This window comes from Azospirillum sp. (genome assembly GCF_050789165.1).
Map to the genome: position 1 here is coordinate 1 of NZ_JBOZRT010000067.1, position 52,476 is coordinate 52,476.

The following is a 52,476-nucleotide window of genomic DNA, read 5'->3' on the forward strand; positions in this document are numbered from 1 at the left end:
CCCTGCGCCCGCGCGGCCTCACGGGCCTGGGTCGGGCCGGGCTGCCGCCCGGCGGTCCGGGGCGGGTGGCCACCCGCCCCGGACCGATCCGTCGCACTCACTTTACTCGATCATCAACATACAAGGGAGGGGGTGGGGGTAAAACGTCGTCAGCGCGGCACGCCGACGCTGACGCTCTTGCCCGCCTCGACCGAGGTGGTGGTGTCCGGCGTCCACGCCGGCAGCGGACCGGTGGTCGTGGTGGTCGTGGTGGTGGAGCCGCTCGGCTGGATGCCCTGCGGGCTCCACGAGGTCGGGCCGCCGTAGGCCGGCGGCGGGGCGGGCACCGTGGTGGTGACGGTGGTCGAGCTGCCGGCCAGCGGCGCCGGCGGCGCGGCGCCCTGGGCGAGCGCGGTCTGCGTGCGGGCAGTGGCGAGGTTGGCGGCGGCCTGCGCCTCCTCGGCGAGGCGGCGCGCCTCGATCCGGTTGTCGGCGCGCATCGCCGCGTCGGCGGCCACCATCTTGGCGCGCGCGTCCTGCAGTTCGACCGGCGCGTAGACGGCGGCGCCGGCCCGCTCGGCGGTCAGGATGGCCTGGCTGGAGGCGCCCATCTGCGCGGTGGGCGGGGGAATGTCGTTCACGCAGGCGACGAGACCGAACGACATCAGGACGGCGGCGAACGCGGCGCGGGTCATGGCGGGGCTTCCTTCTCGACGGAACGCCCCAGCAACGCCCGCGGTGGGGCGAATGTTCCTCAGCCGCTCCCCCGGTGGCGGACGACGCGGACCACGTACGCCACCAGCACCGCCGCCGCCATCGCCAGCGCCGCCGACACCACGTAGTCGGCCAGCTGCGGGAAGCCCGAGCGCACCAGGTACCCGGTCACCGCCAGGGTCGACACCTGCACGCACGAGCCCGCCACGGCGTACAGGAAGAACGGCGCCAGCGGCAGCCCGCACGCCCCGGCCGGGATCGAGATCAGCGTGCGCAACCCCGGCAGCGGCTGGCACAGCAGCACGGCGATGCCGCCGCGCCGCGCGAACCAGTCGGTCGCCTGCTCCACCTGCTCCGGCTTCACGGTGATCCAGCGGCCGTGCCGGCGCAGGAAGGCGACGAAGCGCTCGCGCCCGAGCAGCCGGCTCGGCAGGTACCAGAACAGCTCCCCCACCGCCGAGCCGAGCCCGCCGGCCAGGATCACCGCGGCGAGGTTGAACGTGCCGGTCGCCGCCCCCATGCCGGCCAGCGGGATCACCGTCTCCGCCGGCACCGGCGGCACGACGCGGGCGAGCACCAGCAGCAGGAAGATCCCGCCATAGCCCAACTCCGCCACGATTCCGGTGACCCATTCGGTCATGCGCTCTCCCGCCCCCACTCTACGGGAAGCCTCGGTTCGTCATCCCCGCGAAGGCGGGGATGACGGTTAAGTTCTTGAAGTCAGGGACATGCAGCACCGCAAGGCACGTGCATATCCAGCTCCACCCCGCGGGTGGAACCCCGGCCGTGGGGCGCGGGTTCCGTTCGCTGCCAGCCAACTTGACCATCGTCAAGACGCACCACCCGGCTTCCATGCTGTACAGTGCGGACGGAGATTGACCCATGCCGACCCTCCTGTACCTCGCTTCCGCCATCCTGCTGTTCCTCAGCCACGCCGTGCCCTCCTGGCCGGGGGTGCGCCCGGCCCTGCTCGGGCGGTTGGGGCGGCCGGGTTTCATGACGCTGCACTCGCTGCTGTCGATCGCGACGCTGACGCTGTTCGTGCTGGCCTACCGCGGGGCCGACACCGCCGGCCACCTGTTCTTCCCCGCCGACGACGCCGCCAAGCTGGCCGTCGCGCTGATGCCCGTCGCCTTCATCCTGATGGTGGCGCGGGTGACGACCAAGTTCGGCGAGCCGGCGGCGCCCCGCCCGGCCGCCGGCATCTACCGCATCACCCGCTTTCCCGGCTCCATGGGCCTGCTGCTGTGGGCGCTGCTGCATTTGCAGGCCACCGGCGACGCCCGGCGCGTCATCCTGTTCGCGACCATGGCGGCCATCGCGCTGTTCGCCATGGTGAAGAACGACTGGGTGCTGCGCCGCTCCCCCGCGCCCGAGGCCGCCGCCTTCCGCGCCGAGACCAGCGCCGTGCCCTTCGCCGCCATCCTGTCCGGCCGCCAGCGCCTCGTGTGGGGCGAGATCGGGGTCGGGCGGGTGCTCGGCGGGCTGGCGCTGTACGCCGCCATCCTCCACGCCCACCCCCTGGTGTTCGGGGTGGATCCGCTCTACTGGCTTCCCTGAGGCGCCGCCATGCCGCTGACCGCCGACACCTCCCTCGCCCAGGCGCTGCGCGCCGACCCCGGCCTCGCCGACCGCCTCGCCGAGGGCCTCGGCCCCGACAACGCGCTGAGCCGGCTGCTCGAGTCCGGCAACGTCCCGGCCGGGCGCATCCACCTCGCCGACGCCGCGGCCATCGCCGGGGTGCCGGTGGAGCGGCTGCTGGAACTGGCCGGCGCGGCGCCCGCCGCCCCGCCCGCGCCGGCGCCCGCGCCCGCCGCCAACGACTGGTTCGCGCAGGCCGAGCGGACCGGCGCCGCCACCGTGGACGTCCGCCCGATGCTGGCCGAGGGGCGCGACCCCTTCGCCGCGGTTCTGCAGGCGGCCGACGCGGTGCCGCCCGGCGGCTACCTGATCCTGGAGGCGCCGTTCGACCCGGCGCCGCTGCGCCGCGTGCTGGCCGGCAAGGGCCTGATGTCGCAGGGCCGCCCGGCCGGGCCGGGGCACTGGCGCATCTGCTTCCACCGCGACGGCGGCCCGCCAGACGATTCGGACATCGGCCTGCCCACCCTGCGCAAGCCGGGCGAGGCGTGGCGCGAGGGCGACGTCATGCACATCGAGGTGCGCGGCCTCGTCCCGCCCGGCCCGATGACCGCCGTGCTGCGCCTGATCGAGGCGGGCGAGGCGCAGGAGATCGTCGTGCACCACGACCGCGACCCGATGCTGCTCTACCCTGAGTTGGAGGAGCGCGCCTGGGAGTGCGTCCGCAAGACCACGCACGGCGACGAGATCCGCCTGCTGCTGCGCCCGATCGCGGACTGATACGGCGGCACCACTCCCCTGTTCCAACCCCCGATTGCCTCTGTATAGTCGCGTTCGCAGTCCGGGACGCAGAGCCCGGTGAGATGGGGCGATGATGGCGGCGGCGGGCTTCCAGGTGCAGGACGTGCTCTATCGCGGCACGCTGGTGACGGTGCTGCGCGCCCGCCGCGCCGGGGACGGCGCCCCCGTCGTGCTGAAGCGCCTGGAACGCCCGCGCCCCGGCACCGCCGACGTGCCGCACTTCCGCCGGGAGGCCGAGATCGCCCGCCGCCTCGCCGGCCCCGGCATCGTCGCCGTGGACGGCGTCGAGGATTCGCCCGAGGGGCTGATCCTGGTGATGCCCGACAGCGGCGGCGCCAGCCTCGACCGGCTGCTGGAGGGCGGCCGCCTGGGCGTGCCGGAGGCGCTGCGCATCGGCATCGCGGTGGCCTCGGCGCTGGGGCGCGTGCACGCCGCCGGCATGATCCACAAGGACGTCACCCCGGCCAACATCGTCTGGAACCAGGCCACCGGCACGGTGGAGCTGATCGACTTCGGCATCGCCGCCGAGCTGGCCCGCGAATCCGCCGCCCCCGCCGACGTGCGCACGCTGGAGGGCACGGTCGCCTACATGGCGCCGGAGCAGACCGGGCGGATGAACCGCTCGGTGGACTGGCGGGCCGACTTCTACGGGCTGGGCGCCACGCTGTACCGGCTGCTGACCGGCCGGCCGCCGTTCGGCGACGCCGACCCGCTGGGCGTCGTGCACGGCCACATCGCCCGCACCCCGCCCACCCCGCACGCGCTGGAGTACGGCGTGCCGACCGCGGTGTCGGCCATCGTCATGAAGCTGCTGGCCAAGGACCCGGAGGCCCGCTACCAGAGCGCCGCCGGCCTGATCGCCGACCTGGAGGCCTGCGCCGCGGCGCTGGAGGCCGGCGAGCAGCCGAAGCTGGTGCTGGGCCGCCACGACCGCTCCGAACGCTTCGCCATCCCGGAGACGCTGTACGGCCGCGAGGCGGAGGTGGCGGCGCTGCTGGCCAGCTTCGGCCGCGTCGTCGAGGGCCGGGCCGAGCTGCTGCTGATCGCCGGGCCGGCCGGCATCGGCAAGTCGGCGCTGGTGCGCGAGGTGCAGAAGCCGATGACCGCGCTGCGCGGCTTCTTCGTCGAGGGCAAGTTCGACCAGATCAAGCGCACCATCCCCTACTCCGCCGTCATCCAGGCCTTCGACGCGCTGGCCCGCCAGCTGCTGGCCGGCAGCGAGGCGGAGCTGGCGGAGCGCGCGCAGGCGGTCCGCCGCGCCGTCGGCTCCAACGGCGCCGTGGTGACCGAGCTGATCCCCGCCTTCGCGCTGCTGCTGGGCGAACAGCCGCCGGTGCCGGAGCTGGCGCCCAGCGAGGCGGAGTTCCGCTTCCAGCTGACCTTCCAGAACCTCGTCGCGGCGCTGACCGGGCCGGAGCGGCCGCTGGTGCTGTTCCTCGACGACCTGCAATGGGCCGACCGGCCGTCGCTGGCGCTGCTGGAAAGGCTGATCGCCGACCCAGACATGAAGCACCTGCTGGTCATCGGCGCCTGCCGCGACGACGACAGCGACGCCGCCGCGGTCGCCGCGCTGGCCAGGCGGCTGAAGGACGACGGCTGCCCGGTGGAACGGTTGCGCGTCGGGCCGCTGACCGCCACCGACGTGCGCCGGCTGGTGGCGGAGACGACGCGCCGCGACGACGGGCGCGTGGACGAGCTGGCGGCGCTGTGCCGCGCCAAGACGCAGGGCAACCCGTTCTTCCTCGGCCAGTTCCTGCTGGCGATGCACGAGGAGGGGCTGATCGCCTTCGACCGCGCGCCGGGTCTGTGGACCTGGGACGCCGCGCGCATCGCCCAGCGCGACAGCACCGACAACGTGGTCGACCTGATGGTCGAGAAGATCCGCCGCCTCGCCCCGGCGACGCGCGCGACGCTGAGCATCGCCGCCTGCGTCGGCGGCCGGTTCGAGCTGGCCGACCTCGCCGCGGCCGGCGACGCCCCGGCGGCCGAGCTGGCCGCGGCGCTGGTGCCGGCGCTGCGCGAGGGGCTGGTGCTGCCGCTGGACGGCGCCTACCGCACCGTCGCCGCCGCGACGGCGGACGGCGCCGGGCCGAAGGTGCGCTACCGCTTCCTGCACGACCGGGTGCAGCAGGCCGCCTACTCGCTGATCCCCGAAGGCGAGCGCGCCGCCGTGCACCTGCGCACCGGCCGCCGGCTGCTGTCCGGCACGCCGGACCCGGAGCGGTCGGAGGATCTGTTCGACATCCTCGACCACCTGAACCGCGCGCACGCGCTGATCGGCGACGTTGTGGAACGGCTGCGCATCGCCGCGCTGAACCTCGCCGCGGCGCGGCGAGCGCTGGCGTCCGGCGCGTCGGAGCCGGCGTTCGGCTACGGCCGCGCCGGGCTGGCGCTGCTCGGCGACGCCCCGTGGGGGACCGACCACGCGCTGGCGCTGGCGCTGCACGAGGAGACCGCCGACGCCGCCGGCGTGTGCGGCGAGGCGGAGATGATGGAGCGGCTGTGCGCCGACGCGCTGGCGCACGCCCGCGCTCCGCGCGAGACGATCCGCGCCCACCTGATCCGCGTCACCGCCCTGGTCGCCCGCGGCGAGGTCGCCGAGGCGACGGAGGCCGGCTTGGCCGCGCTGCGCTCGCTGGGCGTCACGCTGCCGGAGCGCGGGAGCAGGCTGGCCGCCGTGGCGACGCTGCTGCGCGGGCGGCTGATGCTGGCCCGTCACGCCGCGGCCTCCAAAGCCCCTCTCCCCTTGCGGGAGAGGGGTTGGGGAGAGGGGGGCAGCGGCCGGCAGGCCGCCAACGATTCTGTATCCGGCTCTGCGAGCCGTAACGACCCTCTCCCCAACCCCTCTCCCCTGAAGGGAGAGGGGCTTTACGGCGGCGCCGACCTCAAGGCGCTGGCGCGGCTGGTGTTCGTGGTGTTCGGCGGCGTGCTGTACGCCCGCAAGGACATGGCGGTGCCCATCGCCTTCCGTGCGGTGGAGCTGGCGCTGCGCTCCGGCGACCCGGCGATGCGGGTGGTGGCGCTGTCGGCCTGGGTGACGCTGTGCAGCTTCGCCGGGGCGTGGCGCGACGCGGTGAAGCACAGCCCCTGCGTGGACGAGGTGCTGGCCGCCGAGGGCTTCGGCGTCACGCCGCGGGTGGTGTTCGGCTTCCTCGCCTTCGGCTGGCACTGGGCGGAGCCGATCCCGGCGCTGCGCCCGCGCTTCCGCGCCGCCTACGAGCAGGCGCTGGTCGTCGGCGACCGCGAGGGCGCCGGCTACCACTTGCTGCAATGGCTGCGCTGCGGCTGGCTGACGGGGGAGCGGCTGCCGGACTTCGCCGAGGACACCGCCGAGGTGAAGCGCCTGCTCCAGCGCATCGGCAACACGTTGCAGGCGAAGGTCCTCACCCTGTTCGAGCAGGCGACGGCCATCCTGCTGGAGGGCTCGGCCCAGCCCTCGCGCCTGCACGGCGCGCACATGGACGAGGACGCGACGCTGGCCGAAATGGAGGCCACCCGCAACGTCCTGATGCTGGCCAACGTGCACCTGATGAAGCTGCACCTGGCGGTGGTCTTCGGCACGCCCGACGCGACGCGGATCGCCACGGCGCTGACCCGCCACCTCGACCAGATCCGCGCGACCACCAACTACCCGCTGGCGCTGCTGCTGTTGGCGCTGGCCGACCCGGCGCGCCTGCCGCACGCGCGGCGCCGCTTCCGCACGCTGGCGGCGCTGGGGCCGCGCAACCACCGCCACCGCCTGCTGCTGCTGGACGCCGAGCACCTGCGCCGGCGCGGCCGGGTCACGGCGGCCGAGCGCGCCTACGACGCCGCCATCGCCGCCGCCCGCGAGAACGGCTTCGTCGGCGAGGAGGCGATCGCCAACGAGCGCGCCGCCGCCTTCTACGAGGAGCGCGGGCGCGACACCCCGGCGCTGGCCTACCGGGCGCAGGCGCGCGACGGCTACGAGCGCTGGGGCGCCACCGCCAAGGTGCGCGAGCTGGAGCGCCGGCACCCCGCCCTGCTGCGCGTCTGGCCGGGCGCCGGGCCGCTGTCGGGCACCTACACCACATCGACCGTGCGCGACGCCGGCGGGCTGGACGTGGCGGCGATCCTGCGCGCGGCCGAGGCGATCTCCGGCGAGATCCGCCGCGACGCGCTGCTCGGCACGCTGATGCGCACGGTGCTGGAGACCGCCGGGGCGGTGCGCGGCGTGCTGCTGATGGGCCCCGCCGACGGGGCGCTGCACGTCGCCGCCGAGGGCGACGCCGAGCGCGCCGCGTACCGCGCCCTGCCGCCCGAGCCGCTGGAGGCCTCGGCCGAGGCGCGCGCGCCGGCCTCGCTGGTCGCCTACGTGACGCGCACGCGCGAGCCGCTGGTGCTGGCCGACGCCGCCGAGGACCCGCGCTTCGCCGGGGACGCGTACGTGGACGGGCGGGCGACACGCTCCGTGCTGTGCCTGCCGCTGCTGCGCCAGGGCGCGCTGGTCGGCGTGCTGTACCTGGAGAACGACCTGACGCGCGCCGCCTTCGTCGCCGAGCGGCTGGAGGCGCCGCGGCTGCTGGCGGCGCAGATCGCCGCGGCGCTGGAGAACGCCCGCCTCTACGACGAGCTGAACGCGCTGACCCGCGAGCTGGAGTTCCAGGTGGCCGAGCGCACGCGCGAGCTGCGCACCCAGTCGCAGCGCCTGCAGGCGACGCTGGCCAGCATGAGCGACGCGCTGGCGGTGTTCGACGCCGACCACCGGCTGCGCGTGTGGAACCGCCGGGCCGAGGCGATCTTCCCCTCCCTCGCCTTCCGCGAGGGGCTGCGCTACGAGGACATGCTGTCGGCGCTGGTCGGCGAGGGCACGATCCGCGCCGACCTGCCCTTCGCCTTCGAGGCGGGGCCGGAGGAGATGGACCTCAGCGACGGGCGCATCATCCAGGTGCGCCGCAACGTCATGCCGGACGGCGGCATGGTGCGCGTCTACCTGGACGTCACCGAGGACCGCCGGCGCGAGCGCGAGCTGCGCGCCGCCAACGAGCAGCTGGTCACCGCGCAGACCCAGCTGGTGCAATCGGAGAAGCTGGCCTCGCTGGGGCAGCTGGTGGCCGGCGTGGCGCACGAGATCAACTCGCCGCTCGGCGTGGCGCTGACCGGCGCCAGCTTCCTGGCCGGCGAGACCGAGCGGATCAAGGCCGCGGCCGGCGGCGGCACGCTCAAGCGCTCGGAGTTCCAGCAGTTCATCACCGACGCCGAGGAGATCTCCGCGCTGCTGACCTCCAACATCGCCCGCGCGGCGGAGCTGGTGCAGAGCTTCAAGCAGGTGGCGGTGGACCAGACCAGCGACGACCGCCGCCGCTTCGCCCTCAAGCCGCGGCTGGACGAGATCGTCTTCAGCCTGTCGCCGACCTGGAAGAAGCCCGGCCACCGCGTCGAGCTGGACTGCCCCGAGGGCATCGAGGTGGACGGCTACCCCGGCGTGCTGGCGCAGATCGTCACCAACCTCGTGGTCAACTCGGTGACGCACGCCTACCCGCCGGGGCGGACGGGGGTGATGCGGCTGTCCGTCACCCGCCCGCAGCTCGGCTGGGTCGAGCTGACCTACACCGACGACGGCCGCGGCATCCCGGAGGAGCACCGCGCCAAGGTCTTCGACCCGTTCTTCACCACCCGCCGCGGCGCCGGCAGCACCGGCCTGGGCCTGCACATCGTCTTCAACCTGGTGACCGCCAAGCTGGGCGGCAGCATCCGCCTGGACGCCGCCGAGGGCGGCGGCACCCGCTTCACCCTGCGTTTCCCGGCCATGGCGCCCGCCGAAGCCGCGCTTGCCTGAAACCCAGCCGGCCGTGCGCTGTTGCTCTTATGACGAGCAACCCAAGAGCGAGGACGTCATGACCGACCAGCCCAAGCCCGAGGAGCCGGTGCGCGGCCCCGGCTCCGGCATCCAGGTGCCCGACAGCGCCATCGAACGCCACCTGCGCGAGGCCGCCAACCACGTCAAGCCGGCCGAGGACGCACCGAAGAAGCGCCCCTCCGCCGACCGCGAGGAGTAGGCACGGCTTTTGCCCCCTCCCCAGCCATCCCCCGCTCTCGGCGGATCCGGAGGATCCGCCTGTCACGTCAGCGCAAGCTTCGCTTGCGCGAGAGCTGCGCGGTGGAGGGGGTAGAGCAGCGGAGTTCCCTCCACCTCAAGAAGGTGGAGGGTTAGGGAGGGGGCCATCGCGTTTGTCCCATCGCCACGCTTCCGCTAGGATGGCGCTCCCACCCGGAGAGCCGCCATGGACAGCGCAGAATGACCCTCGACCGGCGCGCGGTTGCCGCGTGGTGCCTGTATGACTGGGCGAACTCGGCCTACAACACGGTCATCACGACCTTCATCTTCGCCGTCTACTTCACCCGCGGCGTGGCGCAGGACGAGGTGGCGGGCACCGCCGCCTGGAGCCGCACCATGGCGGTGGCCGGCTTCGCCATCGCCATCCTCAGCCCGGTTCTGGGCGCCGTCGCCGACCACACCGGGCGGCGCAAGCCATGGCTGGCGCTGTTCACCGCGCTGACCGTCGCCTTCACCGCCGTGCTGTGGTGGGTGACGCCGCAGCCCTCGTCCATGACGCTGGCGCTGGTCGCGGTGGGGCTGGGCACCATCGCCTTCGAGCTGGCGAACGTCTTCTACAACGCCACCCTGCCCGGCGTGGCGCCGCAGCACATGGTCGGCCGCGTGTCGGGCTGGGGCTGGGGCACCGGGTACTTCGGCGGGCTGGCCTGCCTGATCGTGGCGCTGTTCGGCTTCGTCAAGAACGACGCGCCGCTGTTCGGCCTGTTTTCCACCACCGACCAGGAGAACGTGCGCGCCACGGCGCTGCTGGTCGCCGCGTGGTTCGGGCTGTTCTCCATCCCGCTGTTCCTCTGGGTGCCGGACGAGCCGGCGACCGGCCGGACACTGCCCCAGGCGGTGCGCGAGGGGCTGGCGACGCTGGGCCGCACGCTGCGCGAGGCGCGGCGGTACAAGGAGATCGTCCGCTTCCTGGTCGCCAGCGCGCTCTACCGCGACGCCATCAACACCATCACCGCCTTCGGCGGCATCTACGCCGCCGGCACCTTCGGCATGAGCTTCGAGGAGATCGTGCTGTTCGCCATCGCGCTCAACGTGGTGGCGGGCCTGGGCGCCGTGAGCTTCGCCTGGATCGACGATTGGTTCGGCGCGCGGCTCACCATCCTGGTCAGCGTCGCCGGGCTGATGGCGTCGGGCGTGCCGCTGCTGCTGGTGACCGAGAAGCAGTGGTTCTGGGTGCTGGCGCTCGGCCTCGGGCTGTTCTTCGGGCCGGCGCAGGCGGCCGGGCGCTCGATGATGGCGCGGCTGTCGCCGCCGCACATGCAGGGGGAGATGTTCGGGCTCTACGGCCTGTCGGGCCGGGTGGTCGGCTTCTTCGGCCCGCTGGCGCTGGGCTGGGCGACGGAAGCGTTCGCCAGCCAGCGCGCCGGCATGGCCTCGACCATGCTGTTCTTCGCACTGGGGTTCCTGCTGATGCTGGGCGTGCGCGAGCCGCCGCCCGCCCCGGTGCAGGGCGCATCCTAGGCCGGAGAGGATATTCTCTCTGGCAAAATCTTATGCTGCGGCGCACAATCGAACTTTGGGCCTCCGCAGGGGCATCCAGCGCAGGGCACGGCGTATGTTGCACATCAAGGACATCGAGGCTTTCGCCAACATCAACGAGGCGCTGTTCCGCGGCGAGGGCCGCGAAGGGGACGGCGACCTCTCGAACCACCCGGCCGTCCTGCTGGCGCGCCTGATGGCGGCGGCGCAGGCACAGGCACAGGCACAGGCGGAGCAGGTTCCGTCCGCCGAGGTGGTGCAGCTGGTGCCCGAGTCCGAGCGCGCGGCGGTGGAGGACGGTGCGGACTCCGTCGGCACCGCGGGCCACGACTTCGACCCGGCGCCGACGCGCCCGCTGACCATGGCGAGCCTGTTCGGCCGCATGATGTTCGGCCGGCGCTAGGTCGCTCCCCCAGCCCCGCTCAACAGCACGCACCTGTTGCGGGGCGAGCGCGCTCTCATTTCAATAGCTTAGCCGTCATCCCCGCGAAGGCGGGGATCCATAACTGCCGAAGCACGCAATTGTGGAACTTATGGATCCCCGCCTGCGCGGGGATGACGGGAAGATATCTATGTTTTCAGGAGCTTACTGCTCAGCAACGTGGGTGTATGCCGAGGCCGCAGCCCCCCTCCCTCCCCCTGCTCCGCAGGGGGAGGGATTGGAACGGTCAATGCCGGAAGTGGCGCATGCCGGTGAAGACCATCGCCAAGCCCTTCTCGTCGGCGGCGGCGATCACCTCGTTGTCGCGGATCGAGCCGCCGGGCTGGATCACCGCCGTCACGCCGGCCTCGGCCGCCGCCAGCAGGCCGTCGGCGAACGGGAAGAAGGCGTCCGACGCCACCACCGAGCCCTTGGTCAGCGGCTCGGCGATGCCGGCGGCCTTGGAGGCCTCGGCCGACTTGATGGCGGCGATGCGGGCGGAGTCCACGCGGCTCATCTGCCCGGCGCCGATGCCGACCGTGGCGCCGTCCTTCGTGTAGACGATGGCGTTCGACTTCACGTGCTTGGCGACGCGGAAGGCGAACAGCAGGTCGCGCATCTCCTGCTCGCTCGGCGCGCGCTTGGTCACCACCTTCAGCTCCGCCGGGGAGACGCGGCCCGAGTCGCGGTTCTGCAGCAGGAAGCCGCCGGACAGCGCCTTGATCATCATGCCCGGCGCCGCCGGGTCCGGCATGTCCTTGGTCAGCAGCACGCGCAGGTTCTTCTTCGACGCCAGCACCGCGCGCGCCGCGTCGTCGGCGTCCGGGGCGATCACCACCTCGGCGAACAGCTTGGCGATCTCCTCCGCGGTCGCGGCGTCGAGCGAGCGGTTCAGCGCGATGATGCCGCCGAAGGCGCTCACCGGATCGCACCGCAGGGCGAGGTTGTACGCCTCCAGCAGGTCGGCCCCCTCGGCGACGCCGCAGGGGTTGGCGTGCTTGATGATGGCGACGGCCGGGCGCTCGAACTCGGCGACCAGCTCGAAGGCCGCGTCGGTGTCGTTCAGGTTGTTGTAGGACAGCTCCTTGCCCTGGAGCTGGATGGCGGTCGCGACACCCGGGCGCTGCTCGCCGGTGACGTAGAACGCCGCCTGCTGGTGCGGGTTCTCACCGTAGCGCAGGGTCTGGCTGAGCGAGCCGGAGATCGAGTAGCGCGGCGGGAAGGTCTCGCCCAGCTGGCCGGCGAACCACGCGGAGATGGCGGCGTCGTAGGCGGCGGTGCGGGCGTAGGCGCGCTGCGCCAGCGTCTTGCGCAGGGCCAGCGTGGTGGCGCCGTCGTTGCGCTCCAGTTCGCCCAGCAGCGCCTCGTAGTCCTCGGGGTCGGTGACGACCGCGACGAAGTCGTGGTTCTTGGCGGCGGCGCGGATCATGCCGGGGCCGCCGATGTCGATGTTCTCGACGCAGTCCTCGAAGCCGGCGCCCTTCGCCACCGTCGCCTCGAACGGGTACAGGTTGACCACCACCAGGTCGATCGGCGGGATGTCGTGCTGCTGCATGGCGGCGGCGTGCGTGTCGCGGCGGGCCAGGATGCCGCCGTGGATGCGCGGGTGCAGCGTCTTGACGCGGCCGTCCATGATCTCCGGGAAGCCGGTGTGGTCGGAGACCTCCTTCACCGGAACGCCCGCCTCGGCGAGGCGCTGCGCCGAGCCGCCGGTGGACAGGATCTCCACCCCGCGCGCCGCCAGCGCCTGTCCGAGTGCCACGAGGCCCGTCTTGTCGGAGACGGAGATGAGGGCGCGGGTGATGCGGACGGTATCGGCGGTCATGGCGACGTGGGCTCCTGCGGTTCAAGACCGGGCCGCGTAACGCCCCCCACCCTGCCCCTCCCCCGCTGGGCGGGGGAGGGAAAACGCCGAAACTCCCTCCCCCGCTGGACGGGGGAGGGTTGGGGTGGGGGTACACGCCATCAACCCGGAGATTCGCGGGGGATTTACGCCCCCTTGCGCTCGCGGCGCAAGGCCCATTTCACGGTGGTGCCGTTGGCGTCGGCATGGCCGGTCAGCACGATCTGCGTGGTGCGGCGCGGCTCGTCGCCCGACGCGAGATAGATGCTCTCCGCCAGGTCCAGCAGGCCGCCGGCCGCGTGCAGGCGCCAGCCGGCGCCGCTGGGCAGGCGCAGCAGCACCTGCTGGCCGTTGTGGATCACCGACGCCTGCACCGCCGGGTGCAGGTGAAAGCGCACGGTGAAGGGCTGCGCCCCCGGATTGGCGCCGAGCACCGGCTCCAGCAGGTCCTCGCCGCGCAGATCCTCGCCGTTCTCGCCGAGGTAGATGCGGCGGCGGTGCAGGTAGCCGAAGTTGCGGGCGTAGCCGTTGTGCGTCGCCATCACCAGGACGGCGCCGTCCACCTCCTGCCGCTCGCACGACACGTGGCTGGGCCGGCGGCCCAGACCGCCGTCCTCGCGCACCTCCGCCGAATTGGTGTCGGCCATCGACACGGTGGAGTGCGCCGCGGTGCCGGCCAGCGCGGCGCGCCAGGGACCGACTGGGGCAGCGTGCGCGCCGCAGTTGACGATCAGCCGCTCCTTGCCGACGGAGACCTCCAGGGAGAGCGTGCCGGCGTGCGCGCGGGCGTCCACGCCCGGCGGCGGCGGCGCGCCGGCGTCCATCAGCACCAGCGTGCGCCCGGCGATGAGGCGCTCGAAGCCGGTGTGCGGCGCGCTCTTCAGCGGCCGGCCGCGGGCGTCGGCCTGCGCCAGCACGGCGTCGATCAGCGTTGGATCTTCCTCGCGCGCCCCGTTGAACAGCGCCAGCCCGCCGTCGCCGTGGCGGAAGAAGCGCAGGGCCGGCGTCATGCGGTCGATGGCGTGCTGCAGCGCCTCCGGCGTGTCGACGCGGGCGACGCGCAGCACCGCGCGCAGGTCGATCAGGTCGCGCAGCACGCGCAGCTGGACCGAGGGGCTGCGCTCGACGTGGCCCCCGTCCGGCAGCACCTGCCGCGGCAGCTCGCGCTCCAGCAGGCGCAGCGCGTCGCCGGCCAGCTTCTCGTTGCCCGGCAGGCACAGGCCGCCGTAGGCGAGGCCCTTCACGGCCGCCAGCAGGTCGGCGCCCTCCAGCGCGCCCGGCGTGACGCGGGCGAGGTGGCGCGTCTGGCGGGCGAGGCTGTCGAAGACGCGCATGCGGAACTCGTCGTCCGCCGAGGCGCAGTAGAAGTCGTGCAGGCCGATCCAGGTGGAGATGCGGGCGCCCAGCACCTCCGGCGCCCAGGTCTGCGCGTTCCACGAGCCGTTGTGGTCCATCCACGACAGCACCAGCGCGCGGGCCAGCCGCCGCGCCTGGTCGCCGCCAACGGCGCGCAGGTCGCGCATCCACTCGAACCCGTTGAGCGCGGCGATCCAGAACGGGCTGGCGCCCTGCGGCCGCCATTCCGGCTCGCCCGCCGGGTGGCCGGTGACCTTCTGCCCGGCGAAGCGGTAGACGCCGGACAGCAGCTGGGTGCCGGTGTCGGCGTCGCCCGGCCAGGGGTCGGGCGGCACCACCGACAGCGCCGTCGGCGCGCGGCCGCCGAGCGTCAGTTGGTAAATGGGATTGCCGTAGGCGATCTGGGCGACGCCCTCGCGGAACCGGCCGAACGTGTCGCGCGACCCGGACATGGCGCTCACTCCGGCCCGCGGCAAGCGGAGCCGGCCGGGCCGAAAGCGGACGCGCGGCGACGATTCATCAAGGACATGGTTCGTGTCGTATCAATTCGCCGCGAAGGCCGCAAGAGAGGCGTTAACGTTTATGACGACCGTCTCAGCCTTGCCACAAAGAACCCGTCGATGCCGCCACGGTCGGCCAGCATGCCGGGCAGCGAGCGCACCTCGCCGCGTTCGTTGATCGGCTCGGACAGGCCGTCCAGCTCGTCCGCGGTGACGGGCACGCGCTCGACCCGCGGGTCCTTGGCGATCAGGCGGTCGATCTGCGCCTCGCCCTCCTCCGGCTGGATGGAGCAGGTGCAGTAGACCAGCGTGCCGCCGACCGCCAGCAGGTCCACCGCGTGCGCCAGCAGGCGCCCCTGGGCGCGGGACAGCTTGGCCACGTCCTCGGCGGTCTTCAGGCGCTGCACGTCGGGGTGGCGGCGGATGGCGCCGGTGGCGGTGCACGGCGCGTCGAGCAGGATGGCGTCGGCGGGCGCGCCCGGATCCCAGGTGGCGACGTCGGCGGTGATCAGCTCGGCCGACAGGTGCAGGCGGGCGAGGTTCTCGCGCACCCGTTCCAGCCGCTTGGCCGAGCGGTCCACCGCGACCACGTCGGCGCCGGCGGCGCAGAGCTGCGCCGTCTTGCCGCCGGGCGCGGCGCACAGGTCGTAGACGCGCTTGCCGCGGATGTCGCCGATCAGCTTGGCCGGCAGCGAGGCGGCGAGGTCCTGCACCCACCACGCGCCCTCGTCGAAGCCCGGCAACTCGGTCACCGAGCCGCCGGCCGCGCGGCGCAGCGAGCCGGTGGGCAGCACCGCAGCCTCCAGCCGTTCGGCCCAGCCCGGCGGGTCGGCCTTCACGGTGATGTCGAGGGGGGCCTCGTGCAGGTGCGCCTCGACGATGGCGCGGGCGCGGGCGGTGCCGTAGGCCTGCCGCCAGGACAGCCACAGCCAGTCCGGCGTGTTGAGCCGGCCGGCGTCCTGGTGGCCGGCGGCCTCCGCACCCTCGCGGGCGAGGCGGCGCATGACGGCGTTGATCAGGCCCTTGTACTGCGGCGCGCCGGCGGCGACCGCCAGTTCCACCGTGGTGTCCACCGCGGCGTGCGCGGGGGTGTTGAGGAACACCAGCTGCGCCGCGCCCAGGCGCAGCACGTCGTGCACGACGGCCTTGGGCAGGCCGGGCTTGTCGAGGCAGCCGAAGATCAGCGCGTCGAGCTGGCCCAGCCGGCGCAGCACGGTGGAGACGAGCATGCGCACGAAGCCGCGGTCGCGCGGCTCCAGCTCCTTGAGCTTGGGGTGCGCGTCGAAGGAATCGTCGAACGGCAGGTTCTTGCGCAGAACGTCGCGCAGGAGGTCCAGCGCGACGACGCGCGCGGCGAGGGTGGCGTCGGTCATCCCCGGGATGTAGCGCGCCGCGGGCGGGGTGTCGAGGAGCGTTCTTGCGCCGCCCCCCCTCCTGACCTCCCCCCACTTCGCGGGGGGAGGAATAAGCCCTCCCCCGTCGAAGATGGGGAGGGTTTGGGTGGGGGGCCCGGCGCGGACGCTTACCCGTCCGCCCGCATCCGCGCCACGATCTCCGCCAGCGTCGCGTCCGCCTTGTCGTTGTCGATCTGGCAGGTGCCGGCCGCCTGGTGGCCGCCGCCGCCGTACTCCAGCATCAGGGCGCCGACGTTGGTCTTCGACGAGCGGTCGATGATCGACTTGCCGCAGGCCAGCACCGTGTTCTGCTGCTTCAGGCCCCACAGCACGTGGATCGAGATGTTGGTCTCGGGGTACAGCGCGTAGATCATGAAGCGGTTGCCGGCGTAGATCGTCTCCTCCCCGCGCAGGTCGAGGACGACCACGTTGCCCTCGACGCGGGAGCAGCGCTTCAGCTGCTCCTCGAACGGCGCGCGGTGCTGCGTGTAGAGGTCGACGCGCTCCCTGACGTCGGGCAGGTCGAGGATCTGGTCGATGCTGTGCTGCCGGCAGTAGTCGATCAGCTCCATCATCAGCTGGTAGTTGGACACCCGGAACTCGCGGAAGCGGCCCAGCCCGGTGCGCGCGTCCATCAGGAAGTTCAGCAGCGTCCAGCCGGTGGGGTTCAGGATGTCGTCGCGGCCGTACTGGGCGGAGTCCGCCTGGTCCACCGCGCGCATCATCTCGTCCGAGACGCGCGGGAAGCGCGCCGCGCCGCCGAAATGGTCGTAGACGACGCGGGCGGCCGAGGGAGCCTCGGGGTGGATGATGTGGTTGGGCTTCTTGCCGACGCGCATGGTCTCCGACAGGTGGTGGTCGAAGACGAGGTGGGCGCCCTCCACGTAGGGCAGGTTGGTGGTGATGTCGCGGGCCGTGATCTCGACCTTGCCGTCCTGCATGTCCTTCGGGTGGACGAACTTGATGTCGTCCACCATGTCCAGCTCCTTCAGCAGGACGGCGCACACCAGCCCGTCGAAGTCGGACCGGGTGACGAGACGGAATTTCTGATTCTCGGCCATGCTTCCCCCAAATGCCCACCCCTATACGAAAGGGTAATGCAGCGTAGTCGGGGGCCGAAATCCATGCAATCGGTAAGGCAATCGGTAAAGGCGATCACCCCCACGGGCTGCGGCGGGCACCGCCCCACGGGCCGGACGGCTGGGCATAGCCGCCGCCCATGGCGTACAGCCGGGCCACGCGGTTCTCCACCGACGGGTGGGTCGAGAACAGGCTGTCGAGGCTGCGGCCGTGCAGCGGATTGACGATGAACAGGTGCGCGGTGGCCGGGTTGGCCTCGGCGTGCGGCTCGACGTAACGCGCCACGCCATCGTGGATGCGCACCAGCGCGTGGGCCAGCCAGTCCGGCCGGCCGCAGATCTCGGCACCGATGCGGTCGGCCTCGTACTCGCGGGTGCGGCTGACCGCCATCTGCACGATCATCGCCGCGAACGGCGCCACGATCATCATCAGCAGCGATCCCACGAAGCCCAGCGGGTTGCCGCCGCGCTCGTCGTTCGAGGACGAGCCGCCGAAGAACATCCCGAAGTTCGCCAGCATCGAGATGGCGCCGGCGATGGTCGCGGTCACCGTCATGATGAGGGTGTCGCGGTTCTTCACGTGCGCCAGCTCGTGCGCCATGACGCCGGCGATCTCCTCGGCGCTCAGCATGTTGAGCAGGCCGGTGGTGGCGGCGACGGCGGCGTTCTCCGGGTTGCGGCCGGTGGCGAAGGCGTTGGGCTGGTCGGAGTGGATGACGTACACCCTGGGCATCGGCAGCCCGGCGCGCTGCGCCAGCTGCTGGACGATGCCGTAGAACTGCGGCGCCGAATAGGCGTCCACCTCCTGTGCCCCGTACATGGACAGCACCATGCTGCCGGAGTTCCAGTAGGTGAAGAGGTTCATGCCCAACGCCATGACGAAGGCGATCATCATGCCGCCCCGCCCGCCCAGCAGGTAGCCCATGCCGACGAACAGCGCCGTCAGGCCCGCGAGCAGCACCGTGGTCTTCAGATAGCTGGTCATAACCCCTTGGAATTCCTACATGTGGATGGACGGGGCTTCCCGTCCCTACCCGTAAGATGATATGGGCTTGGCCCGTTGCCCCCTTCAAGAGGACGGCGAGGAGGATCATGAGCGACGACACGACGGTTTCCAAGACACCGGCCAGCGTCGAAACGACGCCCCCGGCGGACTCCCTGCTCAAGGGTCCGGAACAGAAGCCCGGCGAGATCGGCGGCCCCAAGGGTCCGGAGCCGACCCGCTACGGCGACTGGGAGTTCAAGGGCCGCTGCTCGGACTTCTAGGATTTATCGCCTTGCACACATATGTGTGCAGGATCTGATACCTATTACGTACTTGATCCGTTCCTAGCTTGAGCGTAGCCTTGGCGCGTTCCGGGCGCGATGCCCATTGGCCAAGAGGCTGCCGCCGTGCGCTTGCCCCTGCTTCTGACCACGCTTCTGCTGGCCGCGCCCGCGCACGCCGGCCCGGCGCCGCTGCCCGGCCCCATCCCGGCGGAGGTCCTCGACGTGCTGGACGGCGACACGCTTGCCGTGCGCGCCACCATCTGGCTGGGCCAGGCGGTGGAGACGCACGTTCGCCTGTCCGGCATCGACGCGCCGGAACTGCGCGCCCACTGCGCGGAAGAGAAGGAGAAGGCCGAGGCGGCGCGCGACTTCGCCCGCCGCCTGCTGGCCGACGGCCGCGCCCGGCTGCTGGAGGTGCAGGCCGACAAGTACGGCGGCCGGGTGCGCGCCCGCGTCCTCACCTCGACGGGCGCCGACCTGTCGCAGTCGCTGCTCGACGCCGGGCTGGTCCGCCCCTACCACGGCGAGCGGCGCCGCTCCTGGTGCGCCGGGGCGGAGGGCTGACGTGGGTCAGCGCGCCGGGCAGTCGACGCTGGTCGGGCCGTTCGGCGTGCAGGCCGCGCGGGTGCGGGTGGCCATCACCGTCTCGTTGTCGTAGGTGCAGGCGACGCGCTGCACGGTGCCGGCGCGGCCGACGGCGACCGACAGCGGCTTGGCGGCGCGGACCTGCTCGGGCGTCAGACTGCAGGACAGGTAGCCCTGGAACGCCCCGGACTCCCACAGCGCCGTGTTCTTCAGCGCGCGGTACATCTCGAAGTCCTTGCAGACCGTCTCCTTGTCCATCATCCGCGCGTCGGCGGCGCAATAGGTGTCGAAGCCGTACTCCAGCTCGGCCTTGGTCGGGCAGGTGCCGGCCTGGACGGCGGTGCTCATGTCGGGGCACGCCAGGGTCTCGGCCCCGGCGGGCAGGCTGGCGGTGAGCAGGAACGCGAGGACGGACAGGCGGCGCAGCATCGTGGTCTCCCTGGGGAACGGCGGCGCCATCCTAGCGGGCCGCCCGATCGCCGAACCTGACGAAGGTCAAGCCGGGCGGAACGCCAAGCCGGCGCCGCGCGTTCCCCTCCCCAACCAACCACGCCACTAAGCAATCACGGAGGAGAACGCGATGCGGACGGTTTGGACCGGCTTGGCCGCGGCCGCGGCGCTGACGCTGGGTTCGGCGGCGCTGGCGGCGCAGGACGGCAAGAGTGCCGACGGCGGCAGCGGCAAGGGCAGCGATCTCGGCACGCCCCCGGCGATCCAGGGCGAGTCCTGGTTCGGCACCGGCGACCAGGACAACAACCGGATGGGCGAGCGCCGCACCGACAAGCAGAAGAACGCCATCGAGACCAAGGACCAGGGGCCGATCGGCCGGGTTCCGGACGCGGCGAAGGGCGAAACCGGTCTGAAGGGCGAGAGCACCGGCTCGGGATCGTCGGCCGGTTCGGGGGACGGCTCGGCGAAGTGATCCGAGTTCCGGCGGGCCATACTGGAGATTGGGTCCGGCGCGACGTACTGTAGGGCTGCGCGCGGCCGTTCCGACCGGCGCAACCCCACAGACGCGAGCGCACCCCATGCACGCTTTTCGACGATTGCTGCTCGCCCTGGCCGCCCTGCTGCTGGTGTGGTCCGGGCCGGTGCCGGTGCGGGCGGGCGACGTCGCCCAGCCGACGGCCGCCGACACCGTCCAGCAGCCGCAGACCAACGCGGAGATCCGGCAATGGTACAACGACCGCGTCGCGGTCATCCCGCTGCTGGACCGGCAGTGGCAGCGGCAGGGGCTCGGCGCCGAGGAGCGGGCGCGCCGGGCCTATGAGATCCGCCACGAGGCGCGGATCCAGGCCCGCGCGTACATGCAGAACAAGCAGGAGGTCGCGGTCCTGCGGGCACGCGACCGGGAGAAGTACGGCAATCCGGACGGCCCGACCTTCGACCAGCTGGTCGCCCAGAACCGCGGCCAGGGCCTGGACGGCGACGCCGCGTACGAGGCCATCGTCGGCAGCGCCAACCGCACGGATGCCGGCTACAACGGGAAGTACGGCGTGAAACCGGCGAGCGCATCCCCATGACCCTCGGCGACAGCCTGCGCAGGGCCGTGTCCTGGCAGCCCACCGGACGAGCGGAGTTCCCCTACGCCGCCACCGTGGACGGCCGCGCGTGGCTGGTCCGCGTCAACGACTTCCCGGCGGAGGCCTTCTACACGCTGATCGTCGACGGCCGGGAGGTCGGCGCCTTCGACGACTGGCCGGACGGCTGGCGCCGGCCGGACTGACTCCCCGAAACGAAACCAGGGGCCCGAAGGCCCCTGGTCCGTAACGCACGCGTCCGACCGGAAGATCAGGCGCGGTTCATGCGGTTCTCGACCAGCTCGGTCACCACGCCCGGATCGGCGAGCGTCGAGGTGTCGCCGAGCGCGTCGTGCTCGTTGGCGGCGATCTTGCGCAGAATGCGGCGCATGATCTTGCCCGAGCGGGTCTTCGGCAGGCCCGGCGCCCACTGGATCAGGTCGGGCGAGGCGATCGGGCCGATCTCCTTGCGGACCCAGTTCACCAGCTCCTTGCGCAGCTCCTCCGACGGCGTCTCGCCGGCGTTGAGCGTGACGTAGGCGTAGATGCCCTGGCCCTTGAGGTCGTGCGGGTAGCCCACCACGGCCGCCTCGGCGACCTTCGGGTGCGCCACCAGCGCGCTCTCCACCTCGGCCGTGCCCATGCGGTGGCCGGACACGTTGATCACGTCGTCCACGCGGCCGGTGATCCAGTAGTAGCCGTCGGCGTCGCGGCGGCAGCCGTCACCGGTGAAGTAGTAGCCGTTGAACGTCGAGAAGTAGGTCTGCACGAAGCGCTCGTGGTCGCCGTACACCGTGCGCATCTGGCCCGGCCAAGAGTCGGCGATGCAGAGGTTGCCCTCGGTCTCGCCTTCCAGGATCGTGCCCTCGTTGTCCACGACGATCGGCTTGACGCCGAAGAACGGCTTGGTGGCCGAACCCGGCTTCTGGCCGATGGCGCCGATCAGCGGGGTGATCAGGATGCCGCCGGTCTCGGTCTGCCACCACGTGTCGACGATCGGGCAGCGGCCGTCGCCGACCACGTTGTAGTACCACAGCCACGCCTCGGGGTTGATCGGCTCGCCGACCGAACCCAGCACCCGCAAGCTGGCGCGCGAGGTCTTCTTCACCGGGCCCTCGCCCTCGCGCATCAGCGAGCGGATGGCGGTCGGGGCGGTGTAGAAGATGTTGACCTTGTGCTTGTCGACCACCTGCCAGAAGCGCGAGACGTCCGGATAGGTCGGCACGCCCTCGAACATCAGCGTGGTGGCGCCGTTGGCCAGCGGGCCGTACACGATGTAGCTGTGGCCCGTCACCCAGCCCACGTCCGCCGTGCACCAGTAGACGTCGCCGTCGTGGTAGTCGAAGACGTACTGGTGCGTCATCGACGCGTAGACCAGATAGCCGCCGGTGGTGTGCAGCACGCCCTTCGGCTTGCCGGTCGAGCCCGAGGTGTAGAGGATGAACAGCGGGTCCTCGGCGTTCATCTCCTCCGGCGGGCAGTCGGCGGAGACCGAGGCGACCTCCTCGTGGTACCAGAGGTCGCGGCCCGCGGTCCACGCCACGTCGCCGCCGGTGTGCTTGACCACCAGCACGTGCTTGACCATCGGCGCGCCGGCGACGGCCTTGTCGGCGTTCGCCTTCAGCGGAACCCGCTTGCCGCCGCGCAGGCCCTCGTCCGACGTGATGACGAAGTGGCTGTCGCAGTCGACGATGCGGTCCTTCAGGCTGTCCGGCGAGAAGCCGCCGAACACGATCGAGTGGATGGCGCCGACGCGCGCGCAGGCCAGCATGGCGTACGCGGCCTCGGGGATCATCGGCAGGTAGATGGTGACGCGGTCGCCCTTCTTGACGCCGTTCTTCTTCAGGACGTTGGCGAGACGGCAAACGTTCTCGTGCAGCTCCTTGTAGGTGATGTGCTTGGAGACGCCGGGGTCGTCGCCCTCGAAGATGATGGCGGTCTGGTCGCCGCGCGTGGCCAGGTGGCGATCGATGCAGTTCGCCGACACGTTCAGCGTGCCGTCGTGGAACCACTTGATGTGGACATCGCCGGTGAAGCTGACGTCCTTCACCTTGGTGTACGGCTTGATCCAGTCGATCCGCTTGCCGTGCTCAGCCCAGAAACCTTCCGGGTCGTTCATCGACTGCTCGTACATGGTGTTGTACTTCGCTTCGTCGACCCAGGCGGCCTTGGCGATCTCCGGCTTCACGGGAAAGTAGGTGTTGTCCGACATATGCTTGCGATTCCCCCGCTGACTTCTGGTTGAGCCCGAAGGCGTTTTGGAGTGGCGTATGACCGCCCCCCGTTTGGCCGGCATTATCCACACTCGGAGAGGGCTCGACAAGTCGCACGGCCCTGGACTTTCGGACCTCCGCCTAATGAGCGAGGCGGATTTTGTGCGTTGCAGCGCATTTTCCTATCCAGAACGGCGCACGCCTAGTTCGAATGTGACGCGACCGTTTGTCGCACCCCGGCACGGTTCGTGCGCATACAACGGTGCTTAACCGCCCCTTAACCGGACTCGATTAGCCTCCCCGACCATCGAAGACCAGCAGTCGGACGGGGCTTTCCATGAGCAGGACCACCAGCGCGGACGGCAAGGGTGGGTCCGACATCGTCGGCCGGCTCAGTCAGATGAGCAACCGCACCAGCCTGATGGTGATCGACGCCACGCTCGGCGCCTTGCCGAAGGACGAGCAGGGCTACGCCGACGCGGCGGCCGAGATCCGGGCGCTGTCGCGCCGCATGATGCAGGCCGCGCAGGACTTCCAGGCGACCGTCGAGCCGGTTCCGGCCGAGTAGGCGGACCGGCGCGTCCCTGTCCTTTTCCCGACGCTTCATACCCCGCCACCACCGACGGGGTGCCACGTCCGCACGCGTGCACGCGCGTTTCGCGGAACAATTTTAGACATCGAAGCGTTCATAGGCGTGGAACACGGATGCCGGCGGCACGACCGGCACGCGCAACAGGGAAAAGGACTTACCCATGAAGGTCTTTGCCTGCATGGCCTTCGCCGTGGCGATGGCCGCCGGTGCAGCGTCGGCGCAGGGCGTGCCCGACGGCTCCTACCTGGAAACCTGCGGCAATGTGCGGATGCGCGGCGACACGCTGTCCGCCACCTGCACGAACCGCAACGGCGAGGGCATACGGTCGTCGCTGCGCAACGCGATGGATTGTTCGGGCGGCATCGAGAACATCAACGGGCGGCTGACCTGCACCGGCCAGGGCGGCGGCTACTATCGCGGCGAGCGCTCCGGCTCCAGCCGCGACGACGGCGGCCGCTACGGCTCCGCCGAGGGCTACGCGCCGAACGGCAGCTACCTGCGCAGCTGCACGGACGTCAGCGTGTCCGGCGACACGCTGTACGCCACCTGCCGGACCCGGGGCGGCGGGATGGTGCAGTCGGAACTGCGCGGCTTCCAGCGCTACCAGGGCGGCGACATCAGCAACTGCAACGGCACCCTGCGGCCCGGCCGCTGCTGACCTTTAAGGAAACGGGGCCCGCCGGCGCGCCGGCGGGCCCGTCTCACGCCTCGATTCCCGCCAGTTCGCAGACCCGCGCCCACTCGGCGTCGGTCACCGGGCACACCGACAGGCGCGACTGGCGCACCAGCGCCATGCCGGCGAGCGCCGGGTCGGCCTTGATCTGCTTCAGCGTGACCGGAGTCTTCACCGGCAGCACCGGCGTCACATCGACCATGCCGAAGCGGCCGGCCGCGTCGGACGGGTCCGGGTAGTATTCCCGCGCGATCTCGACCACGCCGACCACCTCCATCCCCTCGTTGGAATGGTAGAAGAAGGCGCGGTCGCCGACGCGCATGGCCTTGAGGTTGTTGGCGGCCTGGTGGTTGCGCACGCCGTCCCAGTGGGTGCGGCCGTCCGCGACCATGCGGTCCCAGGAGTACTTGAAGGGCTCGGACTTCAGAAGCCAGCGGGCCATGCGCGCCGTCTCCCCGTCAGGCCTTCGGGAACACGCGCCGCCAGGGGCGGATCTCGACCGCGTCGAACAGGCCGGCCTTGGCGTAGGGGTCGTTGTCGGCGAAGGCCTGGGCGGCGGCCGTGTCCTCGAACTCGACGACCAGCAGGCTGCCGACCATCGAGGCGCCGTCGTCGCCGAGCAGCGGGCCGGCGGCGAAGATGCGGTCCTTGTGGGCTTCCAGGTAGTCGAGGTGGGCGTTGCGGTTGGACGCGCGCACCTCGGACGCACCGGCCTTGTCGGTGCAGTGGAACATGAACAGCATGCTGGGGAACCCTCCGGTTTCTTGACCGCCCGGACGGTAGCGCAACCCGGGCCGGGCCGGAAGGGGCCGATCAGGGCAGGTGATGGGCGAACGTCGTCGCCGGCACCACCACGTTGGCGTCCGCCCCCACCGCCACGGCGATGCCCAGCACCTCCCAGCGGCCGTCGCGCCGGGTCAGCAGCGGCCCGCCGCTGGTGCCGCGGGTGCCCGAGCAGTCGTGCAGCACCAGCGGCGCCCCGCCCAGGGCGGTGCGGCCGGTGACCCGGCAGGCGGTGTCGGCCATCAGGCGCTGCGCCTTGTCCTGGTTGAACCCGCCCAGCGCCACCGGCAGCCCGAGCGGCGGCAGCTGGACCGCCAGCGGCAGCGCCGGCACCGGCGGCTCCGCGGACAGCGTCAGCAGCGCCCAGTCGGTGCCCACCGCGTCGCTCCGGGTGCGGTCGTAGGCGTCGTCCAGCGCGTAGCGCTCCACCGTGACGTGCGTGCGGAACGCGCCGCCCTGGTAGCCGAACAGCACGTGCAGCGCCTGCGCCGGGACCATGCGTTGGGTGTGCCGGCTGTACAGGCAGTGTGCCGCGGTGACCACCAGCCGCGGGGCGATCAGCGCGCCGGTGCAGTGCGGCCCGGTGCTGCTCTGCACCTTGGCCAGCGAGCGCCACGGCTCCTCCGCCACCGTCACCGGCACCCGCCGGTCGACCGCGCCGAGGCCCGGCAGCTCGGTGCGCGACTGCGCCAGGGCGGGCGGCGCCAGCAATGTAAAGATCAACATTGCCAACGCGATGCCCCCTCCCCACCCCTCCCCCGCTTGCGCGGTGGAGGGGGCAAGCGGCGGAGTTCCCTCTCCCGCGCAGCGGGGGAGGGTTAGGGAGGGGGCAAAACCCCTCACACCGCTTCCTCGCGGAAGGGCCGGGCCAGCAGGCCCTGGATGGTGTCGTCGACGCTGGCGCCGCGGTTCAGGATGGCGTCCACCGCCGCGCAGATCGGCACCTCGACGCCCAGCCGGGCGGCCAGCGCCACCACGGCGCGGGCGGTCCACACGCCCTCGGCCACCGAGCGGCGCTCGCCCAGCACCTCGTCCAGCGTGCGGCCCTGGCCGAGCGCCGCGCCCAGGGACATGTTGCGGGATTGCAGGCTGGAGCAGGTCAGCGTCAGGTCGCCCAGCCCCGACAGCCCCATCAGCGTCTCCGGCCGCGCGCCGAGGCGCAGCGCCATGCGGGTGATCTCCGCCAGCCCGCGGGTGATCAGCGCGGCGCGCGCGTTGTCGCCCAGCCGGCGCCCCTCGACCACGCCGCAGGCGATGGCCAGCACGTTCTTCACCGCGCCGCCGATCTGCGCGCCGACCACGTCGTCGGTCAGGTAGGGGCGGAAGGTGCGGCTGCCCAGCGCCTCGACCAGCGCGGTGCCGATGCCGGCGTCGCGGCAGGCCAGAGTCACCGCGGTGGGCAGGCCGCGCGCCACCTCGGCGGCGAAGGTCGGGCCGGACAGGATGGCGAGCGGCGTACCGGCGGGCAGCGCCGCCTCCACCGCCTCGCACATCAGCGCCTGGGTGTCGATCTCGATGCCCTTGGCGCAGATCACCGCCGGCGCGCCGGGCCTGAGGTGCGGCGCCAGGGTCGCGCAGGCCGCGCGCAGGTGCTGCGCCGGGGTGACCAGCAGCAGCGCGTCGCAGCCCGCGAGGTCGGCGAGGTCGGAGGTCGCCTCCAGCTCGGCCGGCAAGGGCACGCCCGGCAGGTAGTCGCGGTTCTCGCGGTCGCGGCGGATGGACTCGACCACCGCCCGCTCGCGCGCCCACAGCAGCGTGTCCCGCCCGGCGCGCAGCGCCGCCAGCGCCAGCGCGGTGCCCCAGGCGCCGCCGCCGACGACGCCGATGCGGTTGAAAGACTTGGCCTCCGCTGCCATTCCCCTGCCCCCGATGCGAGTCTGCCGTCTGTTCCGGGCCGGCTGTTTAGGACGCCGCCCCGGGCGCGTCCAGGGCCACCTTCATGCCCACGTGGGTTGCGGCGAACCCCAGCCGTTTGTAAAAGCGCTGCGCGTCGGCGCGCACCACCTGCGTGGTCAGCTGCATCATGGTGGCGCCCTCCGCCCGCGCCTCGTCCATGGCGTGGCGCAGCAGCGCCGAACCGATGCCGCGGCCGCGCAGCGCCTCGTCCACCCGCACCATCTCCACCTGGGCGCGCGGCACGCCGCGGCGCGACAGTCCCTGGATGAGGGTGAGCTGCAGGCAGCCGACGATCCGCCCGTCCAGCTCCACCACCAGCACGCGGTTGCCGCCCTGCGCGCTCATGCGGTCGAAGGCGGCGTGGTACCCGTCCGCCAGCTCCTCCGTCCACGCGTCGCGGCCGGTCGAGATGCTGTCGGACGCCAGCAGGCGCACCACCGCCTCGACATCGTCCCGGGTCGCGGTGCGGAACGTCACGGCGTTCATGCCTTAACTCCGGCGCCGACGTCCGGCCGGCCGATGGCGGGTTTGGCGGTGGGGTCGAGCGGCCAGCGCGGGCGCGGCGCGAAGTCGAGCGTGTCGGTCTGGCCGAGGCGCAGCCGCTCGATCCCCGCCCAGGCGATCATCGCCGCGTTGTCGGTGCACAGCCGCAGGGGCGGCGCCACGAAGGGCATGCCCTCCTTGTCCGCCAGCCCGGCCAGCCGCGCCCGCAGCGCCTTGTTGGCCGCCACGCCGCCGGCCACCACCAGCGCCCCGCCCTGCGGGTGCGCTGCCTTGAAGGCGCGGATCGCGCGCTTGCAGCGGTCGGCCATCACGTCGGCCACCGCGTGCTGGAACGCCGCCGCGAGGTCGGCGCGATCCTCCGGCGTCAAAGGCTTCGGCCGTTCCTCCACCGCGCGGCGCACCGCGGCCTTCAGGCCGGAGAACGAGAAGTCGCAGCCCGGCCGGCCGAGCATCGGGCGCGGCAGCGCGAAGCGGCCGGGGTTCGTCGCCTCGGCCGCCGCTTTCTCCACCTGCGGGCCGCCGGGATAGCCGAGGCCGATCAGCTTGGCGGTCTTGTCGAACGCCTCGCCCACCGCGTCGTCGATGGTGGTGCCGAGCCGCCGGTAGGCGCCCGGCCCCTCCACCACCAGCAGCTGGCAGTGCCCGCCGGAGACCAGCAGCAGCAGGTAAGGAAACGCCACGTCGTCGGTCAGCCGGGCGGTCAGCGCGTGGCCTTCCAGATGGTTGACGGCGACGAAGGGCAGCCTGCGCGCCGCGGCGATGGCCTTCGCGGTCATCACCCCGACGATGACGCCGCCGATCAGCCCCGGCCCGCCGGTCGCCGCCACCGCGTCGAGGTCACCCAGCCCGACGCCGGCCTCGTCCAGCGCGCGGCGGATCAGCCCGTCGAGGTGTTCCAGGTGGGCGCGCGCCGCCACCTCCGGCACCACGCCGCCGTACGGGGTGTGGTCGGCGATCTGGGAGAGCACGACGTCGGCGCGGATCTCCCGGGCGTCGGTGACGATGGCCGCCGCCGTCTCGTCGCAGCTCGTTTCGATTCCAAGGACGATCATGGCCGCCAACCTAGCCGCTCGGGCTTTCCGGGTATAGGGTCTCGTCTCATGAACAAGGGCGTGCCCGACGAGGATGCAACGATCCGCTACTACGACGGCGACTACCCGTCGCTGGAGATCGGCGACCCGCGCCCCGAGCATGTGGTGCAGCTGGAACGCATCGGCATCCTCGGCGATGTCGCCTGGTACAAGGAGGTGGCGGCCCAGGTGGGCGGCCCGGTGCTGGAGATCGGCGCCGGCACCGGCCGGCTGAGCATCCCGCTGGCCCGGATGGGGCTGGAGGTGTGGGCGGTGGACGTCTCGGCCGGCATGCTCGCCCAGCTGCGCGCCAAACTGGAGCGCGAGGACGCCGCGGTGCGGGCGCGGGTGCACGTGGTGCAGCAGGACGCCGCGGCGCTCGACCTGCCGGTGCGGGACGTCCCGCTGGCGCTGCTGCCCTTCAACACGCTGATGCTGATCCCCGACCCGGAGGGCGAGCGCGCCGCCCTGGCCGCCATCGCCGCCCACACCGCGCCGGAGGCGGTGCTGGCGCTCGACGTGATGAACCCGCTCACCCTGCCGCTGGAGCCGGAGCGCGCCGCCGCCCCCTCCGAGCCGCGCACCGCGCCGGACACCGGCAACCGCTACGTCCGCATGGCGATGAACACCGCCCTGGACGGGCAGCGCCGCCAGCGCGTCTGCGGCTGGTACGACGAGCTGCTGCCCGACGGCACGGTGCAAAGCACCGACTTCGCCTTCCGCTGGCGGATGATCGTCCGCGACGAGCTGGAGGCGATGCTGGGCGAGGCGGGCTTCGCGGTGGAGACGCTGGCGGGGGATTTCGAGGACGCACCGTGGACGCCGGAGAGCCGGAGGATGGTGGTGACGGGGCGGCGTGGCTGAGTCGATTGCCCCCTCCCCACCCCTCCCCCTCTGCGAGGTGGAGGGGGCAGAGCGGCGGAGTTCCCTCCACCGCCAGAGGCGGGGGAGGGCTAGGGAGGGGGCCGCCGACCGCCCCAACTGATTTCGGTCAAGGCATCCACGCCGGGGGTTTGCAAAGTGCGGACAACGGCATAGAAATCGGATCCATGACGACTCAGCTCCGCATCGGCACGCGCGGCAGCCCTCTGGCGCTGGCGCAGGCCCACGAGACCCGCGACCGTCTGATCGCGGCGCATCCCCACCTTGCCGCCCCGGGCGCCATCGAGATCGTGGTCATCAAGACCACCGGCGACCAGATCCTCGACCGCACCCTGGCCGAGGCCGGCGGTAAGGGCCTGTTCACCAAGGAGCTGGAGGACGCCCTGCTCGGCGACCGGGTGGACCTCGCCGTGCACTCCATGAAGGACGTGCCGACCTGGCTGCCGGACGGGCTGGAGATCTCCACCCTGCTGCCGCGCGAGGACCCGCGCGACGCCTTCTTCTCGCGCTCCGGCAAGGGCCTGGACGAGCTGGAGCCCGGTTCGATCGTCGGCACCGCCGGCCTGCGCCGGCAGGCGCAGGTGCTGGAGCGCCGCCCCGACCTCAAGGTCGTGCCGCTGCGCGGCAACGTGCAGACCCGCCTGAAGAAGCTAGACGCCGGCGAGGTGGACGCGACACTGCTGGCGCTGGCCGGCCTGCGCCGCCTCGGCCTGACCGACCGCATCACCGCGATCCTCGAGTTCGAGACCATGCTGCCCGCCGTGGCGCAGGGCGCCATCGGCATCGAGATCCGCAGCGCCGACGAGCGCACCCGCGCCCTGCTCGCCCCGCTGCACTGCGCCGAGACGGCGGCCCGCGTGACGGCGGAGCGGGCGCTGCTCGCCGCGCTCGACGGTTCGTGCCGCACGCCGATCGCGGCGCTGGCGCGGCTGGACGGCGACACCCTGGTCTTCGAGACCAAGGTGCTGTCGGCCGACGGCAGGCAGGTCTTCACCGCGCACCGCACCGGCAAGGCGGCGGACGCCGCGGCGCTGGGCGCCGACGCGGGCGCGGAGATCAAGGCGCAGCTGCCGCCGGACTTCTTCACCCCATGACGGAAGGGGGCCTGCGCCTCCTGATCACCCGGCCGGCGGAGGACGCCGAGCCGCTGGCCCGGCGCCTGCGCGACCTCGGCCACGCGCCGAGCGTCGAGCCGATGCTGGACATGGTCTGGCTCGACGGTCCGGCGCCGGACCTGGAGGACGTACAGGCCCTCCTTTTCACCAGCGCAAACGGCGTACGGGCGTTCGTCCGGCGTACGGACCGCCGCGACCGGCCGGTCTACGCGGTCGGCGACGCCACCGCCCGCGCCGCCCGCGAGGCCGGGTTCGACTCGGTCGAGAGCGCCAGCGGCGACGTGTACGCCTTGGCCGCGCTGGTGGGCGAACGCGGACGGCCGGAGGCCGGGGTGCTGCTTCATGTCGCAGGCACCACGGTGGCCGGCGACCTGTCGGGTCTGTTGGGGAGCAAGGGCTTCGCCGTACGCCGGGAGGCCATGTACGAGGCCCGCCCCTCTGCCGTTCTGGGAAGGGAGACCGCCGCCGCCCTGGCCGAAGGTGAGATCGACGCCGTACTGATTTTTTCTCCCCGTACGGCCCGTTCGTTTGTTAGGTTGCTGCGCGGGGCCGGGCTGCTCGACCGTTGTCGTACGGTCGACGTGCTCTGCCTCAGTCCGGCGGTTGCGGAGGCCGCCCGTACGTGCGACGCGGAACAGGTGCCGTGGAAAAGCGTACAGGTCGCCGAACGGCCGGAACAGGACAGCCTGCTCGCTCTGCTGCCGGGTCGGGGCCGCGGCGGGGCTTAGAGCATGCGTCCGACAGCTGGCCGGGCCCGCGAGGGCGCCGGCCGTTCACGGCGTTCCGCTGGGACGACGCTGGCCGCTCTTTGAGGAAACGCGTCGCCCATAACCAAAAATCGCGACCAAGAAGGCTTCCATGACCTCTCGCACTGGCTCCGAACAGCCTGAGTCGGATCCCAACGCCCAGCCGGCGTCGGACTCCCCCTCCACTCCCGGCGGCACCGCCGTCGAGCGCATCATCGAACGCTTCGGCGGCATCCGCCCGATGGCCCACAAGCTCGACACGCCGGTGACCACGGTGCAGGGCTGGAAGAAGCGCGGGGCCATCCCGCTGTCGCGCCACGCCGACCTGCGCGCCGCCGCCGCCAAGTACTCCATCACGCTCGACGAAGCCGACCTGGAGGCCGCGACCCCGGCCGAGGACCGGCACGCCGCCCCCGGCGACACAAAGCCGGCCGAGCCGGAGGTCATCGACGTCACGGCCACCGCCGCCGACCCCGTGGTCGATCCGGTGATCGCCGGCAGCACCCCCGAGACGCGCCTTGAACACACGGCGGCGGAGCCGCCGGCCATCGAGCCGCCGGCCGTCGAGCGCACCGCCCCGGCCTACACGCCGCCCCCGCCGGCGGTGGTCGAGCAGCGCTCCGGCGGCGGCTTCGCCACGGCGGTGTCGCTGCTGGCGCTGCTGGTCGGCGCCGCCGCGCTGACCGCGCCCTGGTGGTCGCCCGCCGTGCCCGGCTGGCCCAAGCCGCAGGCCGCCGCCCCCGCCGCTCCCGCCGCCGACCCGGCCGTGACCGCTCAGGTGCAGCAGCTGAACGACCGCCTCGCCAAGCTGGAACAGCGCCCCGCCCCGGCCGCCGCCAGCACCGCGCCGGTCGACCTGTCGGCGATCACCGCGCGCATCGACGCGCTGGAGAAGCGTCCGGCCCCGGCGGCCGCCCCCGTGGCCCCCAGCGTCGATCCGGCGGCGGTGAAGGCGCTGGCCGACCGCGTCGCGGCGGTCGAGAGCAAGCCGGCCGGCGACCCGCAGCTCCCCTCCGAGGTCGCCGCGCTCAAGCAGCAGGTCGCCACGCTGGCGCAGCAGGCCGGCGCCAAGGCCGACGCCGCGGCCGGCGCGCAGGCGCTGGTGCTCGCCGCCGGGCAGCTGCGCGGCGCGCTCGCCGGCAGCGGCCCGTTCCCGGGCGAGCTGCAGGCCGTCAAGGCGCTGGGCAGCACCGACGCCGAGCTGAACAAGGCGGTGGACGCCATCGCGCCGCACGCCGCCAAGGGCATCCCGACGCAGGCGCAGCTGGCCGACCGGCTGGAGCGCGAGGCCAGCGGCATCGTCCGCGCCGAGCAGAAAGGCGAGGGCGGCAGCTGGGTCAAGGACGTGACCGGCACGCTGTCCACCCTGGTGACCGTGCGCCGCCAGGGCGGCGAGGTGGTCGGCAACACCGCCGACGCCATCGTCGCCCGCGCCCAGGCCGCGCTGAACCGCAACGACCTGAAGACCGCGGTGGACGAGATGTCCACCCTCCAGGGCCCGGCCGCGCAGGCCGCAGCCGGCTGGCTGGCCGACGCCAAGGCGCGCCTGGCCGCCAACGCCGCGGGCCAGCAGCTCACTGGCCGGTCCATCGCGCTGCTGACGGCCGCGCAGGGCGGGAAGGTGTCGCAATGATCCGCGCTCTCTGGTTCCTCGCCAAGGTCGCCGTCCTCGTCGCGGTCGCCATCTGGCTGGCCGAGCACCCCGGCAGCGTCAGCGTCGCATGGGGCGGCTACGTCGTCGAAACCAGCTTCGCCATGATGGTGCTGCTGGTGGTCGGCGCGCTGGGCGCCGCCGCGCTGCTCTACCGCTTCTGGCGCGCCGTCGTCGGGGCGCCGGGCAGCCTGCGCCGCATGAGCCGCTCGCGCCGGCGCGAGAAGGGCTACCGCGCGCTGACCCAGGGCATGGTCGCGGTCGCCGCCGGCGACGCGGTCACCGCCCGCAAGATGGCGCGCAAGGCCGACGGCCTGCTGAACGAGCCGCCGCTGACCATGCTGCTGTCGGCGCAGGCCGCCCAGCTGCAGGGCGACGAGAAGGCGGCGCGCGACTACTTCCACGCCATGCTGGAGCGGCCGGAGACGGCCTTCCTCGGCCTGCGCGGCCTGCTCACCCAGGCGGTGAAGGCCGGCGACCGGGTGGAGGCGCTGAACCTCGCCCGCCGCGCCCACAAGCTGCAGCCGAACACGCCGTGGCTGCTGGCGACGCTGTACGACCTGGAGGCACGCTCGGGCGACTGGGCGGCGGCCGAGGGGTCGCTGCAGTCCGCCGTGCAGGCCGGCGCCATCCCGGCCGAGGAGGGCCGCCACCGCCGCGCCGCCCTGCTGCTGGAGCGCAGCTTCGAGGCGGAGCGGCGCGGCCGCAGCGACTCGGCGCTCTACCACGCGCAGTCGGCGCACGACCTGCTGCCGGGCTTCGTGCCCGCGGCGGCGCGTCTGGCCCGCCTGCTCGCCGCCGCCGGCCGCCACAAGCCGGCGTCGAAGACGGTGGAGCGCGCGTGGCGCCTCGGCCCGGCGCCGGAGCTGGCGGACGTCTACCGCGAGATCCTCGCCGGCTACGACCCGCTGACCCGCGTCAAGCTGTTCGAGAAGCTGGCGGCGCAGACGCCCGGCAACGTCGAGGGCCATCTGGCCGTCGCCCGCGCCGCGCTGGACGCCGAGCTGTGGGGCGAGGCCCGCGCCCACCTGATGAAGGCGCTGGAGGTGCAGCCGTCGCAGCGCGTCTACCGCCTGCTGGCCGAGCTGGAGCGCGCCGAGCACGACAACGAGGAGGCGGCGCGCAGCTGGCTCGCCCAGGCCGCCACGGCCAAGCCCGACCCGGCCTGGACCTGCCGCGCCTGCGGCGCGGTCAGCCACGAGTGGTCCGGCCTGTGCGGCCACTGCACCGCCTTCGACTCGCTGGAGTGGAAGACGCCGCAGGTGGCGCTGCACCTCGCCGGTCCCGCGGAACGGCCGGCCACCGCGGCGCTGCCGCCGATGGCCCCCGAACCGGCCCGCTGACGCTGGCCCTTCCCGCGAAAGGCCCCTTCCCGGCGGGAAGGGGCCTTTTCCTTTTGGCCGGATGCACGGTGTATTCGCTCGCCATCTTCGACTTCGACGGCACGCTGGCCGACACGCTCCCTTGGTTCGCCGAGGTGTTCAACGGCGTCGCCGACCGCTACCGCTTCCGCCGCATCGCGCCGGGCGAGCTGGAGGCGCTGCGCGGGGTCGAGAACCGCGCGCTGATGCGGCACCTGGGCATTTCCGGGTGGAAGGTGCCGTTCATCGCCGCGCACATGCGCAGGCTGGCGGCGCGCGACGCCCACCGGCTGCGGCTGTTCGACGGCGCGGAGCCGCTGCTGCGCCGCCTGCACGACACGGGCGTGACGGTGGCCATCGTCAGCTCCAACACCGAGGCCAACGTGCGCCGCGTGCTCGGCGTGGAGACCGCCGGTCTGGTGGCGCACTACGCCTGCGGCGCCTCGATCTTCGGCAAGCACACCAAGTTCCGCGCGGTGCTGGCGCGCGCCGGCGTGCCGGCGGGACGGGCCATCGCCATCGGCGACGAGATCCGCGACATCCACGCCGCGCGCCGCGCCGGCATCGCCTGCGGCGCCGTCACCTGGGGCTTCGCCCTGCCCGACGCGCTGAAGGCGCACGGCCCGGACGCGGTGTTCGAGCGGTTCGAGGAGATCGCGGAGCGGCTGGGGTGATCTACGGCATCGCCCGCAGCACCCACACCTGGTCCTTGTCCGGCCCCGGCGCGCCGCCCAGGAAGTCGCCGTGCAGCGCCTCCACCTCCAGGCCGCACAGCTCGGCGAGGTAGCGCGTCTCCGGCTGCGTCGCCCAGCGCACCGCCACCGTCTCCCGCCCGTCGGCGCGCACCGCGCCGTCCGGGGCGAGGACGGTGAAGCGCACGGTGGTGGCGACCGTCTGCGCCTCCAGGTCCGACACCTTGCCGACGATGCTCCAGCGCACCGTCTCGCCGCTGGCGGGGTCGCGGGTCTGGAGGATCTGCGGCGCCGCCGCGTCGGGCACGAGGTCGCGCGGCGACGGCGCGTACAGGTGCAGCACCAGCCGCCCGCCGGGCTCCAGATGCCGGCGCAGCGCCTCCAGCGCGGCGCGCGCACCGGCGGCGTCGGTGACGTGGCTGAAGGTGCGGTGCGGCACGAGGATCAGCGGGAAACGCCGCCCGAGGTCGAGCCGCGTCATGTCCTGCCGGACGAGGCGGACCCGGGCGCGGACCTCCGGCGGCAGCGCCGCGCCCTTGGCCTCGGCGCGCGCCAGCATGGCTGTGGACACGTCGACGCCGACCACCGCGTGCCCGGCCCCGGCCAGCGCCCAGGCGACGCGCCCGGTGCCGGTGCCGACCTCCAGCACCGGGCCGGCGCAGCCGGCGGCCAGCGCGCGGTAGAAGGCGAGGTCGCCGCAGCAGGCGCTGACGCCCGCGTCGATCAGCGCGCCCTCGACCACGTCGTAGACGGCGGCGCTGACGCTGCCCTCGCCGTAGTAGCCGGCCCCGTCCGCCATGGGCGCCCTCAGTCCCCGGCCAGACGGGTTCCGTCGAGGATCGCGCCGTCCAGCACGGCGCCGGTGTGGTTGACGCCGCTCAGGTCGGCGCCGGTCAGGTCGCAGCCGCTGAGGTTCGCCTCGGCCAGCGAGGCGCCGGCCAGCCGCGCCCGCACCAGCGAGACGCGCATGATCTGGTGCGTGGCGCCGATCGCCAGCGGCGACAGGTTGGCGCCGTCGAGCTGCGCGTCGATCAGCACCGCGCGCACCAGCGTCGCCCCGCGCAGGTCGGCGCCGCGCAGGTCGGCGGAGCGCAGGTCGGCGTGGTCGAGGTGCGCGGCCTGCAGCTGGGCGCCGCGCAGGTTGGCGCCGCGCATCTGCACCTTGTCGCCGCGCGCCAGCGTCAGCACCGCCCCCGACAGGTCGGCGCCGGTCAGGTTGATGCCGCCGAGGTCGAGCTGCCGTCCCACCTTGCCGCTGGAGCCGAGCCACAGCAGGTGCTGGCGCAGCAGTTCCTCCAGCGCCTCCGGCGTGGCCGGGGGCGGGGTCTCGTCCTCGTTCTCCACCGGCAGCGGCGGCAGCTCCTTGATCGCCATCGCCTCGGCGTCGGTGCGGGCGGCGTGGATCAGGTCCAGCTCGTTGAGGAAGGCGCCGTCCAGGCTGGCGCCGCGCAGGTCGGCGCCGGTCAGGTCGGCGCCGTGCATGTCGGCGCCGACGAAGTTGCAGTCGCGCAGGTCCACCCGCTCCAGCCGGGCGCCGCTCAGCGTCGCGTTGGTGAAGTCGGCGGCGCGCGCGAAGCTGCCGGTCAGCTTGGCCCGCTGCATGTCGACGTTGACCAGCCGCGCCGACGACAGGTCGGCCGGGCCGGGCTGGAAGCCGGCCACCATGGTCTCGCCGACGCTGCTCTTGATGACGGTGGAGGCGTCGCGCAGGTCGACCTCGACCATCGCCGCGCCCTCCATGTTGACGTGGCGGATGTTGGCGCCGCGCAGATCGGTGCGGAACAGCCGGGCGCCGCGCAGGTCGGCGCCGCGCAGGTCGGCCCCGAACAGGTCGGCGTGGTCGAGCACGGTGCGGTTCAGGTTGCAGTCGCGCAGCACCGCGCCGGCCAGATGCGCGCCGGTCAGGTTGCGGCCGGAGAAGTCCAGGCCGCCGAGGTCGAAGAACGGCAGGTTGGCCCGCGCGCCGCCCGGCCGGCCGTCGATGAAGCGCTGGTGCCGCTCGCACACGCGGTCGAGCTGCTCCTGCGTCAGGTGGATCCGTGTCTTGATCGAGCCGTCGTACGCCATGGCCGGCTCACGCGAACAGAGCGTCGATGTCGTCCTGCGAGATCGACGCCCCGCCGCCCGCCGGCTCGGCCGCCGCAGGCGGCGCGGGCGGCGGAGGTGGCGGTGGGGGCGGCGGCTTCTTCGCGGCCGGCTTCGGCTTGGGCGGCGGGGCTGCGGCGGGGGCGTCCTCGGCGCGCGACAGCACCGCCGGGTTTTCGGTCGCCATGCCGTCGAACAGCGCGTCGATGTCGTCCTGGCTGACGCCCTGCCCTTCGAGCTGCGGGCCGTTCAGCAGGTGCGCGTCGGGACGGGTATCGTGCAGCTTGCGGTGCGCCGCCGCGACGTCCGGCACCGGGGCGCCGGGGCGCTGCACGCCCCACACCTCGATCATCGCGTTCACCCGCTCCTCGATGTAGCGCAGCGTGTTGATGACCTTGGTGGTGCGCTGGCCGGTGATGTCCTGGAACGAGCACGCGGTCATGATCTCGAGGAGCTGCGTCTCGATGCCGTTGCCCAGCTCGGCCCAGTCCGGGTCGTCGCGCGGGATGCGCGACGCGTAGTCCTGGATGACGTCGGTGGCGTCGAGGATCTCGGTCGTCGCGCGCTCGGTGGACTGGACGATGGCGTCCAGCTCGGCGGTGGCGGCGAGGATCGGGTCGCTGCCGCCGTCGGCCGGGCGCAGCGCCGCCATGTCGCCGCGCGCCTGGTCGACGAAGCCGCGCAGCGCGTTCAGCTCCTCCTGGATGCGGGCGAGCTGGCCTTCCGCGGCGGGCGCGACGGCGCGCGGGGCGGCCTCGCCGGACGCGAGGCGGCGCACCTGCTGCTCCAGCAGGCGGGCGACGGAGTGGAACTCGTCCACCGCCACCAGCCGGACGCGGCGGTCGCGCATGCGCAGGAAGGCGCGGCCGCGCGAGGTCTGCGACAGCGCCTCTTCCATCTTCAGGTAATCCTGCTCGCTCAGTTCGAGCAGCGAGTCGTCGGTCATTCCCGGTTCCCGCACGAACGGGTGGCGAAGCTTCGGGACCTTAGCGTGACACGCCGATGGTCGTAAAGCCGCGCGAGGCCGGGCGCGGCTTCGGCGCAGGCTTTGTCTCGGGGCCGCCCCGCTTCTGCGACTCGCCGCGCCGCGCCGCCTGGCCGGCCATCAGCAGCCCCACCCACACCGGCGGCGCCCAGAAGAACGGCGCCATGGCGATCACAACCGTCGCCGGCATCAGCGAGGACGCGGCGCGGCTCATGTCCGCCCACGCCCGCAGCGCGGTCAGCGGGCCGAGCATCAGCGGCCCCAGATCCGGGACCGGCGGCACCGGCGGCGGCGGCGCGTCCATGGCCCGAGCACCCTTGGTCATCGTTCGATCCCTCCTGATTCGGCCCGCGCAAGCGCGGGCTTGAACGTCTGCGCCGATTGGCCCAAATGTGCGGCGCCGGTTGCTGATGGAGTATTCCATGAAAAGAACGATTGCGGGAGTTGTGGCGGTGCTGGGCCTGCTGGCGGCGGGACCGGCCGCGATGCCGGCGACGGCGGCGCTGCCGGCGACGGCGAACGGAACCACCACCATCGCGCCGATGCTGGATCAGGTGACCCCGGCGGTGGTGAACATCGCGGTGCTGTCGCGCGCCCCGCAGGCGGCGGACAACCCGCTGCTGCGCGACCCGTTCTTCCGCCGCTTCTTCGGCGACATCCCGCAGGCGCAGGCGAAGCCGCAGGTCAGCGCCGGGTCGGGCGTCATCGTCGATGCGGCGCGCGGCTACGTCATCACCAACCACCACGTCATCGCCAACGCGCAGGAGATCGCGGTGACGCTGAAGGACCGCCGCCGCCTGCGCGCCAAGCTGATCGGCAGCGACGAGGCGACCGACGTGGCGCTGCTGCAGATCCCGGCGGAGCGGCTGACCGCCCTGCCCATGGGCGATTCGGACCGGCTGCGCGTCGGCGACTTCGTGGTCGCCATCGGCAACCCGTTCGGGCTGGGGCAAACGGTGACCTCGGGCATCGTCTCGGCGCTGGGGCGCAGCGGGCTGAAGGTCGAGGGCTACGAGGACTTCATCCAGACCGACGCCTCGATCAACCCCGGCAACTCCGGCGGCGCGCTGGTCAACTTCAACGGCGAGCTGATCGGCATGAACACCGCGATCATCGGCCCGGCCGGCGGCAGCGTCGGCATCGGCTTCGCGGTGCCCACCGGCATCATCCGCGCGGTGATCGAGCAGCTGACCGAGCACGGCGCGGTGCGCCGCGGCCGCCTGGGCGTCGCCATCCAGGACCTGACGCCGGACCTCGCCGACTCGCTGAACGTCAGCGGCGACCAGGGCGCGGTGATCGCCAAGGTCGAGGCGGGCTCCCCGGCCGATCGCGCCGGGATCAAGACCGGCGACGTGGTGGTGGCGGTGGACGGCAGGCCGATCCACTCCGGCACCGACCTGCGCAACCGGATCGGGCTTGTCCGCACGGGTACGCCGGTGCAGATCACTTTGCTGCGGGCCGGTCAGGAGCGTAGCATCACGGTCCGCACCGCGAAGTAGCCGCCCCACCGCTTGCCGAGGCCCATGCCGCCGCGCCCGCCCCCCGCCCCGCCGACCACGCCCGCCGCCCGCCAGCGCGAGGTCGCCCGCATGCTGGTGCGCCTGGACGACCACCTGAAGAAGGCGTCCGAGCTGTCGTCCATCGCGCGAGAGCGGGTGAGCGTCGGCGGCCTCGCGCGCTACCGCCGCTTCACCAAGCGGGTGCGCGACTTCTTCGCGCTCGCCGCGCTGGTGGAGGAGCGCATCGACCTGCTGCCGGAGGAGCTGGGTGCGGCGCAGATGGCGACCGCGCTCGACCGCATGCACGCGCGCATGGTGCTGCTGTTCATCGAGGGCAGCGCCGTCTTCTTCGGCGCTTTCGCCAAGGTGGAGGAGCTGCCGATCGGCACGCACGAGATGTGCGGGCTGGAGCTGCGCGGCCTGCTGGCGATCCGCGGCTTCCTCGACGACCCACGCTACGACGGCGAGCGCGGACAGGCGCTGCGCGTCAAGGCCGACCGCATCGCCGAGCTGATGCGCATGGTGATGGACCGCGTGCCGCCGCTGCCCGATTTCGGCGACCTGCCGAGCATCAGCCCGAAGGGCGGCTACAGCAAGCCGATCAAGCCGTCGAAGCGCCCGGCCGCCCCGCCGCCCCCGCCGCCACCACGGGTCGAACGCCCGCCGCAGCCGCCCGAGGTGCGCGAGCTGTCGCTGGACGATTTCAAGGATTGAAGGCCTCTTTGGAGGCCGGGTAGCTCCATACCGTCATGGCCGGGCTTGACCCCACGGGCGCAAAGTTAGCGTCCTGGACATCGCTCCAGACATTTTTTGGCCGTGATTGGTCGCCGAAACCGGCCGCCAACCGCTAAACTTAGCGCCTATGGGGCTTGACCCGGCCATCCACGTCGGTACGGAAACGTTCCGGTATGGCCGTGGATGCCCGGGTCTGGGACCCGGGCATGACGACGAAAGGAGCGCGTTAGCGGCGATGGCTGTCGCCGGTCAGCGCGCCCACCGCGGCGCCGCCGGCACCGCCGATCAGGCCCCCCACCAGGAGGCTGCCGCCGGTCGCCCCGGCGATCACCGCGCCGCCGGCGGCTCCCAATCCGGCGCCGGTCAGCGCGCGGTTCTCGCGGTTCGACAGGTTCGAGCAGCCGGACACCAGAACGCCGCCCACCATCAGCACGAAAATCGTCTTCAGCATGATCCTACCCAAAAATGAGGCGTCGCCGGCTTGCGCCTGCAACGCCCCATTGTTTGGTGATTCCGGGTTCAATCGGCTGTGACGATTTCGGGGTAAGCGAAAGCGCAGCCGCACGCCTATGGCTATTTGCCCTTCTTGTTGAGCTGCGGGTCCTCGCCCTTGGAGTGGCGCTTGCCCTCCTCCTCGGCGCGGCGCAGTTCCTTGCCCTCCGGGCCGTCCACGGCGTCGCGGGCGCGCTGGGCGTCGCCCTGCACGTCGTGATGCTGCACGTGGTCCTGCACGCCCTGGCGGTACTGGCGGTCGGCGGTGCGGTTGCCTTCGCCCTCGTTGCGGTTCTCGGCCATCGGGTCCCTCCTGGTTCGTGGCTTCACCGCCGTAAACCCAAAGGCCGCGCCGAAGTTTCATCCCGCCGCAATGCTTCGGATAAATATAAAATTATATTTGAGTTCAGCGCGCTTTCTCTTCAATTCCTTGGCGAAAATGCGTGCGAATGCTGCCCGAGCGCGCACATTCCCCTTTACAGACGGTCCACCCCAGGGTAGTTAAGTGTCGTAACAAACAGCCCGCGATACGACGGGCGACGACCTTGGGAAATGGAGACCATGCCCTACACGTCCTACACCCCGTTCGCCGAGCCCGCGGCCGACCGCCGGCACCGCCGTCCGCTCCAGGCCGTTCCCGGCCACCCCGACATTCCCGTGTACGGCCGCCGCGACGGCAGCGCGCACGCCGCCGGCCGCGAGTGCGTCATGGGACGGGTGCTGCGCATGGACGCGACCGGGCTGTGGGTGGTGCGCCTGGGCGGCGAGCTGGCGGAGATCGCCGGCCGCACCTACTGGGAGACGCTGGGCGACCTGCAGGCCGCCGCCAAGCGCGCCGGCCTGCCTCTGTCCGACCTGACCATCCACACCGGGCGAAACGCCTGATCCGGCGTCACGCCTCCATCTGGAGCGTCTTGATGGTCTCGACGCGGATCTCCTCGGTCAGCCGCTCCTTGTAGGCGGCGAACTCCGGCGCGGTCTTGACCTTGTAGGAGCGGGGGTGCGGCAGCTCGATGGGGATGTCGCACTTGATGCGGCCGGGGCGGGCCGACATCACCACCACCCGGCTCGCCATGAAGATCGCCTCGTCGATGTCGTGGGTGACGAACAGCACCGTCTTGCGGTGCTCCTCCCAGATCCCCAGCAGCAGTTCCTGCATCACCTCGCGCGTCTGGTGGTCGAGCGCGCCGAACGGCTCGTCCAGCAGCAGGATCTTCGGGTCGTTGGCCAGCGCGCGCGCCAGCGCGGTGCGCTGCTGCATGCCGCCCGACAGCTGGGCGGGGTGGTGGTTCTCGAAGCCCTTCAGGCCGACCTGGGCGATGAAGCGGTCGGCGATCGCCAACTGCTCGGGCCTCGGCACGCCGCGCTCGCGCAGGCCGAAGCAGACGTTGTCGCGCACCGTCAGCCAGGGGAACAGCGTGTAGGACTGGAACACCATGCCGCGGTCCGGCCCCGGCGCGGTCACCGGCTGGCCGTCCAGCAGGACCGCGCCGCCGCTCGGCGTCTCCAGCCCCGCCACCACGCGCAGCAGCGTCGACTTCCCGCAGCCCGACGGGCCGAGGATGGTGATGAAGTCGTTGTCCTGCACCTCCAGGCTGGTCGGCTCCAGCGCCCGCGTCGCCGACGCGCCGCGGCGGCCGGGGAAGGTCTTCTCGACGTCTTGGATGGAAAGCTTGCTCATCGTCCCACCTATCGCCCTCTGGCCCACGGGAAGAGGCGGGCATGCGCCGCCTGGAAGAGGACGTCGGTGACCAGCCCGATCAGGCCGATCACGAAGATGCCGAAGATCATCTGCCCGGTGTCGAGGAAGCGCTGGGCGTCGATGATCATGTGGCCGATGCCGCGGCTGGCCCCGACCAGCTCGGCGACGATCACGTAGGTCCACGCCCAGCCGAGCACGAGGCGCAGCGCCTCGAAGATCTGCGGGCTGGCCGCCGGCAGCAGCACCCGCAGCACCACGCCGCGGCGGGACGCGCCCAGCGTGTACGCGGCCTCCACGAGGTCGAGGCGGGTCGAGCCGACGATCACAGACACCATGATGACCAGCTGGAAGACCGAGCCGATGAAGATCACCAGGATCTTCTGCAGCTCGCCCACCCCCGCCCACAGGATCAGCAGCGGGATGAAGGCCGAGGCCGGCAGGTAGCGGGCGAAGGAGACGAAGCCCTCGAAGAACGCCTCCATCGGCTTGAACGCCCCCATCAGGATGCCGAGCGGCACCGCGAGCAGCGCCGCCAGCGTGAACCCGGCGAGCACGCGCCAGATGGTGACGGCGACGTCCTGGGCGAACCCGAACTCGGTGAACAGCGCCCAGCCGGCGACCAGCGAATCGCCGGGCGAGGCCAGGAACAGCGGCTTGACGAAACCGCCGTAGGTGGCGATCCCCCAGCCGGCGAAGAACAGCACGAAGCACAGCGCGCCAAGCACCGTGCGCAGGCCGGGTGCCACCGGCTTCAGCGGGGCGAAGAGGCTGGGGGGCATGGGACTCCTGGGGTGGAGTGTCCGCACTGGGCCCCACCCAACCCTCCCCCACTTCGCGGGGGAGGGCTCAGTTCCTCCCCCATCGAAGATGGGGGGAGGTTGGGAGGGGGGCCCGACGCGAAGACCTACTTCACGAACTCGGCGTTCACCATCGCGTCCAGGCTCGGCGGCGCCTTGCGGATCAGCTTGGCCTCGAGCATGACGTCCTGCACCTCCTTGGCGAAGGCCGGCATGGTCTTGATCAGGTACTCCTGGTTCCCGGCCTTGTCGTACCAGCGCACGAACTTCGCCGACGCCGCGAACTGCTCGGGCGTCTGGTTGACGTCCTTGCCCATGATCTCGAAGGCCTTCTTCTCGTCGGCCTTGATGGCGGCGAGCGCCTCGAACCAGCTCTTGACCACGGCGGCGACGGTCTTCGGGTTCTTCTTGATGAAGTCCGGCTGGAAGGCCAGCGTGTCGATGATGACGCCCGGCGTCTGGTCGGAGGTGACGATGATGTTGGCGTTCGCCTCGCGCACCTTGGACAGGTAGGGCTCGTAGGTCACGGCGGCGTCGAACTGGCCGGCGACGAAGGCGTTGGCGGCGTCGGAGGGCTGCAGGTTCGAGGTCTGCACGTCGTTGATCGACAGGCCGTTCTTCTTCAGCACGTAGGCCAGCCAGAACTGCGGCACGCCGCCGTACTGCACCGCCACCTGCTTGCCCTTGAGGTCGGCGATCTTGGCGATGGGCGGGCGCACCGCGATGCCGTCGCCGCCGTGCGAGCTGTCGAGCACCAGCACCTGCGTCACGTCCACCCCGGCGGAGGCGTAGAGGATGTGGGTGTCCACCGTGGTGGCGATGGCCTGCACCTCGCCGGCCGCCATCGCCTGGTGGCGGTTGGAGGTGGGCATCTTCTTGATCTCGACCTCGACGCCGTTCTTCTTGAAGATGCCGGTCTCCTTCGCCAGCGTGATCGGCGCGAAGCCGGTCCAGCCGCTCATGGCGATGGTGATCTTCGACACCTCCTGCGCGCCCGCCCCCGACACGCCCAGGCCGATCACCGCCGCGGCCACCGCGCCGGCGGCCCACAGTCTCCTGCTCATCGCGCTCACCCCTCGGTTCGTTCTTGTCCGGACGGCCCGATGCGGCAACACGCCGCAACCCGGCCCGCGCGACCCATTTTGATCGCTTTCCCCGCGGCTTGGAAGAGCGCTAGGCACGGGGCGGCCGGGGGTATGCCGACTCGCAGCGAAAGTTATGTTGCGGGCCGGTGCGATTGATCCCTAGATTATGTGACCGGCGAACTACATCTAGTGTCGAGGACGCCTTCCATGGGCTTGGGAATGCAGGACATCGACCGGCAGCGGACGCTGGAATACTTCGAGCGCCTCGGCAAGGAGCGGGTGCGGCTGTACACGGCTGTCGACTGCGAGCGCTTCCTGGGCGGCTGGCAGGTGCGCGAACTGGCCGAGGAATGGCTGAACGCCAAGGACGCGGAGGAACGCTCCGCGCCCTTCTGGCGGCGATTCATGCGGCGCTGAAGCTTCTTTGCCCCCTCCCCCGCTTCGCTGGAGAGGGGGAGGGTTAGGGAGGGGGCAACGGCCCCCTCAGATTTCCGAAACGCTGACGGCCTCCGGGCCCTTCTCGCCTTGGCGGAAGGTCAGGCGCACGCGCTGGTTCTCGTTCAGACCGGACAGGCCTGAGCGCTCCAGCGCCTTGACGTGCACGAAGACGTCGCGCCCGCCGCCGTCCGGCGCGATGAAGCCGAAGCCCTTGGTGCCGTTGAACCACTTCACCGTGCCTTCGGCCTCGGTGGTCGGCCCGTCGGCGGCCGGGCGGCGCGGCCCCGCCGGGCGCGGCCCACGGTCACCACCGCGGTCGGCGAAACGGTCGCCGCCACGATCGCCGCCACGATCGCCGAAGCGATCACCGCCGCGGTCGCCGAAGCGCGGGGCGCCCCGATCATGGCCGCGCTCGCCGCCCCGATCACCGAATCGGGCCGGTCCGCGCTCCGGCCGCGGCGGGCGCGACGGCTTGGCGGTGGAGGTGTCGACGGCGTGCAGCGCGCTCACCTGATGGCCCTTGCGGCCCTCGATGATGTCGACGACCACGCTGGTGCCGTCGGGCAGCGCCTCGTAGCCGGCGGACTGCACCAGCGCGTTGGGGATCAGGGCGTCGGCCGAGCCGTCCTTGGGCTGCACGAAGCCGAAGCCGCGGACCGGGTCGAACCACTTGACGGTGGCCTCCACCCGCTCGCCCAGAACGGTGGGCTGGCGGAAGACGTGGCGGGGCGGTTCATCTCTGCGCATGATCTCAAGCCGTGCTCGAACAGGGGAAAGAGCCCCCTTGTAGCACGGATCGCCGCGCCGCGCCGCACACGCTTACGGCGATCCCGACAACCGGTCGGGCGCGGAAGGCGGCTCGGTCGGCGGCACCGGGATCGGCGCCGGCGGCTCCTCGATGGGCGGGCGCGCCGGATCGTCCTCGGGGAGGTCGGGCGGCACCGGCACGGGCGAGCCGGGGACCGGCGGCGTCGGGTACGGGCTCATCCGCATCGGCCGGCGCATCGGCCGGCGCATCAGCCGCCACCGCCGCTGCCGCGGCCCTCGGTCAGCGCCTGCGCCTTGGACAGGCTGTCCATGCACTGCCGTTCGTCGCCGCGCTCGGCGGCGGCGCGGGCGGCGGTGACCAGCGCCTCCATCTGGGCGCGCTGCGCCGCACGGTCCGGCGAGGCGCCGGTCGGCGACTCGGCCGAGGAGCCGGAGCCCGTGCCGGGGGCCGGCGCGACGCGCGGCGCGGTCGGCATGTTGCCGGTCTGCGGCGGGTCGATCACCGCCTGGTCGCCGATCGCCGGCGGCTTCAGCACGCCGCCCGACTGGCCGAGCTTGTCCGACATCGACGGTCCGGGGGGGCCGCTGCCGTCCGACGTCCCGGCGGTGCCCGGCCGGGTGTCGCCCAGCGCCGGCGGCGCGGCGGTCGGCGGCGTGGTGGCGGTCAGGTTCTCGGCGGCGGCGAAGCGGTCCACCATGGCGCGGCAGGTCTGCTGCGCCAGCGCGGGCGGCGCCAGCAGCGCCACCACCGCCGCGCCCATCAGCGCGTTGCGAATGGTCCTGGTCATCCTCGGAACTCCCCTTCACGGCCGCAATGACGGGGAAACGGCGGCGCGGTGGTGGGGGTTCCCGTGCCATTTTGCGCGAATCCCCTGTTGAGGGCGCAGAACTACCCTGGGGGGAGACGTCGCCATGTCCCGAGTCATGACCGGGTTCGGCGCGCTGGTGCTGACGACGCTCGTGGTGGCGGCGTTCGGCTATGTGGCGCTGAGCCGCGGCGAAACCATCAGCGCGCTCTGGCTGGTGGTCACCGCCCTGTGCGTCTACGCCATCGCCTACCGCTTCTACAGCCTGTACATCGCGCAGACCGTGCTGCAGCTCGACGCAAGCCGGGCGACGCCGGCGGTGCGCTACAACGACGGGCTGGACTACGTGCCGACCGACAAGTACGTGCTGTTCGGCCACCATTTCGCCGCCATCGCCGGCGCCGGGCCGCTGGTCGGGCCCGTGCTGGCGGCGCAGATGGGCTATCTGCCCGGCACCATCTGGATCCTGGTCGGCGTGGTGATCGCCGGCGCGGTGCAGGACATGATCGTGCTGTTCGCCTCCACGCGGCGCGACGGCCGCACGCTGGGCGACATGGTGCGCTCCGAGATGGGGCCGGTGGCCGGCGTCATCGCGCTGATCGGCGTCATGCTGATCATGATCATCCTGATCGCCGTGCTGGCGCTGGTGGTGGTCAAGGCCCTGGTCGGCAGCCCCTGGGGCACCTTCACGGTGTTCGCCACCATCCCCATCGCCATCCTGATGGGCATTTACACCCGCTTCCTGCGGCCCGGCCGCATCGGCGAGATGTCGGTGATCGGCTTCGTGCTGCTGATGGGCGCGATCTTCTTCGGCCAGACCGTGGCCGAGAGCGCGAGCCTGGGGCCGGCCTTCACCTTCAACGGCACGCAACTCGCCCTGATGATCATCGGCTACGGCTTCGTGGCGTCGGTGCTGCCGGTGTGGCTGCTGCTGGCGCCGCGCGACTACCTGTCCACCTTTCTGAAGGTCGGCACCATCATCGCGCTGGCCATCGGCATCCTGTTCGTCATGCCCGAGCTGCGCATGCCGGCGGTGACGCGGTTCATCGACGGGTCGGGGCCGGTGTTCTCCGGCTCGCTGTTCCCGTTCCTGTTCATCACCATCGCCTGCGGCTCGGTGTCGGGCTTCCACGCGCTGATCTCGTCGGGCACGACCCCGAAGATGGTGGAGAACGAGACGCAGATCCGCTTCATCGGCTACGGCGGCATGCTGACCGAGTCGTTCGTGGCGATCATGGCGCTGATCGCCGCCTGCGTGCTCGACCCGGCGGTGTACTTCGCCATGAACAGCCCGGCCGGCCTGATCGGCACCGACGCCGCCAAGGCGGCCGAGGTGATCTCGTCCTGGGGCTTCACCATCACGCCCGACGCGCTGACGGCCATCGCCAGGGACGTCGGCGAGTCCACCATCCTCAGCCGCGCCGGCGGCGCGCCGACGCTGGCGGTGGGCATGGCGCACATCCTGTCGAACGCCATCGGCGGACAGGCGCTGATGGCCTTCTGGTACCACTTCGCCATCCTGTTCGAGGCGCTGTTCATTCTGACCACCGTGGACGCCGGTACCCGCGTGCTGCGCTTCATGATCCAGGACCTCACCGGCATGGCGGTGCCGTTCATGCGGCAGACCCACTCCTGGGCGGCCAACCTGATCGCCACCTCGCTGGCGGTGGGGTCGTGGGGCTATTTCCTGTACCAGGGCGTGGTCGATCCGCTGGGCGGCATCAACACGCTGTGGCCGCTGTTCGGCATCTCCAACCAGATGCTGGCGGCCATCGCGCTGATCCTGTGCACGGTGGTGCTGTTCAAGATGAAGCGGCAGCAGCACGCCTGGGTGACGCTGCTGCCGACCGCGTGGCTGCTCGCCTGCACGCTGACCGCCGGCTGGCAGAAGCTGTTCCACCCCGACATCAAGATCGGCTTCCTGTCGCACGCCCAGCGCTTCTCCGAGGCCGCGGCCGGCGGGCAGATCCTGGCGCCCGCCAAGACCATGGAGGAGATGCACCGCGTCATCGTCAACGACTACGTCGATGCGACGCTGACCGGGCTGTTCATCCTGGTCGTGCTGGCGATGATCGTCTACGGCGTGATCTGGATCCGCCGGGCGCTGGCCGACCCGAACGTCACCGTGCGCGAGGTCGCCGGCACCGGCGCCGGCCGGCCGCTGGCGGCGGAGTGACGGCCATGCAGCAAGCCTACGACCTGCTTCTGAAGATGCAGCGCACGGCCCGCCTGATGGTGGGCGTGCCCGACTACGACGCCTACGTGGCGCACCGCCGGACCACCCACCCGGACGAGCCGGTGATGACCTACGAGGAGTTCTTCCGCGACAGCCAGGACCGCCGTTACGGCGGGAAGAACGGCGGAGCCATCCGCTGCTGCTGAGCGTTGATACCGGGCGCACGTCACGCGCCGTGCGCCCGGTTCCCTCCGACCCACGATGAGGATCATGCCCAAAGCCAAGACGTCGACCGCGATCTCCGCGTCGGCAGAGGCCGAGGCGTTCTACGCCGAGAGCCTGAAGCTGCTGAAGGAGTCCGGTGTTCCGTTCCTGCTGGGCGGCACCTACGCGGTGTGCGCCTACACCGGGCTCAGCCGGCCGACCAAGGACATCGACGTGTTCTGCAAGGCCGGCGACTTCCCGCGCATCCTCGCCTTCTTCCAGGACCGCGGCTACGCCACCGAGATCGAGGACGAGCGCTGGATCGGCAAGGTCCTGCACGGCGAGCTGTTCTTCGACGTGATCTTCAATTCGGCCGCCGCCATCAACCCGGTCACCGACGCGTGGTTCGGCGAGCGGCACGCGGCGAAGATCCTGGGCTCCGACGTGCAGCTGATCCCGCCGACGGAGCTGGTGTTCTCCAAGGCGTTCGTGCAGATGCGCCACAAGTACGACGGGCCGGACGTGGCGCACCTGATCCTGCGCCGGCGCGGCGACATCGACTGGAAGCGGCTGCTGGCGCACATGGAGCAGTACTGGGAGGTGCTGCTGATGCACGTCCTGAACTTCCGCTTCATCTACCCGACCGAGCGCGAGGCGATTCCCGACTGGCTGCTGGACGAGCTGCTGACCCGCCTGCACGAGCGCGCCAAGCTGCCGGTGCCGCAGACGCGCATCTGCCGCGGGCGGCTGTACTCGCGCGAGGATTACCTGATCGACGTCACAGACTGGGGCTTCGCCGACGTGGTCGGCGAGGAAGCGAAGCATGGCTGAAGGCAAGATCACCGTAGCGGCCATCGGCGACATCCATGTCGGCGAGACCGCGGTCCACCCCTACCGCGACCTGTTCCTGCGCATCGCCGAGGAGGCCGACGTGCTGGCGCTGTGCGGCGACCTGACCAACCACGGCAAGGTTCACGAGGCGGAGATCCTCGCCGAGGATTTGCGCGGCCTGAGCATCCCGGTGCTGGCGGTGCTGGGCAACCACGACCACGAGTGCGGCGCGGTGGAGGAGGTGCGCCACGTGCTCTGCCAGGCCGGGGTGAAGTTCCTCGACGACGGCACGGTGTACGAGATCAAGGGCGTGGGCTTCGCCGGAGTGAAGGGCTTCGCCGGCGGGTTCGAGCGCATGATGCTCGATGCCTTCGGCGAGCCGGCGATCAAGGCCTTCGTGCACGAATCGGTCAACGAAGCCATGCGCCTGGAAAGCGCGCTGCGCCAGCTGGAGACCGAGCGCACGGTGGTGGTGCTGCACTACGCCCCCATCGCCGAGACGGTGGAGGGCGAGCCGAAGGAGATCCTGCCCTTCCTCGGCTCCTCGCGGCTGGCGGAGACCATCGACCGCTACCACGATCGCGTGAAGGCGGTGGTGCACGGCCACGCGCACCATGGGCGCTTCAAGGGGGCGACGCCCCGGGGAACGCCGGTCTACAACTGCGCCCAGACCATCCCGAAGGACGGCGAACGGCTCTACGCGCTGATCGAGGTGTGAGTTCGGGCGCTGGGCCCCCCTCCTAACCTCCCCCCACTCCGCGGGGGGAGGAATTAAAGCCCTCCCCCGCTCTCAGCGGATCCGCAGGATCCGCTTGCCGCGTCAGGCGGATCGAAGATCCGCCGAGAGCGAAGTGGGGGAGGGTTGGGTGGGGGCCCAACGCAGCCACCTCTCAGCCCACCACCGCCCCTTCCCTGCCGAGCACCCGCCCCGGCGGCAGCAGCAGCGTCGCCACCGTCCCGCGACCCGGCGTGGACTCCAGCTCGATCCGGCCGTCGTGCCGCTCGATCAGCGCCTTGGTCAGCGGCAGCCCCAGCCCGGTTCCCTCGTGTCCACGCGACAGCCGGCCGTCGGCCTGCACGAAGGGGGAGAACACCCGCTCCAGCACCTCCGGCGCGATGCCCCCGCCGGTGTCCGCGACCGCGATCGCCAGCCCGCCTTCCGCCGTCGCCGCCGCGCGCACGGTGACGCTCCCGCCGGCCGGCGTGAACTTCACCGCGTTGGACAGCAGGTTGTCCAGCATCTGCTTCAGCAGCCGCTCGTCGGCCAGCACCGCCGGGGTGGCGTCGTCCACCTCCTCCACCAGGGCCACGCCGGCCCGGTCGGCGCGGTCGCGCATCAGGCGCACGCAGGCGGTCACCAGCGCCCCCGGCGCCACCGGACGCTCGGACAATGTCATCGCGCCGGTCTCGACCTTGGCGATGTCGAGGATGTCGTTGATCACCGCCAGCAGGTGGGTGGCGCCCTCGTGGATGTCCTCGGCGTAGCTGGCGTAGTGCGGGTCGCCCAGCGGCCCCATCGCCTGGTCCCGGATGATCTCCGAGAAGCCGATGATGGCGTTGAGCGGTGTGCGCAGCTCGTGGCTCATGGTGGCGACGAACTGCGACTTGGCGCGGCTGGCCACCTCGGCGGCCTCCTTGGCGGCGCGCAGGCTGTTCTCCAGCTCCTTGCGCAGCGTGATGTCGCGCACCACCGCGCTGTACAGCGGCGCGCCCGCGCAGGCGATCCGGCTGGCGCGCACCTCCACCGGCACGGTCGCCCCGTCGCGCACCGCCAGCAGGTCGCAGCCCTGCCCGCCGGCCCCGGTCAGCCGCTCCAGCGTCAGCTCCCCGCCGTCCGCCGCGCGCAGCAGCGCACCCAGCGGCTGGCCGAGCGTCGCCTCCTCCGGCCGGCCGAACAGGCGCTCGGCGGCGGGGTTGACGTCGGCGACGCGGCCGGCGGCGTCGAACAGCACGATGGCGTCGGCAGCTCCCTCCAGCACCGCCGCCAAGCGGTTACGCACCAGCGCGGCGCGGCGCTGCTCGTCCCGCCACGCGGCGGCGATGCGCCACGCCAGCGCGCCGACCAGCCCGCCGGCCACCAGCAGCGCCGGCAGCAGCCAGCCCGTCACGCTCTCCGCCACTGACTCGACCCCGGTCGTCATGGACGCGCCACCGCCCCGCTGCCCTCGGATCGGGCAGGATGACGGCTTTGCGGTGCACAAACGATTAACGACCGTAAGACAGTGAACAATCCCCGGCGCGCAACCCTCAGACGCGCGCCCGGGCGTAGGGGGTCAGCCGCCGCTCGGTCGCGCGCACCGCCCAGGCGAGCGCGAAGTTCAGCACCAGATAGATGACGCCGGCGACGATGAAGATCTCGAACACCGCGAAGGTCTGCGCGATGATCCGGCGCGCGATGCCCGTCACCTCCAGGAGCGTGATGGTGCTGGCCAGCGAGCTGGCCTTGATCATCAGGATCACCTCGTTGCCGTAGGCCGGCAGCGCCTGACGCACCGCGATCGGCACGACGATGCGGCGGAACAGCAGGAAGCGGCCCATGCCGCAGGCCTTGGCCGCCTCGACCTGCCCGTGCGGCACCGCCTGGATGGCGCCGCGGATGATCTCGCTGCCGTAGGCGGCGGTGTTCAGCGTCATCGCCAGGATGGCGCACCAGTAGGGCTCGCGCAGGACCGGCCACAGCACGCTCTCGCGCACGCCGCCGAACTGCCCCAGGCCGTAGTAGATCAGGAAGATCTGCACCAGCAGCGGCGTGCCGCGGAACACGAACACGTAGGACCGCGCGATCCAGTCCGCCACCGGGTTGCCGGACAGCCGCATCAGCGCCATCCCGGTCGCCAGGGCCACGCCCGCCAGCTCGGCGAACAGCACCAGCTGCACCGTGACCGGCACCCCGGCGGCGAGGCGCGGCAGCGCGTCCCACATCAGCGTCCAGTTCATCCCTAGGCCCTCCGCACGCCGCGCATGGTGTGACGCTCGGCGCGGTCGAAGGCCGCCGTCGAGACGGTGGTCAGCACGAGGTAGATCACCGCCGCCGCGGTGTAGAACATGAAGGGCTGCCGGGTCGAGCCGGCGCCCAGGTGGGCGACGCGCATCACCTCGGC

General features: G+C 72.0%; 56 protein-coding genes. 27 read left to right on the forward strand and 29 right to left on the reverse strand.

Annotation, left to right across the window (positions count from 1 at the left end):
* Positions 1 to 149: 149 nt before the first annotated feature.
* Both ACRWK7_RS15630 and ACRWK7_RS15635 read right to left on the reverse strand, forming a co-directional pair.
* Complete coding sequence (locus ACRWK7_RS15630; protein WP_431857186.1) at positions 150 to 674, reverse strand: DUF4398 domain-containing protein; 525 nt, start codon at positions 672 to 674, stop codon at positions 150 to 152.
* A 59-nt stretch (positions 675 to 733) separates the two neighbouring features.
* Complete coding sequence (locus tag ACRWK7_RS15635) at positions 734 to 1,333, reverse strand: DedA family protein (RefSeq protein ID WP_431857188.1); 600 nt, start codon at positions 1,331 to 1,333, stop codon at positions 734 to 736.
* Positions 1,334 to 1,575: 242 nt separating this feature from the next.
* On the opposite strand from ACRWK7_RS15635, the gene ACRWK7_RS15640 reads away from it, so the two are divergent.
* From ACRWK7_RS15640 to ACRWK7_RS15665, 6 genes are all read left to right on the forward strand, one after another.
* Positions 1,576 to 2,253, forward strand: coding sequence for an NnrU family protein (locus ACRWK7_RS15640; RefSeq protein WP_431857190.1), 678 nt, complete (start codon positions 1,576 to 1,578; stop codon positions 2,251 to 2,253).
* A gap of 9 nt (positions 2,254 to 2,262) precedes the next feature.
* Positions 2,263 to 3,051 carry a DUF2249 domain-containing protein gene (locus ACRWK7_RS15645; protein WP_431857192.1) on the forward strand — a complete coding sequence of 263 codons (789 nt, stop codon included), beginning with the start codon at positions 2,263 to 2,265 and terminating at the stop codon, positions 3,049 to 3,051.
* 91 nt (positions 3,052 to 3,142) lie between these two features.
* Positions 3,143 to 8,869, forward strand: a complete 5,727-nt coding sequence (locus tag ACRWK7_RS15650; RefSeq protein WP_431857193.1) for an AAA family ATPase — start codon at positions 3,143 to 3,145, stop codon at positions 8,867 to 8,869.
* Positions 8,870 to 8,927: 58 nt separating this feature from the next.
* A complete protein-coding gene (locus tag ACRWK7_RS15655; protein ID WP_431857194.1) occupies positions 8,928 to 9,089 on the forward strand; it encodes a hypothetical protein in 162 nt (53 codons plus the stop codon).
* Between the two features lie 239 nt (positions 9,090 to 9,328).
* Entirely contained in the window at positions 9,329 to 10,609 is a 1,281-nt protein-coding gene (locus ACRWK7_RS15660) for an MFS transporter (protein ID WP_431857195.1), read from the forward strand.
* Positions 10,610 to 10,703: 94 nt separating this feature from the next.
* A complete protein-coding gene (locus ACRWK7_RS15665) occupies positions 10,704 to 11,030 on the forward strand; it encodes a hypothetical protein (protein ID WP_431857196.1) in 327 nt (108 codons plus the stop codon).
* Between the two features lie 265 nt (positions 11,031 to 11,295).
* Here the strand turns inward: ACRWK7_RS15665 and purH are convergent, their stop codons facing one another.
* The 5 genes from purH to htpX form a co-directional block, all read right to left on the reverse strand.
* Entirely contained in the window at positions 11,296 to 12,873 is a 1,578-nt protein-coding gene (gene purH, locus ACRWK7_RS15670) for a bifunctional phosphoribosylaminoimidazolecarboxamide formyltransferase/IMP cyclohydrolase (RefSeq protein ID WP_431857197.1), read from the reverse strand.
* A 164-nt stretch (positions 12,874 to 13,037) separates the two neighbouring features.
* The gene (locus ACRWK7_RS15675) at positions 13,038 to 14,699 is read right to left on the reverse strand and encodes a heparinase II/III family protein (protein WP_431857198.1); all 1,662 of its coding nucleotides are present in this window, start codon (positions 14,697 to 14,699) and stop codon (positions 13,038 to 13,040) included.
* A 128-nt stretch (positions 14,700 to 14,827) separates the two neighbouring features.
* Positions 14,828 to 16,120: an RsmB/NOP family class I SAM-dependent RNA methyltransferase gene (locus ACRWK7_RS15680; RefSeq protein WP_431857199.1), complete on the reverse strand. Its 1,293-nt coding sequence runs from the start codon at positions 16,118 to 16,120 to the stop codon at positions 14,828 to 14,830.
* Between the two features lie 149 nt (positions 16,121 to 16,269).
* Entirely contained in the window at positions 16,270 to 17,202 is a 933-nt protein-coding gene (locus tag ACRWK7_RS15685) for an exopolyphosphatase (protein WP_431857200.1), read from the reverse strand.
* A 94-nt stretch (positions 17,203 to 17,296) separates the two neighbouring features.
* A complete protein-coding gene (gene htpX, locus ACRWK7_RS15690; protein ID WP_431857201.1) occupies positions 17,297 to 18,205 on the reverse strand; it encodes a zinc metalloprotease HtpX in 909 nt (302 codons plus the stop codon).
* Between the two features lie 107 nt (positions 18,206 to 18,312).
* Between htpX and ACRWK7_RS15695 the strand changes: the two genes are divergently transcribed.
* Positions 18,313 to 18,486, forward strand: coding sequence for a succinate dehydrogenase assembly factor 4 (locus ACRWK7_RS15695; RefSeq protein WP_431857202.1), 174 nt, complete (start codon positions 18,313 to 18,315; stop codon positions 18,484 to 18,486).
* Positions 18,487 to 18,612: 126 nt separating this feature from the next.
* Complete coding sequence (locus ACRWK7_RS15700) at positions 18,613 to 19,053, forward strand: thermonuclease family protein (RefSeq protein WP_431857203.1); 441 nt, start codon at positions 18,613 to 18,615, stop codon at positions 19,051 to 19,053.
* Between the two features lie 6 nt (positions 19,054 to 19,059).
* On the opposite strand, the gene ACRWK7_RS15705 is transcribed toward ACRWK7_RS15700, so the two are convergent.
* Positions 19,060 to 19,503 carry a hypothetical protein gene (locus ACRWK7_RS15705; RefSeq protein WP_431857204.1) on the reverse strand — a complete coding sequence of 148 codons (444 nt, stop codon included), beginning with the start codon at positions 19,501 to 19,503 and terminating at the stop codon, positions 19,060 to 19,062.
* A gap of 151 nt (positions 19,504 to 19,654) precedes the next feature.
* On the opposite strand from ACRWK7_RS15705, the gene ACRWK7_RS15710 reads away from it, so the two are divergent.
* From ACRWK7_RS15710 to ACRWK7_RS15720, 3 genes are all read left to right on the forward strand, one after another.
* Positions 19,655 to 19,996: a hypothetical protein gene (locus ACRWK7_RS15710; protein WP_431857205.1), complete on the forward strand. Its 342-nt coding sequence runs from the start codon at positions 19,655 to 19,657 to the stop codon at positions 19,994 to 19,996.
* Positions 19,997 to 20,102: 106 nt separating this feature from the next.
* Positions 20,103 to 20,597, forward strand: coding sequence for a hypothetical protein (locus tag ACRWK7_RS15715; RefSeq protein WP_431857206.1), 495 nt, complete (start codon positions 20,103 to 20,105; stop codon positions 20,595 to 20,597).
* Positions 20,594 to 20,800, forward strand: coding sequence for a hypothetical protein (locus ACRWK7_RS15720; RefSeq protein WP_431857207.1), 207 nt, complete (start codon positions 20,594 to 20,596; stop codon positions 20,798 to 20,800). The genes ACRWK7_RS15715 and ACRWK7_RS15720 overlap by 4 nt, the downstream gene beginning before the upstream one ends.
* 65 nt (positions 20,801 to 20,865) lie before the next feature.
* On the opposite strand, the gene acs is transcribed toward ACRWK7_RS15720, so the two are convergent.
* Positions 20,866 to 22,806 carry an acetate--CoA ligase gene (gene acs / locus ACRWK7_RS15725; RefSeq protein ID WP_431857208.1) on the reverse strand — a complete coding sequence of 647 codons (1,941 nt, stop codon included), beginning with the start codon at positions 22,804 to 22,806 and terminating at the stop codon, positions 20,866 to 20,868.
* A gap of 338 nt (positions 22,807 to 23,144) precedes the next feature.
* On the opposite strand from acs, the gene ACRWK7_RS15730 reads away from it, so the two are divergent.
* Both ACRWK7_RS15730 and ACRWK7_RS15735 read left to right on the forward strand, forming a co-directional pair.
* Positions 23,145 to 23,375 (forward strand): hypothetical protein, encoded by a 231-nt coding sequence (locus tag ACRWK7_RS15730; RefSeq protein WP_431857209.1) that lies wholly within the window; start codon positions 23,145 to 23,147, stop codon positions 23,373 to 23,375.
* Positions 23,376 to 23,559: 184 nt separating this feature from the next.
* Positions 23,560 to 24,057, forward strand: coding sequence for a hypothetical protein (locus ACRWK7_RS15735; RefSeq protein ID WP_431857210.1), 498 nt, complete (start codon positions 23,560 to 23,562; stop codon positions 24,055 to 24,057).
* Positions 24,058 to 24,100: 43 nt separating this feature from the next.
* Here the strand turns inward: ACRWK7_RS15735 and ACRWK7_RS15740 are convergent, their stop codons facing one another.
* From ACRWK7_RS15740 to tsaD, 6 genes are all read right to left on the reverse strand, one after another.
* The gene (locus ACRWK7_RS15740; RefSeq protein WP_431857211.1) at positions 24,101 to 24,514 is read right to left on the reverse strand and encodes an EVE domain-containing protein; all 414 of its coding nucleotides are present in this window, start codon (positions 24,512 to 24,514) and stop codon (positions 24,101 to 24,103) included.
* A gap of 16 nt (positions 24,515 to 24,530) precedes the next feature.
* A complete protein-coding gene (locus ACRWK7_RS15745; RefSeq protein ID WP_431857212.1) occupies positions 24,531 to 24,815 on the reverse strand; it encodes a YciI family protein in 285 nt (94 codons plus the stop codon).
* A 70-nt stretch (positions 24,816 to 24,885) separates the two neighbouring features.
* Positions 24,886 to 25,581 (reverse strand): trypsin-like serine peptidase, encoded by a 696-nt coding sequence (locus ACRWK7_RS15750; RefSeq protein ID WP_431857245.1) that lies wholly within the window; start codon positions 25,579 to 25,581, stop codon positions 24,886 to 24,888.
* A 113-nt stretch (positions 25,582 to 25,694) separates the two neighbouring features.
* Positions 25,695 to 26,711, reverse strand: a complete 1,017-nt coding sequence (locus tag ACRWK7_RS15755) for an NAD(P)H-dependent glycerol-3-phosphate dehydrogenase (protein WP_431857213.1) — start codon at positions 26,709 to 26,711, stop codon at positions 25,695 to 25,697.
* Between the two features lie 46 nt (positions 26,712 to 26,757).
* Complete coding sequence (locus tag ACRWK7_RS15760) at positions 26,758 to 27,237, reverse strand: N-acetyltransferase family protein (protein ID WP_431857214.1); 480 nt, start codon at positions 27,235 to 27,237, stop codon at positions 26,758 to 26,760.
* Positions 27,234 to 28,307 (reverse strand): tRNA (adenosine(37)-N6)-threonylcarbamoyltransferase complex transferase subunit TsaD, encoded by a 1,074-nt coding sequence (gene tsaD / locus ACRWK7_RS15765; RefSeq protein WP_431857215.1) that lies wholly within the window; start codon positions 28,305 to 28,307, stop codon positions 27,234 to 27,236. Before tsaD ends, ACRWK7_RS15760 begins: the two co-directional genes overlap by 4 nt.
* A gap of 48 nt (positions 28,308 to 28,355) precedes the next feature.
* Between tsaD and ACRWK7_RS15770 the strand changes: the two genes are divergently transcribed.
* From ACRWK7_RS15770 to ACRWK7_RS15795, 6 genes are all read left to right on the forward strand, one after another.
* Positions 28,356 to 29,189, forward strand: a complete 834-nt coding sequence (locus tag ACRWK7_RS15770) for a class I SAM-dependent methyltransferase (RefSeq protein ID WP_431857216.1) — start codon at positions 28,356 to 28,358, stop codon at positions 29,187 to 29,189.
* 185 nt (positions 29,190 to 29,374) lie between these two features.
* Complete coding sequence (gene hemC / locus ACRWK7_RS15775; protein ID WP_431857217.1) at positions 29,375 to 30,301, forward strand: hydroxymethylbilane synthase; 927 nt, start codon at positions 29,375 to 29,377, stop codon at positions 30,299 to 30,301.
* Positions 30,298 to 31,050 (forward strand): uroporphyrinogen-III synthase, encoded by a 753-nt coding sequence (locus ACRWK7_RS15780; protein ID WP_431857218.1) that lies wholly within the window; start codon positions 30,298 to 30,300, stop codon positions 31,048 to 31,050. The genes hemC and ACRWK7_RS15780 overlap by 4 nt, the downstream gene beginning before the upstream one ends.
* A gap of 130 nt (positions 31,051 to 31,180) precedes the next feature.
* On the forward strand, positions 31,181 to 32,701 hold the full coding sequence (locus ACRWK7_RS15785) for a COG4223 family protein (protein WP_431857219.1): 1,521 nt from the start codon (positions 31,181 to 31,183) through the stop codon (positions 32,699 to 32,701).
* Positions 32,698 to 34,062 (forward strand): heme biosynthesis protein HemY, encoded by a 1,365-nt coding sequence (locus ACRWK7_RS15790; RefSeq protein WP_431857220.1) that lies wholly within the window; start codon positions 32,698 to 32,700, stop codon positions 34,060 to 34,062. Before ACRWK7_RS15785 ends, ACRWK7_RS15790 begins: the two co-directional genes overlap by 4 nt.
* Positions 34,063 to 34,130: 68 nt before the next feature.
* Complete coding sequence (locus ACRWK7_RS15795; RefSeq protein ID WP_431857221.1) at positions 34,131 to 34,754, forward strand: HAD hydrolase-like protein; 624 nt, start codon at positions 34,131 to 34,133, stop codon at positions 34,752 to 34,754.
* Between the two features lies 1 nt (position 34,755).
* Here the strand turns inward: ACRWK7_RS15795 and ACRWK7_RS15800 are convergent, their stop codons facing one another.
* The 4 genes from ACRWK7_RS15800 to ACRWK7_RS15815 are packed head-to-tail and all read right to left on the reverse strand — an operon-like array spanning position 34,756 to position 38,167.
* Complete coding sequence (locus ACRWK7_RS15800) at positions 34,756 to 35,571, reverse strand: class I SAM-dependent methyltransferase (RefSeq protein ID WP_431857222.1); 816 nt, start codon at positions 35,569 to 35,571, stop codon at positions 34,756 to 34,758.
* Positions 35,572 to 35,579: 8 nt separating this feature from the next.
* A complete protein-coding gene (locus ACRWK7_RS15805; RefSeq protein WP_431857223.1) occupies positions 35,580 to 36,839 on the reverse strand; it encodes a pentapeptide repeat-containing protein in 1,260 nt (419 codons plus the stop codon).
* A gap of 7 nt (positions 36,840 to 36,846) precedes the next feature.
* Positions 36,847 to 37,803, reverse strand: a complete 957-nt coding sequence (locus ACRWK7_RS15810; RefSeq protein WP_431857224.1) for a protein phosphatase CheZ — start codon at positions 37,801 to 37,803, stop codon at positions 36,847 to 36,849.
* A gap of 40 nt (positions 37,804 to 37,843) precedes the next feature.
* Positions 37,844 to 38,167 (reverse strand): hypothetical protein, encoded by a 324-nt coding sequence (locus ACRWK7_RS15815; protein ID WP_431857225.1) that lies wholly within the window; start codon positions 38,165 to 38,167, stop codon positions 37,844 to 37,846.
* Positions 38,168 to 38,264: 97 nt separating this feature from the next.
* On the opposite strand from ACRWK7_RS15815, the gene ACRWK7_RS15820 reads away from it, so the two are divergent.
* The gene (locus tag ACRWK7_RS15820; protein ID WP_431857226.1) at positions 38,265 to 39,341 is read left to right on the forward strand and encodes a Do family serine endopeptidase; all 1,077 of its coding nucleotides are present in this window, start codon (positions 38,265 to 38,267) and stop codon (positions 39,339 to 39,341) included.
* 24 nt (positions 39,342 to 39,365) lie between these two features.
* A complete protein-coding gene (locus ACRWK7_RS15825; RefSeq protein ID WP_431857227.1) occupies positions 39,366 to 40,055 on the forward strand; it encodes a hypothetical protein in 690 nt (229 codons plus the stop codon).
* Between the two features lie 247 nt (positions 40,056 to 40,302).
* On the opposite strand, the gene ACRWK7_RS15830 is transcribed toward ACRWK7_RS15825, so the two are convergent.
* Entirely contained in the window at positions 40,303 to 40,527 is a 225-nt protein-coding gene (locus ACRWK7_RS15830; protein WP_431857228.1) for a hypothetical protein, read from the reverse strand.
* 122 nt (positions 40,528 to 40,649) lie between these two features.
* A complete protein-coding gene (locus ACRWK7_RS15835) occupies positions 40,650 to 40,871 on the reverse strand; it encodes a hypothetical protein (RefSeq protein ID WP_431857229.1) in 222 nt (73 codons plus the stop codon).
* A 258-nt stretch (positions 40,872 to 41,129) separates the two neighbouring features.
* Between ACRWK7_RS15835 and ACRWK7_RS15840 the strand changes: the two genes are divergently transcribed.
* Entirely contained in the window at positions 41,130 to 41,453 is a 324-nt protein-coding gene (locus ACRWK7_RS15840; protein WP_431857230.1) for a hypothetical protein, read from the forward strand.
* Positions 41,454 to 41,460: 7 nt separating this feature from the next.
* Here ACRWK7_RS15840 and ACRWK7_RS15845 read toward each other — a convergent pair whose 3' ends face one another.
* The 3 genes from ACRWK7_RS15845 to ACRWK7_RS15855 all read right to left on the reverse strand — a co-directional run bounded on the left by ACRWK7_RS15845 (position 41,461) and on the right by ACRWK7_RS15855 (position 44,131).
* Positions 41,461 to 42,249, reverse strand: a complete 789-nt coding sequence (locus ACRWK7_RS15845) for an ABC transporter ATP-binding protein (RefSeq protein ID WP_431857231.1) — start codon at positions 42,247 to 42,249, stop codon at positions 41,461 to 41,463.
* A gap of 8 nt (positions 42,250 to 42,257) precedes the next feature.
* Positions 42,258 to 43,049, reverse strand: a complete 792-nt coding sequence (locus ACRWK7_RS15850) for an ABC transporter permease (protein WP_431857232.1) — start codon at positions 43,047 to 43,049, stop codon at positions 42,258 to 42,260.
* 125 nt (positions 43,050 to 43,174) lie between these two features.
* On the reverse strand, positions 43,175 to 44,131 hold the full coding sequence (locus ACRWK7_RS15855; RefSeq protein WP_431857233.1) for an ABC transporter substrate-binding protein: 957 nt from the start codon (positions 44,129 to 44,131) through the stop codon (positions 43,175 to 43,177).
* Positions 44,132 to 44,359: 228 nt separating this feature from the next.
* On the opposite strand from ACRWK7_RS15855, the gene ACRWK7_RS15860 reads away from it, so the two are divergent.
* Positions 44,360 to 44,569 (forward strand): hypothetical protein, encoded by a 210-nt coding sequence (locus tag ACRWK7_RS15860; protein ID WP_431857234.1) that lies wholly within the window; start codon positions 44,360 to 44,362, stop codon positions 44,567 to 44,569.
* A 66-nt stretch (positions 44,570 to 44,635) separates the two neighbouring features.
* On the opposite strand, the gene ACRWK7_RS15865 is transcribed toward ACRWK7_RS15860, so the two are convergent.
* From ACRWK7_RS15865 to ACRWK7_RS15875, 3 genes are all read right to left on the reverse strand, one after another.
* Positions 44,636 to 45,337 (reverse strand): cold-shock protein, encoded by a 702-nt coding sequence (locus ACRWK7_RS15865; protein ID WP_431857235.1) that lies wholly within the window; start codon positions 45,335 to 45,337, stop codon positions 44,636 to 44,638.
* Positions 45,338 to 45,409: 72 nt separating this feature from the next.
* The gene (locus ACRWK7_RS15870) at positions 45,410 to 45,607 is read right to left on the reverse strand and encodes a hypothetical protein (protein ID WP_431857236.1); all 198 of its coding nucleotides are present in this window, start codon (positions 45,605 to 45,607) and stop codon (positions 45,410 to 45,412) included.
* On the reverse strand, positions 45,607 to 46,146 hold the full coding sequence (locus ACRWK7_RS15875) for a hypothetical protein (RefSeq protein WP_431857237.1): 540 nt from the start codon (positions 46,144 to 46,146) through the stop codon (positions 45,607 to 45,609). Before ACRWK7_RS15875 ends, ACRWK7_RS15870 begins: the two co-directional genes overlap by 1 nt.
* A gap of 124 nt (positions 46,147 to 46,270) precedes the next feature.
* Here ACRWK7_RS15875 and ACRWK7_RS15880 point away from each other — a divergent pair, with 124 nt between their 5' ends.
* From ACRWK7_RS15880 to ACRWK7_RS15895, 4 genes are all read left to right on the forward strand, one after another.
* On the forward strand, positions 46,271 to 48,340 hold the full coding sequence (locus ACRWK7_RS15880) for a carbon starvation CstA family protein (RefSeq protein WP_431857239.1): 2,070 nt from the start codon (positions 46,271 to 46,273) through the stop codon (positions 48,338 to 48,340).
* A gap of 5 nt (positions 48,341 to 48,345) precedes the next feature.
* Positions 48,346 to 48,546: a YbdD/YjiX family protein gene (locus ACRWK7_RS15885; protein WP_431857240.1), complete on the forward strand. Its 201-nt coding sequence runs from the start codon at positions 48,346 to 48,348 to the stop codon at positions 48,544 to 48,546.
* A 64-nt stretch (positions 48,547 to 48,610) separates the two neighbouring features.
* The gene (locus tag ACRWK7_RS15890) at positions 48,611 to 49,375 is read left to right on the forward strand and encodes a nucleotidyltransferase family protein (protein ID WP_431857241.1); all 765 of its coding nucleotides are present in this window, start codon (positions 48,611 to 48,613) and stop codon (positions 49,373 to 49,375) included.
* Entirely contained in the window at positions 49,368 to 50,093 is a 726-nt protein-coding gene (locus ACRWK7_RS15895; protein WP_431857242.1) for a metallophosphoesterase family protein, read from the forward strand. The genes ACRWK7_RS15890 and ACRWK7_RS15895 overlap by 8 nt, the downstream gene beginning before the upstream one ends.
* Before the next feature lie 172 nt (positions 50,094 to 50,265).
* Here the strand turns inward: ACRWK7_RS15895 and ACRWK7_RS15900 are convergent, their stop codons facing one another.
* Complete coding sequence (locus ACRWK7_RS15900; protein ID WP_431857243.1) at positions 50,266 to 51,516, reverse strand: PAS domain-containing sensor histidine kinase; 1,251 nt, start codon at positions 51,514 to 51,516, stop codon at positions 50,266 to 50,268.
* A 106-nt stretch (positions 51,517 to 51,622) separates the two neighbouring features.
* Positions 51,623 to 52,312, reverse strand: a complete 690-nt coding sequence (locus ACRWK7_RS15905) for an ABC transporter permease (RefSeq protein WP_431857244.1) — start codon at positions 52,310 to 52,312, stop codon at positions 51,623 to 51,625.
* Positions 52,313 to 52,476: the final 164 nt, after the last annotated feature.

Bases quoted from the DNA above. Each gene is read 5' to 3' on its own strand.
- ACRWK7_RS15890 (WP_431857241.1), top strand. From the start codon at position 48,611: ATGCCCAAAGCCAAGACGTCGACCGCGATCTCCGCGTCGGCAGAGGCC.
- hemC (WP_431857217.1), top strand. From the start codon at position 29,375: ATGACGACTCAGCTCCGCATCGGCACGCGCGGCAGCCCTCTGGCGCTG.
- ACRWK7_RS15900 (WP_431857243.1), bottom strand. From the start codon at position 51,516: ATGACGACCGGGGTCGAGTCAGTGGCGGAGAGCGTGACGGGCTGGCTG.
- ACRWK7_RS15760 (WP_431857214.1), bottom strand. From the start codon at position 27,237: ATGAACGCCGTGACGTTCCGCACCGCGACCCGGGACGATGTCGAGGCG.
- ACRWK7_RS15880 (WP_431857239.1), top strand. From the start codon at position 46,271: ATGTCCCGAGTCATGACCGGGTTCGGCGCGCTGGTGCTGACGACGCTC.
- ACRWK7_RS15630 (WP_431857186.1), bottom strand. From the start codon at position 674: ATGACCCGCGCCGCGTTCGCCGCCGTCCTGATGTCGTTCGGTCTCGTC.
- ACRWK7_RS15905 (WP_431857244.1), bottom strand. From the start codon at position 52,312: ATGAACTGGACGCTGATGTGGGACGCGCTGCCGCGCCTCGCCGCCGGG.
- ACRWK7_RS15650 (WP_431857193.1), top strand. From the start codon at position 3,143: ATGATGGCGGCGGCGGGCTTCCAGGTGCAGGACGTGCTCTATCGCGGC.
- ACRWK7_RS15810 (WP_431857224.1), bottom strand. From the start codon at position 37,803: ATGACCGACGACTCGCTGCTCGAACTGAGCGAGCAGGATTACCTGAAG.
- ACRWK7_RS15855 (WP_431857233.1), bottom strand. From the start codon at position 44,131: ATGAGCAGGAGACTGTGGGCCGCCGGCGCGGTGGCCGCGGCGGTGATC.
- ACRWK7_RS15780 (WP_431857218.1), top strand. From the start codon at position 30,298: ATGACGGAAGGGGGCCTGCGCCTCCTGATCACCCGGCCGGCGGAGGAC.
- ACRWK7_RS15710 (WP_431857205.1), top strand. From the start codon at position 19,655: ATGCGGACGGTTTGGACCGGCTTGGCCGCGGCCGCGGCGCTGACGCTG.
- ACRWK7_RS15685 (WP_431857200.1), bottom strand. From the start codon at position 17,202: ATGGCCGAGAATCAGAAATTCCGTCTCGTCACCCGGTCCGACTTCGAC.
- ACRWK7_RS15845 (WP_431857231.1), bottom strand. From the start codon at position 42,249: ATGAGCAAGCTTTCCATCCAAGACGTCGAGAAGACCTTCCCCGGCCGC.
- ACRWK7_RS15860 (WP_431857234.1), top strand. From the start codon at position 44,360: ATGGGCTTGGGAATGCAGGACATCGACCGGCAGCGGACGCTGGAATAC.
- ACRWK7_RS15715 (WP_431857206.1), top strand. From the start codon at position 20,103: ATGCACGCTTTTCGACGATTGCTGCTCGCCCTGGCCGCCCTGCTGCTG.
- ACRWK7_RS15745 (WP_431857212.1), bottom strand. From the start codon at position 24,815: ATGCTGTTCATGTTCCACTGCACCGACAAGGCCGGTGCGTCCGAGGTG.
- htpX (WP_431857201.1), bottom strand. From the start codon at position 18,205: ATGACCAGCTATCTGAAGACCACGGTGCTGCTCGCGGGCCTGACGGCG.
- ACRWK7_RS15665 (WP_431857196.1), top strand. From the start codon at position 10,704: ATGTTGCACATCAAGGACATCGAGGCTTTCGCCAACATCAACGAGGCG.
- ACRWK7_RS15800 (WP_431857222.1), bottom strand. From the start codon at position 35,571: ATGGCGGACGGGGCCGGCTACTACGGCGAGGGCAGCGTCAGCGCCGCC.
- ACRWK7_RS15680 (WP_431857199.1), bottom strand. From the start codon at position 16,120: ATGACCGACGCCACCCTCGCCGCGCGCGTCGTCGCGCTGGACCTCCTG.
- ACRWK7_RS15790 (WP_431857220.1), top strand. From the start codon at position 32,698: ATGATCCGCGCTCTCTGGTTCCTCGCCAAGGTCGCCGTCCTCGTCGCG.
- ACRWK7_RS15755 (WP_431857213.1), bottom strand. From the start codon at position 26,711: ATGGCAGCGGAGGCCAAGTCTTTCAACCGCATCGGCGTCGTCGGCGGC.
- purH (WP_431857197.1), bottom strand. From the start codon at position 12,873: ATGACCGCCGATACCGTCCGCATCACCCGCGCCCTCATCTCCGTCTCC.
- ACRWK7_RS15885 (WP_431857240.1), top strand. From the start codon at position 48,346: ATGCAGCAAGCCTACGACCTGCTTCTGAAGATGCAGCGCACGGCCCGC.
- ACRWK7_RS15735 (WP_431857210.1), top strand. From the start codon at position 23,560: ATGAAGGTCTTTGCCTGCATGGCCTTCGCCGTGGCGATGGCCGCCGGT.
- ACRWK7_RS15770 (WP_431857216.1), top strand. From the start codon at position 28,356: ATGAACAAGGGCGTGCCCGACGAGGATGCAACGATCCGCTACTACGAC.
- tsaD (WP_431857215.1), bottom strand. From the start codon at position 28,307: ATGATCGTCCTTGGAATCGAAACGAGCTGCGACGAGACGGCGGCGGCC.
- ACRWK7_RS15655 (WP_431857194.1), top strand. From the start codon at position 8,928: ATGACCGACCAGCCCAAGCCCGAGGAGCCGGTGCGCGGCCCCGGCTCC.
- ACRWK7_RS15640 (WP_431857190.1), top strand. From the start codon at position 1,576: ATGCCGACCCTCCTGTACCTCGCTTCCGCCATCCTGCTGTTCCTCAGC.
- ACRWK7_RS15895 (WP_431857242.1), top strand. From the start codon at position 49,368: ATGGCTGAAGGCAAGATCACCGTAGCGGCCATCGGCGACATCCATGTC.
- ACRWK7_RS15840 (WP_431857230.1), top strand. From the start codon at position 41,130: ATGCCCTACACGTCCTACACCCCGTTCGCCGAGCCCGCGGCCGACCGC.
- ACRWK7_RS15675 (WP_431857198.1), bottom strand. From the start codon at position 14,699: ATGTCCGGGTCGCGCGACACGTTCGGCCGGTTCCGCGAGGGCGTCGCC.
- ACRWK7_RS15785 (WP_431857219.1), top strand. From the start codon at position 31,181: ATGACCTCTCGCACTGGCTCCGAACAGCCTGAGTCGGATCCCAACGCC.
- ACRWK7_RS15705 (WP_431857204.1), bottom strand. From the start codon at position 19,503: ATGCTGCGCCGCCTGTCCGTCCTCGCGTTCCTGCTCACCGCCAGCCTG.
- ACRWK7_RS15830 (WP_431857228.1), bottom strand. From the start codon at position 40,527: ATGCTGAAGACGATTTTCGTGCTGATGGTGGGCGGCGTTCTGGTGTCC.
- ACRWK7_RS15740 (WP_431857211.1), bottom strand. From the start codon at position 24,514: ATGGCCCGCTGGCTTCTGAAGTCCGAGCCCTTCAAGTACTCCTGGGAC.
- ACRWK7_RS15870 (WP_431857236.1), bottom strand. From the start codon at position 45,607: ATGCGCCGGCCGATGCGCCGGCCGATGCGGATGAGCCCGTACCCGACG.
- ACRWK7_RS15825 (WP_431857227.1), top strand. From the start codon at position 39,366: ATGCCGCCGCGCCCGCCCCCCGCCCCGCCGACCACGCCCGCCGCCCGC.
- ACRWK7_RS15875 (WP_431857237.1), bottom strand. From the start codon at position 46,146: ATGACCAGGACCATTCGCAACGCGCTGATGGGCGCGGCGGTGGTGGCG.
- ACRWK7_RS15820 (WP_431857226.1), top strand. From the start codon at position 38,265: ATGAAAAGAACGATTGCGGGAGTTGTGGCGGTGCTGGGCCTGCTGGCG.
- ACRWK7_RS15695 (WP_431857202.1), top strand. From the start codon at position 18,313: ATGAGCGACGACACGACGGTTTCCAAGACACCGGCCAGCGTCGAAACG.
- ACRWK7_RS15660 (WP_431857195.1), top strand. From the start codon at position 9,329: ATGACCCTCGACCGGCGCGCGGTTGCCGCGTGGTGCCTGTATGACTGG.
- acs (WP_431857208.1), bottom strand. From the start codon at position 22,806: ATGTCGGACAACACCTACTTTCCCGTGAAGCCGGAGATCGCCAAGGCC.
- ACRWK7_RS15805 (WP_431857223.1), bottom strand. From the start codon at position 36,839: ATGGCGTACGACGGCTCGATCAAGACACGGATCCACCTGACGCAGGAG.
- ACRWK7_RS15815 (WP_431857225.1), bottom strand. From the start codon at position 38,167: ATGACCAAGGGTGCTCGGGCCATGGACGCGCCGCCGCCGCCGGTGCCG.
- ACRWK7_RS15850 (WP_431857232.1), bottom strand. From the start codon at position 43,049: ATGCCCCCCAGCCTCTTCGCCCCGCTGAAGCCGGTGGCACCCGGCCTG.
- ACRWK7_RS15835 (WP_431857229.1), bottom strand. From the start codon at position 40,871: ATGGCCGAGAACCGCAACGAGGGCGAAGGCAACCGCACCGCCGACCGC.
- ACRWK7_RS15730 (WP_431857209.1), top strand. From the start codon at position 23,145: ATGAGCAGGACCACCAGCGCGGACGGCAAGGGTGGGTCCGACATCGTC.
- ACRWK7_RS15865 (WP_431857235.1), bottom strand. From the start codon at position 45,337: ATGCGCAGAGATGAACCGCCCCGCCACGTCTTCCGCCAGCCCACCGTT.
- ACRWK7_RS15635 (WP_431857188.1), bottom strand. From the start codon at position 1,333: ATGACCGAATGGGTCACCGGAATCGTGGCGGAGTTGGGCTATGGCGGG.
- ACRWK7_RS15645 (WP_431857192.1), top strand. From the start codon at position 2,263: ATGCCGCTGACCGCCGACACCTCCCTCGCCCAGGCGCTGCGCGCCGAC.
- ACRWK7_RS15750 (WP_431857245.1), bottom strand. From the start codon at position 25,581: ATGTTGATCTTTACATTGCTGGCGCCGCCCGCCCTGGCGCAGTCGCGC.
- ACRWK7_RS15720 (WP_431857207.1), top strand. From the start codon at position 20,594: ATGACCCTCGGCGACAGCCTGCGCAGGGCCGTGTCCTGGCAGCCCACC.